Here is a 42,484-nt window from a genome sequence, read left to right as displayed (position 1 = left end):
GGTAAACGGCTCATCAAATCACCGTTGTTGTTGGTATCATAGAAACGCACCGGCAGCTTCTGCATTTTCGTAAACAAATCATCCCTGATTTTCTGAAGTGCATTCTGGGCCACAGTCAGCATGATTCTGGACTGGAAATAGTTGGCGCAGACGCCGAACACGTAGATGAGCGCCAGCACTACCAGCGCGCCAGCCAGCCCAGCCGCGTCACCGCGGCTTCCGTCAACCGGAGCAATATATTTGTTGATAATCGGCCGCAGCATGTAGGAGCCGGCCAGTGTCGCCAGTGTATTGATGATAATGCAGAAGAAGGCCAGTATCATCTTGGGTTTATCGTCATCCAGGTAATGGAGGAGACGGCTGATGGTCTTTTTGCTGTCCTTTGGACTTCCTTTGCCGGCGCTCATCCTGGCGCCCGGTCCGTGGCCGCCCATGGGGCCTCTCTTTGGACCCGGAACCTGGGTTCTTCCGTATCTGTGTTTCAAACTGTTGATTCTCTGCTGTTCATTCATGATGTGCTCACCTCACTAACTTTCCCCTGAATGGAGTATTCGGGACTTTCCCCATCTGCCGGATTCACAGGCGGAGGCGTTGTCTCTTCTCTGTCACGCTGGGAATAATAAATCTCCTGGTAAGCCTCACAATTCTTCAGCAGCTCGTCATGGGTGCCCATGCCGATAATCTTGCCGTCATCCAGCACGATAATCTCGTCAGCCCCCTCCACGGAACCGATTCGCTGGGCGATAATCAGCTTGGTGGTCGCCTTCAGCGTTGTCTGGAAGCACTCCCGGATTTTCGCCTCCGTGGCCGTATCCACGGCGCTGGTGCTGTCGTCCAGAATCAGAATCTTCGGTTTCTTTAACAACGCCCTGGCGATACAGAGCCGCTGTTTCTGGCCGCCGGAGACATTGACACCGCCCTGGCCCATGTCGGTCTGATAGCCGTTGGTGAAGGACTGCACGAAGCTGTCCGCCTGGGCGCTCTCGGCCATGGCCCGGATTTCCTCGTCAGTGGCATTTTCATCGCCCCAGCGCAGGTTCTCCTCGATGGTTCCGGAGAACAGGACATTTTTCTGGAGTACCATGCCGACACCCTCCCGCAGATGCTCCAGAGAGTACTCTCTCACATCCACGCCGTCCACCAGCACCTGGCCCTCCGTGGCGTCGTAGAGCCTTGGAATCATCTGCACCAGCGTGGTCTTGCCGCTGCCGGTGGCGCCGATGATGCCGATGGTCTGGCCTGGCTTCGCGGTAAAGTTGATATGTTCCAGCACCTTCTCGTCGCTGTCATTTTCATAGCTGAAGCTGACATTCTTAAATTCCACTCTGCCCTCGGTTACTTTTAAGTCCTTTCTTGTGGCATGCTCATCCGTCAAATCAATCTCCGTATCCATCACCTCGTTGATACGTTTCACGGAAGCCATGGCTCTGGAACTCTGTAAAAATACCATGGACAGCATCATTAAGGACATCAGAATCTGTACAATGTAGGTGGTAAATGCCGTCAGATCGCCGACCTGCATGCCACCGGCAATGATGATATTTCCACCGTACCACACAACTGCCAGGGTGGTGATGTTCATGGCCAGCATCATGACCGGCATGGTGGCAATCACGATATTCATGGCGCGAAGACTGCTCTTCTTCAAATCCAGGTTCATGTCCTTGAATTTTTCTTCCTCATAGTCCTCCCTCACGAAGGACTTGATCACACGGACATTGGTCAGCGCCTCCTGAATACCGGAGTTTAAGCGGTCCAGCTTCTTCTGCATGGTGGTGAATCTTGGAAATGCCGTCTTTAAAATAATGGCAATCGCCAGCGTCAGCAGCGGAATCACAATCAGGATGATAACCGCCAGCCTGGCATTCATGAGAAACGCCATAATCAGGGCTCCAACCAGCAGTCCCGGCGCCCGCAGCATCATTCGCAGGGCCATCATCATAACGTTTTGAATCTGCTGGATATCGTTGGTCAGTCTGGTCACCAGGGAACCGGTGCTGTATGTGTCAATATTTTTGAAGGAAAATGCCTGCACCTTGGCAAACAAATCCTCTCTCAAATCGCCGGTGAAGTTGATGGACGCCTTGGCGGAAAAATAAGCGCCGCCGATGCCGCCGATGGCCATCACAAGGGTAGCCAGTATCATGAGAACACCGACGGTGATGATGTAGCTTAAGTCACGGTTGGCCACACCATTGTTGATGATTAGGGACATCAGTTTCGGCAGCATAATCTCGCCTAATACCTCTGTCAACATCAGAAGCGGACCGAAAATAAAGGCGCTCCAATATGGTTTGACATATTTACTGTATCGTTTCACTTACAAGCCCTCGCTTTCTGTCATCTGGTTCAGTTCTTTTTCCAGGTTATGAAATACCTTGTCGAGAAGCTGCTCCAGGCTCTTGAATTCTTCTTCGGAAAATCCCTCAAACATCCGGTTTTCAATGCGCGTAAAGGTCTTCACGCTGTCGTCCACCACTTTTCTGCCCTTCTCCGTGATGCAAATCTGGTTGAAGCGGTTGTCCTTTTCATCCACAATTCTGCGAATGTAGCCGCCCTTTTCCAGCTTTTTGAGAGACACGGCAATGGTTGCTGTGGATACTCCATATTTTGCTGCAATTTCCTTCTGTGATACATTGGGAGAATCGGCAACAAACATTAAAATCTGGTGCTGGCTGCGATAAACGCCTGTTTTTCCCAGCTGGCGTTCGATGACGCTGCGCTGTATGCGGTTAATCTTCATATACTTTTCCACAAGGCGGTGCGCCGGTGAATCCAGATGGCCGCGGCATGTCATCTTATCCATTTGTATGTTCCTCCTTTGAAATGCTTTAATTAGTTAGTTTATAGTTAACCGGCTAATAATTAGCTAATTAACTATATGCCATTATAAAAGCGCCTGACACAAAATGCAAGCGCTTTTTTATAAAATAATTATAAATTGTTTCTGCTCTCCTCCAGCCGGCTCTCGAATTGGGAGTAGAAATCGCCGGACGTATCGTAGGGCGTTAAGTAAAAGAGGGTCAGGATGGACATGCAGGCTGCTTTGGCCAGTTCATCGTCGTTTGCAGCCTGTATGTCCGCCTGGAGATCCTTGAGATGGTAGTGCCAGTCGTTGATGTAACGCTCGTATCTGGCCGCGTTGGGGGTGTCCAGCCATTTCTTTACCTTCACCTTTGTGCGGTTGTCCTTTTTGCATTCATGTATCTGCAAAAAATACCGGAAGGAGCCGTCCTCATAGACTCTCCCCAGCGGAAACAGCCGGCAGATTCCCGGACGGTGCGGATGGATGCTGCAGCGGCCGGCCTCATCCAAAAATCCGCACCGCTCCTCATCCCTGCTCATCTTCAGATTCGGCAGCACCACTCCATCCACCACGTTCAGTTCCACGCTGCCTGACGCCAGCATTTCCTCAAACGTCTGATCCAGTCCCGCCGACAGCCGGTAAATGTCCATCGGGTCCAGCACAATCGAACTCCCCATCCCCCGGCAGCAGGCCGAGCACCCCTCACAATCCTGACAGTCCGCTTTGACCATGTCGTTTAAGGTGTACAGCTTTCCGTCTGATATGTCTTCTAAACTGATTTGTCGTTCCATAGGTTCTCCTTTGTCAAAAGGTCATGATACTAATAACATATCTGAAAATATTAAAAATAGCAATAAAAACATGTTCATGGAACCAGACAAATTCCACTCTGTGTCTCTCACCTTTTATTTTATTTGTTAATTTGAAAATTTAGTTGAATCACTATTTACGTTCTTCAGAAATACAACAGATACCACCGTCCGGCTCTTCCGCCGGACAGCGATAATCAGATACTACTTTAAATGATATCTCTCTAACATCGATTTGCAAAAATCTTCGTCTTCCCTCAGCCTGGGAATCTCTCCCGCCAGACCGTCCTGAGTCATCCGAGTGGCAAGTTCCAGCATCAACTGCCATCCTTCTGTATGCAAGCAGAAACAGGCCTCTCACGCTTCCGACACCAGCATCATCCTGGACAGCACCTGTCTTGGCTGGCGTTCGGTGGTCATGGTGTAGATGCTGGCGACGCTTCCGTTTGAATAACCGGGTATATCTGTCAGGCGGATGACTTCTTTTTCAATCCTGTAAAAGGTCCGTGCCGACGCCCGTCTTAAATTGTGGGGAAATACTTTTCGTTCGTCCACGCCCGCCTGACGCCCCAGCGCTTTCATCTTCTTGTTAATGTTGCTCCTGTCCATGGTCTGGCCGCCCTTCGTGACGAAAATGCTCCCTGATAAAATTCCAGCTCCCTCACAGTATTTCTGAAGCATCCGAATCAGCTCCTCCGAAAGCAGCACCACACGGGATTTGCCTCTCCCCTCAATCTCCACATAGCCCTTTGCCAGCGACTCCACCGTAATAAATTTCAGCTCGCTGATACGCACCCCCGTGCTGCATATGGTCTGCACCAGCATGCTCATCCGGACATCCCCTTTTCTCTCGGCCGTGTCGATCAGACATTGATAATCCCTCTCGGACAACTCCAGTTCCTGCTGCCCGGCCGGCGTCCGGTCCGCCTTAAACAGCTTCACCTTGCAGTCATCCCACTCCATAAACTCAAAAAAATTGTTGATGGCCGCCAGCATGGAATTGACGCTGTTAATCTTGTAGTTTTCCCTCAAATACTCCCGATACTCCAGCACCCTGCCCCTGTCAAATTCCCTGTCCCCAGACACCAGCAAAAACTCCCTGAACTTTTTCACATCCCTCAGATATTTCTCCACCGTAGCCTGGCTTCTCTCCTCACCGCGAAGATGTAATTCATACTCCTCAATCTCCTCGTTCGTAATATTGTCCACATTTTTGCGTTCTTTCATTTTAAAAAAAGGACCCCCTTCTCTTTCGTAATATTCTGTTTATCTACACTTTAACCCATATTGGAATATTTTGCAAGCAATTTCGACAAAATTTTCCTGGAAATATTTCCCATACAAAAATCCCCACTCTGCCATATGAAAAAATGCTGGCAGAATGGGGATTTCCCAAACCATCTTTAATTCAACGCCTGCTCCAAATCCGCAATGATATCATCCACATTCTCAATTCCCACGCTCAGACGAATCATCGCCGGGTCCACGCCGGCTTCTTTGAGCTGGGCATCGTTTAACTGGCGGTGGGTGTGGCTGGCCGGGTGGAGGACGCAGGTCTTGGCATCGGCCACGTGGGTGACAATGGAGGCCAGCTTTAACTTATCCATGAAGACAGCTGCTCCCTCTCTGCCGCCCTTTAAGCAGAAGGAAATGACGCCGCAGGTCCCGTTTGGCATGTACTTTTTGGCCAGCTCATAGTATTTGTCGCCCTCCAGGCCGGGATAATTGACCCAGGCCACGTCGTCTCTGGACTGTAAGTACTGCGCCACCTTCAGTGCATTCTCACAGTGACGCGGCATGCGAAGATGCAGGGTTTCCAGACCGATATTTAACAGAAATGCATTCTCCGGCGCCTGGATGGAACCTAAGTCACGCATCAGCTGGGCGGTGGCTTTCATGATGTAGGCCATCTTTCCAAATTTCTGTGTGTAGATAATCCCGTGATAGGAGTCATCCGGCGTGGTCAGCCCCGGGAATTTCTCTTTGTGGGCCTCCCAGTCAAAATTGCCGCTGTCCACGATACAGCCGCCCACGGTCAGCGCATGGCCGTCCATGTACTTGGTGGTGGAATGGGTCACGATATCCGCCCCCCACTCAAAGGGACGGCAATTGATGGGCGTTGCGAAGGTATTATCCAGAATCAACGGCACCCCGTGCTTGTGGGCCAGTCTTGCAAATTTCTCAATGTCCAGCACCACCAGAGCCGGGTTGGCGATAGTCTCCCCGAATACCGCCTTGGTGTTTGGCTGAAATGCCTTCTCAAGCTCCTCCTCCGGCGCGTCCGGGTCCACCAGCGTAAAGTCAATGCCGAACCGCTTTAATGTCACCGTAAACAGATTGGAGGTTCCCCCGTAGAGAGTCGCCGAGCTGACCACGTGGTCCCCGGCTGAGCACAGATTGATAATGGCAAACAGGTTGGCCGCCTGTCCTGAGGAAGTCAGCATCGCTCCCACGCCGCCCTCCAACTCACAGATTTTGGAAGCAACCGCATCATTGGTGGGGTTGGCCAGTCTGGTATAGAAATAGCCGTTCTCCTCCAAATCAAACAGACGTCCCATCTGCTCGCTGGTCTCATACTTGAACGTAGTACTCTGATAGATGGGAAGCTGCCTCGGCTCTCCATTTTTCGGCTGCCATCCACCCTGGATGCAGATTGTCTCTGTTGATAATTTCTGACTCATATACAGGTCCTCCTTCTCGGTGCAATATTGATTGCAGTATCATCCACTCCGGAACTTCTTTGCAATCCCGAATTGTTTATAAGTCTACCACAAAACCGTCCGTGAAATCAATATTGAATTCCTCCAACATTTTCGTTATAATAACAGGGAATATTCCATTTTTTTACAACCTGCCAACGTGCACACTACAAGGAGGACATTATGAGCCAGTCAAACGTATATTTTACCAACTTCCGCACCACCTTTCAGGAGAATCTTCTTCAAAAACTGGAACGTCTGGTGAAGAAAGCCGGGATGCTGGAAGGCATTGATTTTAACAATAAATACACCGCTATCAAGATTCACTTCGGAGAGCCGGGAAATCTGTCCTATCTCCGCCCCAACTATTCCAAGGTCATCGTGGATTTAATCAAATCCCAGGGCGGCAAAGTTTTCTTAACCGACTGCAACACCTTATATGTAGGAGGTCGAAAGAATGCCCTTGACCATCTGGACGCCGCTTATGAAAACGGCTACAATCCATTCGCCACCGGCTGCCACGTGCTGATTGCCGACGGCCTGAAGGGAACGGACGAAACTCTGGTTCCCATCGACGGGGAATACATAAAAGAGGCGAAAATCGGCCGGGCCATCATGGACGCCGACATTTTCATCTCCCTGACCCACTTTAAGGGACATGAGAGCACCGGATTTGGCGGCACCATGAAAAATATCGGCATGGGCTGCGGCTCCCGGGCCGGCAAGATGGAGATGCACAACGCCGGCAAGCCCCATGTGGTCACATCCAAGTGTGTCGGCTGTGGCGCCTGCCAGAAAAACTGCGCCCACAGCGCCATCACCATCACGGAGCGCAAAGCCTCCATCGACCATGACAAATGTGTGGGCTGCGGCCGCTGTATCGGCGTCTGCCCCATGGACGCGGTGGACAGCGCCTGCGACGAGTCCAACGATATCTTAAACTGCAAGATTGCCGAGTACACCTATGCCGTCTTAAAGGACCGTCCTCATTTCCACATCAGCCTTGTGGTGGACGTCTCCCCCTACTGTGACTGCCACGCCGAGAACGACGTGCCGATTGTGCCAAATGTAGGCATGTTCGCCTCCTTCGACCCGGTAGCCCTGGACATGGCCTGCGTGGACGCGGTTAACCGCCAGCCGGTGACCCCCGGCAGCATTTTAAGCGAGAAACCCCACACCCACCACGACCATTTCACCGACACCCACCCGGATACCAACTGGGAATCCGCTATCGACCATGCGGTGAAGATGGGGCTGGGGAATAAGGAGTATAATCTGATTACCATATAAAAAGTACAGCCGGAATATCCATTCCGATATTCCGGCTGACAACTCAGTCTTCCGCTTCCACCCGGAAGCACTCTCGTGCCTCTCTTCCAAAGCGGACAATCCGTTCCCGCAGTTCCCGCCTGATCTCATCGTAATCCGGATTCCGAATCAGATTGGTCTTCTCCAGCGGGTCATTTCTCAAATCAAACAGATATTTTTCCTGATACACATCGCTGCTGCTCTCATTCCATGGATGTTTGCCGGGGGCGTGGATCACATATTTGTACCGTTCGGTTCTGACGGCGCGCCCCACGAAGCTCTCGCTGATTTGAATATATACGGCATCCTCCCAGTTTCCGTCCCCCGTCTCCTGGAGTGGACGGCCCTGGAGCTCCTTTAGGGACTCTTCGGAGCAGCCGGCAGCAGTCAGTATGGTCTTTGGCACATCTAACAGGCTGACTACATGCTCCTCTCTCGTTCCTCCCACAAAACCATTTCCCTTTATCATCAGGGGAACGTGGATGGTGCCCTCAAAGCTGTTTCGCTTGTAGTCGTCATAACCGCCCTCCACCACCTCGTCCATACGGGTTCTGAAATGGCAGCCATGGTCGCTTCCATAGATTACCATGGTATTGTCATAGATTCCCTTCTTTTTCAGGGCATCTATGATCCTGCCAAAGTTGGCATCCAGCGCATGACAGCAGCCCAGGTAATCCGGATAGAACTCCTCCCAGTCGCCCTTTCCTCTCTCCAAATCCGCAGGCGCCGTGAAATCTCCAAACCGTTCCCTGCTGCCCTCCGGCCCCTCATAATCGTTCCTGTCATTCTGGTGGTGGGGTTCAATGTGGGATATCATGAGAAAGAATGGCTTATCCCCCTGATATTCCTCAATATAGCGCACCCCATAGTCTGTCAGGCAGTCCGGCCGGTAGCCGGTAAACGTCAGTTTCTTACCATCCTTGTCATAAATGTAACCGCCGTACCCGTGGGAGGTGAACTCCAGCACATCCGCGGCCATCCAGTAATCATCATACCCCCCGCGGCGCTCCGGCGGAACCGGAATCGTCTCATAATGGTTCTCGTTCTCATCGGAGGCCAGATGCCATTTTCCCACATAGGCCACCTGATACCCCGCCTCTCTTAAGCGGCGGGCCAGCGTCTTCTGATTGAGCGGCAGGGAAACCGCGTTCCGGAAGCACCCGGTCTGTGTCGGATACAATCCGGTCTGGAGCATGGCCCTGGCCGGACCGCACACCGGCTGGGCTGTGTAGGCGTGCACAAAGTCCACCGCGTCCTTCGCGGCAAACGCATCCAGCCTTGGAGTGACATCCGGCATCTGGCCATGACAGCCCAGGGTATCGGCCCTCTGCTGGTCTGAGAAGAAAAATACTATATTCTGCTGACTGCTCATATGAATCCTCCTATTCTTTCACCGCTCCGGCCGTAAGCCCGGAAATCATGTATTTCTGAAGAAAGATAAAAATAATCAGGATGGGAATTGCCGCTCCCACAGCCGCCGCCATCACCCGTCCCCAGTCATAATTGTACTCTCCCAGGTAAGTCATGGCGATACCGGAAGCCAGGGTCCTCATCTCCGTCTTGTTGACCAGGGTCAGACCCCACAGAAAATCCTCCCAGGATATCAGAAACGAATACAGTCCCACGGCCAGAATCCCCGGCTTCACCAGCGGCAGAATCACCCTCACCAGAGTGCCTGCCTTGGAACAGCCGTCAATGTAGGCCGCCTCCTCCAGGGATTTCGATATCGTATCAAAAAATCCCTTCAATATCCACACCGACATCGGCAGGGCGTTGGTGGAACAGGCCAGCACCAGCGCGGTGTAAGTGTTCAAAAGCCCCAGCTTATAATACATGTTGTACAGCGCGATGAGCAGCGTCATGGCCGGAAACATCTGGGTGGATAAAAACAGCATCATCACGAATTTATCGCCCTTAAAACGGTAGCGGGAAAAGGCGTAGGAAGCCAGTACTGCTAACGTCAGCGTGACCAGCGTGGTAATTCCCGACACGATGATATTATTCTTGTAAAAAATCAGAAATTTTCCATCCGTCAGAATGCCATGATAATTTTGAAAGGTCAGCGGCACCGGCAGAAACTGGGGTGGCAGCTTCAAAATGGACTCGTTTGATTTCAGAGAGGTAGCCAGCATCCAGTATATGGGAAATACAAAGCAGATTGTCACTGCCACAATGGCGGCGTACATCAGAATCTGTTTCCATGTTTTTGTTTTCATGCTCCCACCTCCCTAATATTCCACTTCTTTTGTGGACAGAACTTTGTTGTAAACGGTTGAGAAAATAACCAGAAATACCAGCCAGCAGACACCGATAGCGGCGCCTTTTCCCAAATTAAAGCCGGAAAATGCGGTCTCATAGGTGTACAGCGGCAGAGTCGTGGTGGCCCGCACGGGACCGCCTCCTGTCATGGTGAAGAACAGGACAAACATCTGGAAATTGGATACGATGGAGGTCAGTGTGACCGTCTTCACCACCGGCATGATGCAGGGCACCACAATACACCAGAACTTCTGAATTCCCGTGGCCCCGTCAATCTCCGCCGCCTCCTTCAAGTCCTCCGGCACCGTCTGGAGACCGGACAGCAGCATGATCATCATCAACGGCATCTGCTTCCACACGGCCGATATAATGACCCCCATCATCGCCGTCTTCGGACTCCCCAGCACGCTGTAATCTCCCAGTTGAAACAGGTAATTGAAAATACCGTACTGGGGCTGGAAAATGAACATCCAGGTCACCGCCACCACCAGCGACGGTATAGTCCATGGCAGAAACAGCAGACTGCGAAACAGCTTTCTCCCCCTCAGACTGCCGGAATTGAGCAGCAGCGCCACCCCGAGACCAATGAAGAACTGAAAGAATACGGTCCCGCACACATACACCAGCGTGCGGCCAAAGGTCCGGATGAACTCCATATCGGTAAACACCGCCCGATAGTTGGCAAAATTGTTCCATTTCACATGATTCATATCCAGCAGATTGTAGTGGAAGAAACTCATACCGATGACTACAAAGACCGGAATGATGATGGTCACGGTCAGCATGGCTACCGCCGGAACCAGCAGCAGAATCATAAACCAGTTTCTCTTTTTCTTTTATGAAACTTAGCAGAAGTATCAGAATTCATTAAAAATCCCTCCATTCGCGGACTTTCTATTGTCATGAAAAGGGGGCTGCCGCAGGATAAGCTGCAACAGCCCCGTATCGGCCTGATGGTTCTTAGTCCGTATTACTGACCATACATTTCCCTGATTGTCTTGTTGGTCTCCTCCAGTACCACAGCGATATCCTCGTTGTTGACCACAATCCTCTCAATGCCCTTGGTCACTTCGTTCATGGCATTGTCAAACATGGCGTTTGTGGCCGGCAGCGGGCTGGCTGTCTCGGACTGTTTGTTAAATACTTCCATAAATTCATCTTCGTTCATCTCCGGCAGCGTGGCAATGGACTTCCTGGCGGAGAGAACCGCGTTTGACTTGTGATATTTCACCATGGCATCCTTGCCGATCAAGTACTCAATCAGCCGGATGGCCGCTTCCTGGTTCTTCGATTTTGCAAACACGCCCAGCTGATGCTCCGTGTAAACTGTCTCGCTGCGCCCTGTCTTGCCGGCAGGAATGATGGCTACGCCCATCTTCTTGTCAAATTCCTCATTCAAACCGCTGCTGCTTCGGAACGCGCCGCGTCCCATGTCGCCGTCAAAGATGATGCCAATCTGGCCGGAGGCAAACAGACCTCTCAAGTCTTTAATCTCCAGACCGCCTGGAATCACTTTTTCATCCACCAGCTGTTTCGTCCAGGTGAGCGCTTCCACATTTCCCGCATTGTTTAAATCCACAGTGCCGGCGTCATCCACAAAATGTCCGCCGTAGGTGTAAAAGATACCGTTAAACACGGTTCCGGTGTGAGCCACCTTGCCGGTCGGAATTCCCAATCCGTACAGAGTGTTGCCCGCATCATCCTTGCCAAGAGCCGCTATAGCCTTCGCCGCTTCGGTCATCTCATCCCAGGTTGCAGGCGCCTTCTCGGGGTCAAGTCCTGCCTTGGTGAACAGTTCCTTGTTATAATACATGGCAATGGGATGGGGCGCCCATGACAGCGCCTTTACCTTGCCGTCATAAGTCGTGCCGGACAGATAACCGGGATAAATGTCGTCTAACACCTCTTTGGATGCCAGGGTATCCAGTTCTGCCAGAATCCCTGCTCCGTTAAATGCGCTCATCATCTGGGAGTTGCCCATAATGACATCGGCGGCATTGCCGGAGGTACCTGCAATCAATACCTGGTCCTTATACTGGTTAAATGGAATGGCCTGGGATTCCACCTTGATGTCGGGGTTGGCGGCCATGAAATCATCTAACAGCTCCTTGAAAATAGCGGATGTGGCATCCTCCGCCTCCAGCCAGTTGCTGATTGTGATTGTTACCTGCTGGCCGGCAGCGGCGGTTGTATCTTCCGTCTTGTTCTCCTCTGTCTTGGCGGCCGTCTCCTTGGGGGCCTCCGTGGAAGCCGGTTTCGTATTGCTCTGGCATCCTGTCAACGCCAGGCTTCCCACCATCACTGCTGACAATGCTGCTGCAAGTGTCTTTTTCATACAAATCCTCCTTTATTAGTCCTGTTTCACTCTCTGTTTCTGTATTTATTATAACAAGAGTCCCTTCCAGATTGAAGGGACCCAAATTTTTGTTTTAGTGCTATTTTTATAGTTTATGTACCTTTTTTATTCATTCATTGTGCATATCAACGGGAACTGCCCGGTGTGACACCGTACTTCTCCTTGTAAACCCTGGTAAAATGCTTGGTGCTGCTGTATCCCACCATCATGGCGATGTTCCCAATCTTCAAGTCCGTGTTCTCCAGCAGATTTCTGGCTTTTTCCATCCGCAGATCCGTCAGATAGTCGATATATTTCCTGCCGGTCTGTTTTTTAAACATGGTGGAAAAGTAAGCGGTATTCATATGGACAGACTGGCTGACCTCCTCCAGACTGATATTCCGGTAAAAATTATTCTCAATGTATTGAATGGCCCGGCCAATGCTTCCGCCATCCTCCGCAGGCTCCTGCTTTTCCTCCACACCCGCTTCCGCTTCCTCACTTCCCAGCAGCCGTTTGACGCAGTCCGCCAGTTCAAACCGGTTGATCGGCTTCACAATATAATCCTTTACCCCGCACCGGATGGCCGTCCTGGCATACTCAAAATCCCGGTAGGCGCTGATAACGATAAAACGGGTGGTGATACCGGTGGCAATGGCTTTCTCCATCATTGCCAGACCGTCCATCACCGGCATCCGGATATCCGTAATCACCAGGTCCGGGTTCCACACCGCCATCAGGCGGTAGCCTTCCTCCCCACTTGCCGGCCTCCCGCAGTTCCAGGCTGCCATAGATCCCTCCAGAATCCGGCCGATTCCCTGCCGTATGATTACCTCATCCTCACAGATTAAAATCTTCTTCACTGCTCCTTCTCCCCCTCACGAATCTCTCCTTTTCCCGGCGGTATCATCAGAGACACAATCGTCCCCACGCCCGCCTTCGACTGAATCACCATCCGGCTTTCCCCTCCAAATATCAGTTTCAGCCGCCTGCTTAGATTGCGCAGGGCAAAGCAGTCCATGGTCTTCTCCTGGCAGCCGTCGCCAATCAGCTCCCGGATACGCCAGAGTCGCTCTTTCGTGATTGCCGTCCCATCATTGAAAATGCGGATGGACAGCCATTCCTTCCGCTTTCTGACCGAGACCTTCAGTCTTCTTTCTTTCGGCAAATCTTCAAACCCGTGCTTGAACGCATTTTCCACCAGCGGCTGCATGGTCAGCCTGGGCACCAGATAGTCAAAGCAGTCCATCTCCACGTCGTAACGGACATCAAACCGTCCGGGAAAACGAATCTGCTGGATGGTCACATAGTTCTTCACATTTTCCAGCTCCTCCCGGACCGTGACCAGCGTTCCCTCCTGCATGGAATAGCGCATCATCATGGAAAATGCCTGTGTCATGTCCACGATATCATAGTGATCATGAACCAGCGCCAGCATGGAAATGCTCTCCAGCGTATTGTAGACAAAATGAGGGTTAATCTGGCTTTGCAGGGCGCTTAAGGTCGCCTGCTGGTTCTCGATCTTGACCAGGTATTCGCTCTCGATAAGCCGTTTCATATCCCGCACCATGATATTAAAACTGTCCGCCAGCTCCGTTATCTCATCGTGGTGGCTGTCCGTGACAGACACATCCAGATTTCCCGTTGCTATCTCTCTGGTCGCGTCGCGAAGGGTGATGATTCTTTTGGAAAACCAGTCTGCCAGCAGCTTATCAATCAGATAAATCAACACAATCAGCACCACCATGCCGGCCAGAAAATACCCCAGGGCTATCCCATAGCCCTTCTGCAGCTCCTTCAGCTTCAGCCGGTACTCAATATCCATCCCCAAGGCCCTGGAAGGAGAGTGTACCATCACATAGGAGCCTCTCTCCTCGTAGGCGGAGTCCGCCAGCTGTCTGTCTCCCCAGAAGATGGCATCCCCGCTGTCATAGACCAGGTCTGCAAAGGGCTGCTCCAGTTTCTGCTTATCCAGCTCCATATAGACAAGTCCCAGAACCCTGCCATTCCTCACACTGATGATGTTGGAAGCCAGAATATAGACAGGACGACCGTCCGTGATGGAGTTTCCCTCCAGCTGTTCCTGGGATTTCGTTCCATCCAGAAGCGCCTCAAACCAGGGAACGCCTCCGTAAACCGCGGACAGCTCCCTGTCCGAGAAATCATTGGCAAAGGTTTTGTCCGCCTCCCTGATATACAGGGAAATGTTGACGACCCGCTCATTCAGGGAAGACATATTGGTCAGCCGGTTGCGGATAAAATCCCGCAAATCCAGCCGCTCCTTGTAGGAGCCGGTTATGTAGGTGTCGATGGTATTTTGCACATTGATATCCGTCACGAGAAGGCCGATGTGCTCCTCGGCCTGGTTAAAATAGGAATCCAGTTCCTCCACGGTCTTGTCGAGCAAGAGCTGGGATTGTTTCTTAAAATTGTCCACGTTGACATTTAAAAACACGAAAAAAACGATGGCGAATATGATCATAATTGGTATAATCGCCACCAGCCAGGTGGAAAGAGTTAACTTTTTTTGAATGGATGCACTGTGCCGCCCCGCCGTCCCCTCGTGCATGATGATCATTCCCCCCGAAACATGCTTGATGATAAAAGTATAGCACACCCCCTTCGCCAATACAACTCCGGCATCGCGGCGAAAAAACCAGGGTCTCTGCGGAAAATCAGTCAAAAAAAGAAACCGGCATTTCCAAACCGGTTTCTTTATTAATTACACTTTTTACTTCTCTATTTCATTTCCCGCCTACGCCAAATTCAACAGCCTGCAGGCCAGCTGGAAGTAAATCACCAGACTAAAGGCATCCACAATGGTCGTAATCAGCGGCGCCGCCATAATCGCCGGGTCCATGCGGCATACTTTGGCCGCGATTGGCAGCACGCAGCCGATGGTCTTGGCCAGCACCACGGTCACGAACAGGCTCAGCACCACCGTCAGGCAAATCATCTCATTGCCCGGGTACATAATCACCAGGCGGATGTAGTTTACCGCGCCCAGCACCACGCCTACCATGGCGCCCACCCGCAGTTCCTTCCAGACCACCCGGAAGACATCCCGCGGCTCAATCTCGCCGACAGCCATACCACGGATAATCAGGGTGCTGCTCTGGCTGCCCGCATTGCCGCCCGTATCCGTCAGCATGGGGATGAAGGTGACAAGCAGCGGAATAATGGCAAATGCATTTTCATACTTTCCAAGGATTCCTCCGGTAATCATACTGCTGATCATCAGCACCAGCAGCCACACAATCCGGTTCTTCGCCAGCTGAAACACGCCGGTCTTCAGGTAAGGCTTCTCACTGGGAACCATAGCCGCCATCTTCTCAAAGTCCTCGGTGGCCTCCTGCTCCATGACATCCACGATATCATCGACGGTGACGATACCCACCAGCCGCTCCTCGTGGTCCACCACAGGAAGGCTGAGCAGATCGTACTTGTGGAAGCTCTCCACCACGTCCTCCTGGTCCTCGGTGGTGACCGCCTTGATCACATGGGTGTCCATGATGTCCTCAATCCGCGTGTCGTAAGGGTTCATCAGCAAATCCTTCACCGTCACAACGCCCTCCAGCCTTCTGACGCCGTCCATCACGTAACAGGTGTAAATCGTCTCCTTGTCCACCCCGTGTTTCCGGATATAGGCAAATGCCTCCTCCACGGTCATGGTCTTCTTGAGCCCCACATACTCCGCCGTCATAATGCTTCCGGCGCTGTTCTCCGGGTACTGCAAAAACTGGTTGATCAGCTTCCTGGTGTCCGGTGACGCATTCTGAAGCACACGCTTCACCACGCTGGCCGGCAGCTCCTCCAGCATATCCACCGCGTCATCCACAAACAAGTCCTCGATGATGCCACGCAGCTCCACATCCGTGATACTGTTGATGATGTGCTGCTGGTTCTCCAGGGAGAGGCAGGCAAATACATCCGTCGCCAGCTCCTTCGGCAGCATGCGGAACACCACCACCGTCTTCTCCGAATCCAGCTCCTCCATAAAGGAAGCCACATCCACCTCGTTCATCTCAATCAGTAACTCTTTCAGTCTGCGAAACTGACGTGTCTCCACCAGCTCCAGCAGATATTCCATATCAAAATTGTCTTTCATCGTCTCTTCCCCTTTCATAAAACGTAGTCTGTGATACATACCGGTCTATGAAAACGGAACCCTTCATGTGACAAAAAACCGCCTCAACTGCCACACAAAAAACAGCCACATACAGCAAAAGACTTCCAAAAACACCTGGCTTTGGCAATCCTCTCCTGCACCGTGGCTATCATAAACGCAACGACACTCTCTATTCTGGTATCATTTAACGGCAGTGTAAACCAAGCGTAAGCCCGTCAAAGCTGGCCGCGGCTTTGCCCACACTACCATGCGCCTATGATAATTGTTGTCCGCTTTCATCTTCTGACTTCGACCTTCCACTTCGTTCACTCCCTTCTTATTCTTTCCAAAAGTTGGAGGCCCATTCTCATGAGCCTCTACTATCATACCATATTTTCCGGGGAATACAACCCCGATATCCGTTAAAACTGAGTAAATTTTTGTCAGTGCCTGCAAGCGGGACTGCAATCAGACACCAATTATTTCAGCACCGGCTACATCCTGCGAATCACATAATCAAGCGCCTGAACCCACACGCCCTTGTTCTGTTTCCACACCGCCGCGAACTCCTCAAAGGGCACCGGACACGGGGTTTTGCCCACCTCGATGGTCACTCCCGGCACCGCCTCGCTCCGGGACTGCATCCAGTCCTTAAAGCCGCCCTTGCCGTCGCTGTTGTCCATCCGGTAGCCGGTCATCACGGAGATGGAATCCGCCAGGGTGTTGGAGGCCATCTTGGCTCCGTTCTCGCTGGTGGTCCAGTAAATCACTTCCCCCTGGGAGTGGTAGCTGATGGTAATCGCCCACGGGTACTGCCCCGCCAGCTTTTCAAGGGCCTGGGTCTCCGGCTCCGAGAAGGGGCTCGGTCCCTTGTAGGAGGTGAAGGAGGGCGCCGTCAGTTTCGTGGACAACTCATTCCAGCCCGCTGGGAAATTGTAGTTTAAATCCACCCCAGCCGCGTTGGCCTTCCATTTCGTCAGATACACCTCGAAGGTGTCCGTGGTCCTGTTCATCTGGGTGTCTCTGTCATAGCACTCCCGGATGGTCTGTTTCAGCTCCTCCGAGCGGATGGCGTCCACGCCAAACTGGCTTAAGGTCACACCGTCCGGGTTGGTCATGGGCACAAAGTGGATGGCCACTTTCTTAAGCATATCCCCAATTTTCCTGGCATTGTAATGCCCGGTATCATAGTTGGCCAGCGCGTACTCCAACTGGCTCATCATCAGCAGAGGCGTCATATACTCCCTGGCATGGATGGCCCCCTGCATCAGAATCTGTTTCTCCGCCTGGGGATTTCCCAGGATAATGTCATAGATATTCCGCCCGTCCCTGGACGTCCCGATCACATTGACGGTCATCTTATCTCCATAAGTCTGCTGCAGCGCCTGGATATCCGCCTCCATCTGCTCAAAGGAGTATTTCTCCACCGGCTTTACGATAGGACTCACCACATCCAGATTCAGAAAATCATTCTCCCCCACACTGGCCTTCACGCCCGGCCCCACGGCGGAAATCCCGTTTATCGCCGCCCCGTAGCTGGTCATCCCTGTTCCCGTCAACAGCAGAATGCTGCTCAGTAATGCACATACCATACGTCTCATGCTGTAATTCTCCTCTTCCTGTCTGGTTCTATTATATTCCGTCTGTTACCAATCTACTACGCCAGGGCCCCACAGTCAAATGAAGATTTCTTACAAAATTCAATAGACTCCGTAACCGCAAAGAAGCCCCGCCGGCCAATCTCCTGGCCTGCGGGGCTTCCCTCTTATGCGCAGCTAAAACGCAAATCTTATTCTTCTGTCTTCTCCTCAGCCTTCGCTTCTGCCTTCGGAGCCAAATCTCTCGGTCTCATGCTCAGGTTGATTCTGCCCATCTTGTCAATCTCCATAACCTTCACGGTCACTTCGTCGCCGATGTTCACCACATCCTCCACCTTCTCCACACGCTTGTCGGAGAGCTTGGAGATATGAACCATACCGTCCTTGTTCGGAGATAACTCCACGAAGGCGCCAAAGTTCATCAGACGCACGACCTTGCCGGTAATTACCTGGCCGGCCTCAATGTCGGTCACGATGCTCTTGATAATGTGGATGGCCTTCTCAATCATCTCCTTGTCGGTGCCGCATACGGATACGCTTCCGTCATCGGAGATGTCAATCTTCACGCCGGTCTCCTCGATAATCTTGTTGATCACCTTGCCCTGCTTGCCGACAACATCGCCAATCTTCTGCGGGTCAATGGAAATCTGCTCAATCTTCGGAGCATACTTGCCAACTTCTTTTCTCGGCTCTGCGATACATGGTGCCATCACTTCGTCCAGGATATAGATTCTGGCCTCCCTCGTCTTGGCAATAGCCTCCTCGATAATCGGTCTTGTCAGTCCGTGAATCTTGATATCCATCTGGATAGCGGTGATACCCTTGTGTGTACCGCCCACCTTAAAGTCCATATCGCCAAAGAAATCTTCCAGGCCCTGGATATCTGTCAGCACGATATAATCGTCATCGGAATCCCCGGTCACTAGTCCACAGGAGATACCGGCCACCGCGCTCTTAATCGGCACGCCTGCCGCCATTAAGGACAGGGAGGAGGAACAGATACTTGCCTGGGAGGTGGAACCGTTGGATTCCATGGTCTCGGATACGGTACGGATCGCGTATGGGAACTCCTCCTCGGAAGGAAGAACCGGAATCAGGGCTCTCTCAGCCAGCGCTCCATGTCCAATCTCACGGCGTCCCGGACCTCTGGAAGGTTTGGTCTCACCTACGGAGTAGGACGGGAAATTGTAGTGGTGCATATATCTCTTGGAAGTCTCCATGTCGTCGATGCCGTCCAGTTTCTGGCGCTCAGACAGTGGAGCCAGGGTACATACGTTGAGAATCTGTGTCTGTCCACGGGTAAACATACCGGAACCGTGTACTCTCGGAAGCAGATCAATCTCAGCCGCCAGAGGACGAATCTCCGTGATACCACGGCCGTCAGGACGCTTGTGGTCCTTCAGAATCATCTTGCGGACTGTCTTCTTCTGATACTGGTAAATCGCCTCGCCCAGCACGTTCAGCCACTCTTCGTTGTCTGCAAATGCCTCCTCTAACTTGGCGGTAATCTGACGGATGTTCTCTTCTCTCGTCTGCTTGTCATCGGTAAAGACGGCAACCTCCATATCCTCCGGAGGTACAATCTCCTTGATGGCCGCGAACAGCTCTTCCGGAACTGCACAGCTGGTGTAGCTGTGTTTCGGTCTGCCGCACTCTGCCACGATGGTGTCGATGAAGGCGATCACCTGCTTGTTCACCTCGTCAGCTTTAAAAATCGCGTCAATCATGGTCTGCTCCGGCACTTCGTTGGCGCCAGCCTCAATCATGATAACTTTCTCTCTTGTGGAAGCCACGGTCAGAGCCAAATCGGACGCCTGCTTCTGCTCCTGAGTCGGGTTGATGACGAACTCGCCATTCACCAGACCTACCTGTGTGGTGGCGCATGGGCCGTCAAACGGAATGTCTGAAATCGCGGTTGCAATGGCGGAACCCAGCATAGCTGTCAGCTCCGGGCTGCAGTCCTGGTCCACGGACATTACCAGGTTGTTTAACGTCACATCGTTCCGGTAATCCTTCGGGAATAACGGTCTCATCGGACGGTCGATCACACGAGAAGTCAGGATGGCATTCTCGGATGCTTTTCCCTCTCTCTTATTGAAGCCGCCTGGGATTTTGCCTACGGCGTATAATTTCTCCTCGTACTCCACGCTCAGCGGGAAGAAATCAATTCCCTCTCTCGGTTTGTCCGATGCGGTCGCTGTGGATAATACCACGGTGTCGCCATAGTGCATAAATGCTGCTCCATTGGCCTGTTTTGCCACTCTGCCGATGTCTACGGTCAGTGTTCTGCCGGCAAGTTCCATTGAAAAACTCTTGTACATATACAATTCTCCTTTTAATAAAAAATATATATTTCAGTAGAAGATGCCGAAACTACTGAACAGGACACGAGTCAGAAAACTCATGTCATCTTCAGCGGTCTCGGAGCATATCTTCTACCAAAAATCGCCTGTATGACAGATACGTATATAGTCAAATAGGGTGGAGAGTCACTCCACCCTAAAAGGCATTCTTACTTTCTGATACCCAGCTTCTCGATTAATGCACGGTATCCTTCCAGGTCTGTCTTCTTTAAGTAATCCAGAAGACCACGTCTCTGTCCAACCATCTTAAGCAGACCACGTCTGGAATGATGGTCCTTCTGGTTGTTCTGTAAATGCTCGGTCAGTTCAGCGATTCTTGCTGTCAAAATAGCAATCTGAACCTCCGGTGAACCTGTGTCGCCAGGTTTTCTTCCATACTCTGCAATGATAGCAGACTTCTTTTCCTTTGAAATCATGTTGATTTCCTCCTTTTAATTAAAAACTTACCGCACACTAAGTTTCTGGTCGGAGAATCCGGGAAACTGAGTATCGGCGTATATTCATACCGATTTAGTATAACGCAGGATTTCCTGTCTGTCAAGCCTTTTGCCATTCAACCTGCGTCACGCAAGGCCATGTTTTTTCAGATAACGGAGTCCATATTCCTTATCCTTCTCCAGCTGCCGTTTCAAATCCTCCAGAGATGCGAATTTCTGCTCCGGCCGCTCAAAATGCAGCAGCTGGACCTCGATATTCTCTCCGTAGATATCCCGGTCGAAATCGAAGACAAAGGTCTCCACTCCCACCGGATACTCTCCCTCCACCGTCGGTTTTTTTCCGATGTTGGTAATGCCTCCGTAGTAGGTCCCGTCGATAAGCACCCGGGAGACATACACGCCAAAGGGTGGCAGATGCTTCTCCGGAGGCGGCAGAATGTTCACTGTCGGAAAACCAAGAACTGCGCCGCCGATATGGTTGCCGTGTACCACGGTTCCATGGATGGCGTAGGGCTCTCCCAGCAGCTCGTTGGCCTTCTCGATGGCCCCCATATCCAGTTCCTCCTTGATATAGGTGCTGCTGATATCCCGGTTATCCTCCCTGGCTTTGTCAATCACTTCTAAAATGTAGCCGTATTTCGGCGCCAATTCCCTCAAAAGCTTTGCATTGCCGGCTCTCTGATAGCCGAAACCGCAGTCAGTTCCCACCACGATGGCTTTGGCATTCATCTGCCCCAGCAGAATATGGCTGACAAATTCCTCCGGCGGCAGATGGGCCACCTCTTTGGAGAATGGGTACTCCACCAGGTAGTCAATCCCCATTTTTTCCATGTTGTTGCGCCGCTCCTGGTTGGTGGTGATCACCGTCTGGGGCCGGTCCTGAATCAGGGCCACCGGCGCCGTGCTGAAGGTGAATACCGCTGTCGCAAGTCCGTATTCCCGCTTCATCCGCAGCATTTCCCGCAACAGCTTCTGGTGTCCCTTGTGACGGCCGTCAAACTTGCCGATGGTCACCACTGTGGGCTCTTCTATTTTAAAATCTCTCGTATCGCTGATATATATCATCCTGTTTCCTGTCCTCCGAGAAAAATCTTTCGCGGTTTGTACCAGTCTTTCTCCGGCTGGAATTCGTACACTCCGATGAACTGTCCTTCGCTGTCGTAAATGCGGACGGGGGAGAGATCGTCTCCCTCCTGCTCTGTCCCGGCGCCTGCTGGCCGCGGCTCAAACGTCTGTTCCCGCTGGCCGCCGGACTGCATGTCCGGTTCCAGCATATCCAGCTGTAACAGTTCTCTCTTCACCTGGTTTCCGTTATGTACCAGATAGTCGGCCTCCGGCCTGGTCCGAACCGCCGGATAGGCGGCAAACATCTCATCCACCGGCACGATGACCTCCGATAGCCTTCCTTCGTCCCGCAGCGCCTCGATCTGCGCCAGGGTCAGACTGTCCTTCAGTAAAAACCGGTCCACCTGGGTGCGCAGCAGTTTCTCCATGCAGCCGCCACAGCAAAGGGAGCGGCCAATATCGTGGCACAGGGTTCTGATGTAGGTTCCCTTGGAGCAGTTCACCGTCATGGTCACCCGCGGCAGCGCTATCTCATCGATGACGATGGAGTAGATCACCACCGGCCGGGCCTCCCGCTCCACTTCCTTGCCAGCCCGGGCCAGCTCGTAGAGTTTCTTTCCGTTGACCTTCAGCGCCGAGTACATGGGCGGAATCTGGGCGTAGTCACCCACAAATCCCATAACCGCTTCCTCCACCTGCTCCGGCGTCACCTCCACGGCACATTCGGCCAATAGTTCCCCGGTGGTGTCCTGGGTGTCCGTCTCGCGGCCAAGCAGCATCACAGCCTGATAGGTCTTGGTCTTGTCCGTCAGCATGTCACACAGCTTCGTCCCCTGCCCCAAGCACACCGGAAGCACTCCCGTGGCCTCCGGGTCCAGGGTCCCGGTATGTCCAATTTTTTTCTGTTTTAAAATACCTCTCATTTTCGCAACCACGTCATGAGAGGTATATCCTGCTTCTTTATAAACATTAATCACGCCATTGTACATGGTTCTCTCCTGTTTATGCCAGTTGTTTTTCGATATGCTCCGACAGGTTGTTAATCACGTCGTGAATGCTGCCGGACATGGTGCATCCCGCCGCACGGACGTGGCCGCCGCCGCCGAAATAGCTGGCGATTTTGGAGACATCCACCTGGGTGTTGGAGCGCAGGCTGGCCTTGTAGACATGGTTGTCAATCTCATACAGGAAGATGGCGCATTCCACTCCCTCGATGACACGCAGCTGGTCCACGATTCCATCCAAATCCTTGTTTTCCACACCGAAAAATTCCATATCCTTTTTGCTGACCACGCTGAAAATGCATCTCTTATCCAAAAAAGTGATGCTTTCAAGCAGCGCCCGGCCCAGAATCTGGGTCTGGAGATAATTCTTCTGGAAGAAACTCTCGTCGATAATCCGGCCAAAGTCAATCCCTCTCTCCATCATTTTCCCGGCAATCATCATGGTCTTTGCCGAGGTGTTGCTGAACTTAAACACGCCGGTGTCATGGACAATGCCGGTGTAAATGCACTCGGCAATCGATTTATCGACCCATCTCTCATCCATCTGGCCGAAAAGCACCTCGCAGGTGGAGCTGGCGGAGGATTCCACCACGTTTTCCATGGCGTACCGGGTGTTGGTGATGTGGTGGTCGATACAGATACTCTGTTTCGCGCCGTCAAGCAGCACACCGAACTCCCCCAGTCTCTCCTTGTCACTGCTGTCCAGGCAGATGCATAAATCGTATTCCTTCTCTTCCGGTATTTCATGGTGAATGCTGTCATAGCCGGACAGAAACGCCAGTTTCTTGGACGCCGGCTCCAGACACACATCCACCTGTTTGTCTTCATAGCGGGCCCTGATATAGTTAAAGGCCGCCAGGCAGGAGCCGACACAGTCCCCATCAGGATGAACATGGCCTAACAGTACTACCCTTTTGGCGTCCTGCAACATTGTCTCCAGTTGATTCATGTTAACTCCTCCTTATTCTGATAATCATCATTCATCTCAATGTCAGTCTTTTAAGTCCTTCGTCACGTCGTCAATCAGCTTTGACATGGCCACGCCGTACTCGATGGACTGGTCTAACACGAACTTAATCTCCGGTGTATTCCGAAGGTTCACACGTCTTGCCAGTTCTTTTCTCACGTAGCCGACTGCATTTTTCAGACCCTCCAGCGCGGACGCGGCCGCCTCCTCACTGCCCAGCATGCTGATGTATGCCTTGCAGTATTTCAAATCCGGCGTCACCTCCACGGCCACAACCGTAATCATGGCGTTTGACACTCTTGGGTCCTTAATCTCGGTCCGGATAATCTCGCTTAACTCTCTCTGGACCTCCATATTGATTCTTGTATTCTTTATACTGTTTTTGCGCATCATGTTCCTTTCTGCCTGCCGGCAGACGGCTCCCCTTCCTAGCGGGGAACCTCCACCATGGCATATGCCTCTACCATATCGTCTTCCTGAACATCGTTGAACTTCTCAAATACAAGACCACACTCGTAACCGGTTGCCACTTCCTTCACATCGTCCTTGAAACGCTTTAAGGAAGCCAGGGCTCCGTCGAATATCTGGGCTCCGTCTCTGGTGATGCGGACAGAGCAGCCTCTCTGGAACTTGCCGTCCATCACGTAGGAACCGGCAATGGTGCCGACGCCGGATGCCTTGAAGGTCTGGCGAACCACCGCGTGGCCAATCACCTTCTCCTCGAATATCGGGTCCAGCATGCCCTTCATGGCGGCTTCCACATCCTCGATGGCCTGATAGATCACCTTGTAGAGTCTCAAGTCTACTTTCTCTCTGTCAGCGATGGACTTGGCTGTCACATCCGGTCTTACATTGAAGCCGATGATGATGGCGTTGGAAGCGCTTGCCAGAGTCACGTCGGACTCGTTGATGGCGCCTACGCCGCCATGGATGACCTTCACCATGACCTCATCATTTGATAATTTCACAAGGCTCTGCTTCACGGCTTCCACGGAGCCCTGAACGTCTGCCTTCACGATAATCGGAAGTTCCTTCACGTTCCCTGCCTTAATCTGGCTGAACAAATCATCCAGTGACAGCTTCGCTTTTGTATCTTCCAGTAATTTATTCTTGCCCTCGGAGATAAATGTCTCCGCAAAGCTTCTCGCCTCTTTCTCGTTGGCTGTGGCCACGAAGACCTCGCCTGCGTTTGGCACGTCATTTAAGCCGAGAATCTCCACCGGCATGGAAGGACCGGCCTCTTTGACTCTCCGTCCCTTATCATCCATCATTGCCCGGACTTTACCGAAACATGCGCCGGCGGCAATATTATCGCCCACATGAAGGGTACCTTTTTGTACCAGAACGGTTGCCACGGAACCCTTGCCCTTGTCAAGCTCGGCCTCGATGACCAGACCTCTGGCGGTACGGTTCGGGTTGGCCTTCAGTTCCTTCACCTCGGAGGTCAGGATAATCATCTCCAGAAGGTCGGAAATACCCTCTTTCGTGTGTGCGGACACCGGCACGAAGATGGTGCTGCCGCCCCAGTCCTCCGGAACCAGCTCATACTCGGATAATTCCTGTTTTACTCTCTCCACGTTGGCGCTTGGCTTATCAATCTTGTTGATTGCCACGATAATCTCAACACCTGCCGCCTTGGCATGGTTGATGGCCTCCACGGTCTGCGGCATCACGCCGTCGTCCGCCGCCACAACCAGCACGGCGATATCCGTGGATTTGGCGCCACGCATACGCATGGCCGTAAACGCCTCATGTCCAGGCGTATCCAGGAAGGTAATCTTCTGTCCGTTAATCTCAACCACGTAAGCGCCGATGTGCTGGGTAATGCCGCCCGCCTCGCGGGATGTCACATTGGTCTCACGGATGGCATCCAGAAGGGAGGTTTTGCCGTGGTCAACATGGCCCATAACGCAGACTACCGCCGGTCTGGAAACCATATCCGCCTCGTCCTCCTCGTCTTCCTTCAGAAGCTCCTCGATGACGTCCACCTTCACTTCCTTCTCGCAGAGGATATCGTACTCCATGGCAATCTCTTCCGCCTTGTCGTAATCAATCTCCTGGTTCAGCGTCACGATGGTTCCCTTTAAGAACAGCTTTTTCACAATGGCTGACGGCTGAAGCTTCATCTTCTCAGCCAGCTCCTTGATGGTCAATACCTCCGGAACGGTGATTACTTTGATTACTTCCTCAACCTTATCCTCCGCTGTCTTCTGAGGCATGATGAACGGATGCTTGGATACCTTGCCCTTTGCTCTTGGTCCGTCCTCGGTCATATTTCTCTTATCGTATTTGTCATTCTTATAATTGTTCTTGTTGCCGCGGTTGCTCTGCGGTTTTGCCTGGATTGGGGTATCGTAGGACTTTGCACCGTCTCTCTGGCCGCCACGTGCGCCCGGTCCTGCCGGTCTGCCCTGATAGCCGCCGCTCTGGGAGCGGTTGCCCTGATAACCTCCCTGGCCCTGGGGACGATTGCCCTGATAGCCGCCCTGGCCCTGGGGACGGTTCCCCTGGTAGCCGCCCTGGCCCTGGGGACGGTTCCCCTGATAGCCCTGACCCTGCGGTCTCTGGCCGTCACGGTTGCCCTGGTAACCCTGGCCCTGGGGACGATTGCCCTGATAGCCCTGACCCTGCGGTCTCTGGCCGTCACGGTTGCCCTGGTAGCCCTGACCCTGGGGTCTGCTCTGGTTGTCGCGGTTTCCCTGGTAGCCCTGACCCTGGGGTCTGTTCTGGTTGTCACGGTTGCCCTGGTAGCCCTGGCCCTGGGGTCTGTTCTGGTTGTCACGGTTTCCCTGGTAACCCTGGCCCTGCGGTCTGCTCTGGCCGTCACGGTTTCCCTGATAGCCAGTATCAGACTGCGGTCTGCTGGCCGTATTCTCATGGCTGGCCGCCGGAGCTGCCGAAGCTACTGGTGCCGCTGGAGCCGCCGGAGCTGCTGCTGGCTGTGGTCTGCTGGCCCCACTGTCGTGGCCTGCCGCGGCCGGAGCCGCCGGTGCCTGTGCCCGGTTAGCCGTATTGTCTGCGGACACGTTCTGTGCCTGCACTCTTGCGCTGTTTGCGTTGTCGCGGTTACCTGCCGGTGCCGCACTTCCCTGGGTTCTCTCCGGCTGGCCCTGCGGTCTGCTGCCCGGACGCTGGCCCTGGCCCTGCTGCTGTGGACGCTGGGTGCGTATCTGCTGCTGGGCGTTCTGCGGACGGAACACCACCGTCTTTTTCTTAGGCGCTTCCCCCTCTGGTTTTGCCGCCGGAGCTGCCGGCGCCTCCGTCTTGGGAGCCGGTGCCTGCGTGTGAGCGGCCGGCGCCTGCGTATGGGCGGCCGGTGCGGCTGGCGCCGCATGATTCGCCTGCGCCGTGTGGGCGCCTGCCGATGTATGGTTTCCGCCATATACCCGGCGAACGGCTGCCATCTGGTCGTCACTTACATTGGACGCGTGGCTCTTAACGTCAAAATTATTTTTCTGCAATATTTCCAGCACCTCTTTGCTTGATTTTCCTAATTCCTTTGCGAATTCGCTAACTCTCATACTTACTACCTCCGTTGATATTCATTTGTTTCACGATTGCCTTGCCAAGTCCGGAATCCAGTACCGCCAACGAGGCCCTGTATTCTTTTCCCATGGCATGCCCCAGTTCGTCTTTCCTTCCAAAAAAGTAGATTGGAACCTGATAGTAAGTACACATATTGGTAAACATCTTTCTGGTATTGTCCGAAGCCTCCTCCGACACAATCACCAGACAGGCCGTTCCATCTTTTACTGCCTTCTCTGTGGAAAATTCTCCGCTGGCCACTTTTCCTGCCTTGGTCGCCAGACCGATTAAGTTAAACACCTTTCTTCTATCCTCCAAGCTGTTCCATCTCCTTTTCCAATGCCTCATACACTTCCCTCGGAATCGCCATCTTGAAAGAACGCTCAAGGCCTTTACTCTTAATCGCCTTCTTCAGACATTCCATGGTGGGACATACGTAGGCGCCGCGGCCATTCTTCCTGCCCGTCGCGTCCAGGGTTATCTCCCCCTCCGGTGTCTTCAGAACCCGAATCATCTCTTTCTTAGTTTTCATCTCTCCACAGCCGATACACTGCCTGAGTGGTACCTTTTTTATACTCACTAACTATCACTTCCCATTCTTATCTCTTTATTCTGTCACATTGTCGTCCTGGTAATCGCCCTGATACTCTTCCTGATAATCTCCCTGGTAGTCCTCCTGATACTCAGCGTCATATCCGCCCTCATATTCCTCGTACACGCCTTCCTCCTGGTACTGGATACCCAGCTCCTCCAGAAGTCCTGACTCTCTTGCCTGTGTCTCACTCTTGATATCAATCTTGTATCCGGTCAGTCTCGCCGCCAGTCTGGCGTTCTGGCCTTCCTTGCCAATCGCCAGCGACAGCTGGTAATCCGGCACAATCACCTGTGCCTCCTTGGCATCCTCATCCGCCACCACGCAGATTACCTTTGCCGGGCTCAATGCGTTCTCAATCAGATAGGCCGGATTGTCGTCCCAGGTGATGATGTCAATCTTCTCGCCGCGAAGCTCGTTTACGATGGAATTGACTCTGGCCCCGTTCATACCCACGCAGGCGCCTACCGGGTCCACGTTTGCATCGTGGGACATCACCGCAATCTTGGTTCTGGAGCCGGCCTCTCTCGCGATGGCCTTAATCTCCACGGTACCGTCACGGACCTCCACAACCTCGGACTCAAACAGCCGCTTCACCAAATCCGGATGGGTTCTGGACACGGAGATTCTCGGTCCCTTCGGGGTGTCCTTCACTTCCAGAATGTATAATTTGATTCTCTCGGTGGGCTGGAACACCTCGCCCTTCACCTGCTCGGCTTCGTTTAAGATGGCGTCCACCTTGCCCAGATTGATGCTCAAGTTCTTGCCCAGATATCTCTGAACGATTCCGGTCACAATATCCTTCTCCTGGCCGTACCAGTCGTTGTAGAGGGACTTGCGCTCCTCCTCCCGGATTTTCTGTAAGATGACATTTTTGGCATTCTGAGTTGCAATCCGGCCGAAGGATTTGGACTCGATGGGAATCTGTACGATATCGCCCACATCGTAGTTGGGGGACATCATCTTCGCCTCGGCAACGCTGATCTGCATCAGCGGGTCCTCCACCTCCTCCACCACTTCTTTCTCCGCAATCACGCCGAAATCACAGGTTTCCGCATTAATATTGACTTTAATATTATCCGCTTTTCCAAAGTGATTCTTGCACGCGGTGAGCAGGGAATTCTCGATTGCTTCCAGCATCGTCGCTTTGCTGATATTCTTTTCCTTCTCCAGAATCTCCAATGCCTCTAACAGTTCTTTGTTCATTTTCTTATCCTCCAATAATCCTTTCTACCAGGCAAACCGCCTAGAAATCAAACGCCAATCGAATGAGTGCTATATCAGAACGTGTAAATACCTTCTCCGTGTTGTCTTCCTGTTCTATGGTAACATGTGCCTTATCATAGGATTTTAAAATTCCGGTAAAATCTTTCTGTTTGTCTATCGCGCGGTAAAGTTTAATATCCACCTCTTTGCCGATGCTTCTCTCAAAATCCTTGTCTTTCTTAAGCGGTCTTCCAAGCCCCGGGGAGCTGACCTCCAAAATGTAGCTGTCCGTGATAAAATCCTTCGCATCCAGCCACTCGCTCAGCTTCCGGCTGATGACCTCGCAGTCGTCCACCGCAATTCCGCCCTCTTTATCAATGTAGGCCCGCAGGTACCAGGTTCCCGCTTCCTTCACATATTCCACATCCACCAGCTCGAACTTGTGCTCCTCCATCAATGGCAGCAGAAATTCTTCCGTCCTTGCCTCGTATTCTTCTCTCTTTGACATCCTTACACCACCTCTCCACATTCTTTTGAATGAAATGCCGAGTCTATCCAAACTCAAAACGAAAGAGTGGACTTTCGTCCACTCCTTATAGTCATTCTTATCATGTTATCTTATGTAGTATACCACCTGTTTATGTGAAATGCAAGCGGTTTTTTACTTATTATTATAGGTACCTGGCAGTTCATCCCTGGCGGCAGTTGTTTTTATAGTCAAAGGGATTCTGCCCAAAGTTCTTTTTAAATACCGTGGAGAAATAACTTAAGTTGGAATATCCCACCTGCTCCGCCACCTCGTACACCTTTAGATTGGTGGTCTCCAGAAGGCGCAGGGCGTGCTTTAACCGCAGGTTATTTAGATAGACCACGAACTTGACGCCGGTCTCCTCCTTGAACAGACGGCTCAGATACTCGGAGCTTAAGCCGGCGTGGGCGGCCACGTCGGATAAGGTCAGCGGGCCGGCGTAGCGCTCCTCCATGTAGCTGATAGCGCTCCGGATGGCGGAGGAATAGTCCGCACTCAGCGCCCTGGCGTAGCCGTGCTCCTCAAAGACGCCGCTTAAGATGCTGTCGAGAACCTCCAGGGATTCGGCCGCCATCATCTGCTTTCCGATGTCCGCCAGCTGCCGCTCCACCTGCTCCACGTCATCCTTGGTGATGTGAAACAGCGTGGTGGCGAAAAACAGATACATTTTCTTCAGATAATCGATATCCGTGATTTCTTCCCGCCTGGCCTCCTCCATCATCTGCTCCTTGATGGCCATGGCCTTCTTGTAATTCTGGTTCACCAGCTCTTTCCCAAACAGGATTTTGTATTTCTCCCCGTTGGTCGTCCGGTATTTTCCCACCGGCTGGGTGTAAAAGAGCCGCTCCCTGCTGTGGTAGAATCCCAGCTTCACCCGCTCGTGGGCCTGTCTCATGGCCAGCCCCAGCTTCCCCGGACTGTCGTAAATGTCGCTGTAGCCAATCCGGCAGTCGATGGCCTCCATAATCTCCCCGCAGTAGCCGTAGACCCGCTGCATCAGCCGGCTCTCCCCGGTGCCCTCCTCCCGGTTTAAGTTGCCGAGAATCACCGTGTGGTTTAAATCCACCGGAATCTTCAGTGCATGAGTCAGAATATCGTCCTCCGGAAGTCCGATACGGATGGGCTCCTCCCCGCAGGTCATCACGTCCAGCGCCACATAGTATCCCTTCTCCAGCGGTATTTCATACTGCCGCATCATGGCCTCCGACACCAGGGCCGTGCTCTGCCCCAGCACCAGGGAGCGCAGGTAGTGGTTCCGGTTGGAAAGCTCCTCAAAGCTCTTCTCCACACCGCTGCCGGCCGCCTCCCCGATGCTCTCCGACGCGGCGCGAAGCACCTGGCCCAGACTCTCCTCCGTGATCTCCGTCTTTAAAATGTACTCCGAGGCCCCCAGCTTGATGGAGGTTCTGGCATACTCAAAATCCTCGTGGCTGGTCAGCACCACCGTGTAGACGGAAGGATTTAAGTTGTGTATCATCTGCATCATCTCCAGGCCGTCCATCACCGGCATGCGGATGTCGGTGATGACGATATCCGGCAGCATTTTCCGGTACAGGGAAAATCCCTCCGCACCGTTGGCCGCAATCCCCGCCACCTCATAGCCCTCTATCCGGTTGATGCAGAACTCCAGCCACTGCCGGATTGGCATCTCGTCATCCACCACCAATACTTTATGCATAGTCTCCTCCTGTCAGTCAATGGCCGGAAATGTCAGGATGATTCTGGTCCCCATCCACTGGGTGCTCTCAATCTTCATCCCGTAATTTTCGCCGAAATTAAGCTGTATCCGCTCCTTCACGTTGAGAATGCCCACGTGGGTCTTCTCGCTGATCTGCTCGCCCCGGTTGATCTTCTCGATGACCTCCGGCTGGATTCCCATACCGTTGTCCTCCACCGTCACCACCACGTCCCCGTCCTTCTCCCTGGCCGTGATGATAATCATGCCCTCCCCCTTTTTGAATTCCACGCCGTGGAAGATGGCATTTTCCAGAAGGGGCTGGATGAGGAGCTTGGGTATCTTCTTTAACTCCACCGCCTCGTCGCACTCCAAGGCCACCTGGAAGCTGTCGTCGTAGCGGAATTTCTGAATGTCCGCGTACTGCTGCAAGACATGGAACTCCTGTTTGATGGTCACGAACTCGTCCGGGTTGGACAGGGTGCTTCGAAGCAGCTGGATGAAGGACACCAGCATCCGGGACGCCTCCTCGTTCTTCTCCATGTCCACCATACACTTGATGGAGAACAGGGTGTTGTACATGAAATGAGGGTTAATCTGGGCCTGCAAAAATCCCAGCTCCATCTTCCGTTTCTGCTGCTCCTTCTGCTTGATGCCAGCCATCAGCATCCGCATCCTGCCAAGCATCATGTTTAACTGGCTGCTCAGAATGGTTATCTCCGTGTATCCCTCCACCACGCACTCCTTGTCCAGGTTGTTCTCCTCCACCTGGAGCAGGAAGCTGCACAGCTCCGAGATGGGTCTGGTGGTGGTGTCCGCAAAATGTCCCGCGTAGAGCACCGCCAGCCCGATGGCCACCACTGCCAGACAGATAATCACAAACCGCACCTGACGGATGGGCTCCATCAGCGTCACCAGCGGAATCTCCTCCAGCACGGTAAATCCCGTGTCCGGCACGGAATACCGGGTAAACAATATCGCCTCCCCCCGCATCCTGGTGATGGTGTAGGAACCGCCGTCAAACAGCTTTTCCAGGTTCTTCATGTGAAAGAAATTAAACCCGTTCAGCTTCCGGTTGCTGCTGGAAATGATGGTGCCCTCCTCATCTACCACATAAATCGTGTTTTGATTCCCCTCCGTCACCGTCTCGTACATGGAGCGAATCTGCTGCTCCTCCATATTGACCATCAGATAGGCCATGGGGGAGCCGTCCTCCGACTCGATGCACCGGGCCACGGAGTAGTAGGACTCGTCATTTTTCTTGTCCTTGTAGTTGGCGATGTCGATGATATCACCGCGGGCGAACAGCATTTTCTTGTACCAGATTTTGGTCTTGGGGCTCATGTAGTCATCGCCGCCGCTTCCGTTGGAGCTGTACCCCTCCCCGTCCTCCAGGGCCAGCACCACGTGGAAGGTCTGGCTGCTCTCGTGGAAGGAGCTCTTGTACTGGGTGGTCAGCCGGTCCATATACCGGTTGAAATCCTCCATGGTCCGGGCCTTCTCCCGGCCGTTTAAGGACTCCATATCCTCCAGATAGGTCCGCAGGGTGTGGTCGTAATAATAGAGGTTTGACAGGGTGTAGGCGTTGTAGCGGACCTGCTTGACCCGGTCGCCAATCTGGCTTAACACGTCCGCCCGGTTGTTGCCGATTTCCGTGACCAGAGTATTTTCAAACGCCTTGTAGCCCAGAACGGACACCGCCAGCGTCAGAAAAATGCTGACCGCCAGCAGGGTACACCTCATCCGAAACTTCATGCTGTTGATATCCACGCCAAACAAACTCCTGCTCTTCTTCATGCTTTCCCTCTATTCCGTCTCTCTTCCCACACACGCCGCTCTGATAGTATTATAGCAAAAATTCAGAAAAAGCAAAACAGCCCCTGGCCTTCCTGCAAACCCATGCTGCCGGAAGGCCGGAGACAATCCCTGTTCCGCTTCAAACTCAATATTTTCCGATGCGCAGCGGAAGCGTATCCTCCGTCTCCACAATCCGGTCCATCAGTTTTCTTAACATCAATTCCTTCACTTCCCTGTAATCGTCCTCATCCCACAGATTCACAAACTCCTCCGGGTCCCGGTTTCTGTCGTACAACTCCCCGTAGTCCTGGCCGGCGTAATAGGTTAGTTTATAGTCCCTCCCGGTCAGGGTTTTTACGCTGAGTCCCCAGTCATAGCAGTTGAACTCCGTCATGGCGTAGTCCTTGCCTGCTCCCTTGTCCCCTCTCAGGATCGGAGCCATGGAGCTTCCCTGGACACCGTAGGGGGGCCGGACGCCCGCGTACTCTAAAAGCGTCGGCATGATATCCACATGCTCCGTCACCTGGCTGTAACGGGAGCCCTTGGGAATCACCCCCGGCCACTTCATAATCATGGGAGCCTTGATAATGCTGTCGTAGTGGAACGGCCCCTTAAACAGCAGACCGTGGTCTCCCAACAGCTCCCCGTGGTCGTTGGTGAACATGATTAACGTATCTTCCTCTATCCCCTTCTCGGCGATGGCGTCCAGGATTCTTCCGATGTTTTCATCCACCAGACTGATCATCCCGTAGTAGGCCGCCTTCACCCGCCCCCAGTCCTCATCCGTCAGCCGCCGGTAATCGTACTTCTCGTTGCTGTACCCACGGCCGCACCGGGCCTTTGCAAAATGGGGCGGTTTGTCCCGCAGCTCCCCCTCCTGCCGGATGGGTTTCTCCAGCATTTCCGGGTCGTACATGGTATCGTAGGGCGCCGGCGGGTCAAAGGGATGGTGGGGGTCCACAAAGGAGCAGAAGGCGAAAAACGGTTTGCCCGGCTCCGACTCCCTTATGAGGTCAATGGTTCTGTCCGCAATCCAGGCGGACTGGTGAAACTTGGGATTGATGTGGCTTTCGTACACCTGGGGCGGGCCGCTTACGTCCTTGTCGGCGGCGGAGGCCGTGTCCTCCTTCATTTTCCGCTCCCCCTGCATCTTCACTTCCTCGTAGTCGGCGGGACTCTTCTCCTTCAGCCAGGCCAGATATTCCCCTGTCTTCGTGTCGCAGGTGGTGTGAATGACAGTAAATCCGTAGTTGTCCTCCGGCCAGTCCTCCTGCTCGTCCTCCTTGGGAAGAAACTGGGTGGTGATGTGCATCTTTCCGATGGCCGCCGTCACATACCCGTTGTCCCGCAGCACCTCCGGCAGGGTAATCTCCTCGTCCCGCAGCGGAATCCCGTTATCTCTCGTCCCGTGGTTCTTGGGGTAACGCCCCGTCAGCACCGTGCATCTGGACGGGGAGCAGACCGGATTCTGCACAAAGTGATTGTCAAAAATGCTTCCGTTTAGCGCCAGTCTGTCGATATTTGGCGTATGTATCTGGTTGTTGCCGTAGCATCCCAGCGCGTCAAACCGCAGCTGGTCCGCCATAAACAAAATGATATTCGGCTGTCTCATAGTCCCCTCCTTACCACCATTTGATCAGCTCGGTGACATGGTTGCGAATCTCCACAAAGTCAGGCGACGTGACGTCCCTCGGCCTCGGCAGCTGATTCACAATCTCCTTCTTGATCTTGGTCGGCTTGTTGGTCAGCACCAGAATCCGCTCGCTCAAGTACACGGCCTCCTCGATGTTGTGGGTGATGAAGATAACCGTGGTCCCCGTCTCCTGCCACAGCCTGATCAACTCATCCTCCAGCTTAAACCGCAGGGAAATGTCTAGCTGCCCGTAGGGCTCATCCATAATCAACAGCTCCGGCTGCACCGCGAAGGCCCTGGCAATCACCACCCGCTGGAGCATACTGGCCGACAGCTGGTCCGGATAATAATTCCGGTACTCCTCAAGCCCCACCATCCGAATCACCTCATCCGCCCGCTTCTGAATCTCCGCCTCCGGCAGCTTCTTGATCTTCAACCCATATTTCACATTCTCCTCCACCTTCAGCCAGGGAAATGTGGAATACTCCTGGAAAATGTAGGCGATATTGTGTTTCATCAAATCCACCGGCTCCCCATTGACCAGAATCTCCCCGGCGGTGATATCGTAGAGTTTGGTCAGACTATTTAGAAACGTGGTCTTCCCGCAGCCGGTAGGCCCGACGATACAGAGGAATTCCCCTTCTTTTACATCAAAGGAGATATCATCCAGCACCAGCAGATCGCCAAACTTTTTGGTTAAGTTTGTCACCTTTACTTTTATATTGTCCTTGCTCATGACAGTCCCCTTTCTACAACGTATCGTCCGTGTTGTCTATGATTTCCTGGCGCAGCTTTAGGAAGGCCGGGTCCACGTAGCTTCTGGGCCGGGGCAAATCCACCGGGTACTCCTTCTTGATGGTGCTGGGGCAGTTGGTCAGCAGGATAATCCGGTCCGCCAGATAGACGGCTTCCTCGATGTTGTTGGTCACAAAGACCACGGTCCGCTTCTCCTTCTGCCAGATTTTCTCCAGCTCCTCCTCCATCATGTAGCGGGTCTGGGCGTCCAGGTGGCCGAAGGGCTCGTCAAGCAGCATGACCTTGGGGTCGTTGCAGTAGGCTCTGGCGATTCCCACACGCTGCCGCATGCCGCCGGACAGCTGGTTGGGATAGCTTTTCTCAAAGCCCTGGAGCCCCACCAGATCAATGAAATACTGGGCCCGCTCCCGCCTGGTCTTCTTGTCAATCCCTCTGGATTTTGGGCCGAACTCCACATTACCCATCACCGTGCAGAAGGGGAACAATGCCGTCGTCTGGTACACCACGCCCCGGTCCGCGCCTGGGCCTGTGACCAGCTTTTCGTCCACGTAGACCTCGCCTCCGGTGGGCAGTTCCAGGCCGGCAATCATGTTTAACAGCGTGGTCTTGCCACACTGGCCGGGACCAAACAGCACAACGAATTCATTTTCCCGGACCTCCAGGCTCACGTCCTTCACCACCTCTTTCTCCCGCCCGGCGGACTCAAAGGTCTTCGATACCTGCTTTAATGAAATAATACTGTCTATACGTCCATGATGTTCCATGAGCATACCTTCCTTTCTACCGCCCTCATAACGGTGGCCAGAAACAGGCCCACCAGGCCGATGACTACCATACCTACCAAAACCAGCGGAATGTTGGTGGTATCACTGCCACGCAGGATAATCCAGCCACAGCCCTCCTGGGCTCCCACCATCTCTGCCGCCAGCACCGCCATCCAGGCCGTGGACAGCGCCACCTGCATCCCGGCAAATATCTGGGGCATACAGGACGGTAGAATGACCCTCAGGAAAATGTCCCTGTCGCTGGTTCCCAGCATTCTCGCACAGCCAACCAGCGTCGGGTCCACCCGCTGGGCGCCGGTGTAGGCATTTAATGTCACGTTGGTAAACGAACCGATAAAGATAATGGCGTATTTGGGCAGTTCTCCCACGCCAAACCACAGGATAATCAACGGAATCCAGGCGATGGGCGGAATGGGGCGCAGCATCTCAAAGATAGGTTTGATGATGGCCTCCGCATAGCGGGAAGTCCCCATGGCGATGCCCACGATAATTCCAAGAACCGTAGCCACCGAGTAGCCGATAATCACCCGACGCAGGCTGAAATACAGATGGCCGTACAGCGTGTATCTTCCGATGGGCGTGGTGATGGAGGTCACCAGCAGCTTCAGCACCTGAAGCGGCCCCGGCGTCGTCTCCTTCGCCGCCGTGAATGTTGTGATAAAGGACCAGGCCAGGAAGAAGGTGGCGATGGCGACAATGGCGTAAATCGTCTTCTCTGTCTTTTCTGTCACGCTCTTTTTCATGATTTCTTCCCTCCCTTAACCATGAGGTTCTCCAGTTTTCCAAGCCCCACGGTGAAAATGGTGCCGATGGCCCCGATGGTCAGCATGCCCACGATAATCATGTCGGCCCGGCCCAGGGCGCGGTTTAACTGAATCATGTAGCCAAGGCCCTTGTTGGCCGCCAGCATTTCCGCGGCGCAGAGGGTCATCCAGGCCGTTCCCAGGGAAATGCGCAGGCCCGTGAAGATGAGGGGCATGGCCGTGGGAATCGCCACGGTGAACAGCATCTTGCTTCTGGAGGCCCCGAAGGTCTGGGCCACCCACAGATGCACCGGCTTCGTCTGCTTGATGCCCGCGTAGGTGTTGATGACGCAGGGCACGAAGGCGGACACGAAGATAATGGCCGCTTTGGCGCCCAGGCCGATGCCAAACCACAGAATCATCAATGGAATCCAGGCAATCGTCGGAACCGGGCGGATCAAATCAAACAGCGGCGTCACAAACAAATCAATTTTCCGAAACCAGGCCATGCAGATGCCGAGGGGAATCCCCACAATGGCTCCTAAAAAATAGCCGGTCAGCGCCACCTTCAAGCTGGCCGCGATATGCTGAAACAGGGTTCCGCCGTCCGGCGCCTTCTTGGTCAGCTTGAAGAGAAAGCCCTGAAGTACCTGCACCGGGCTTGGCAGCGCGTAGTCCGGCATCAGTTGAAGCACCGCCGTGGCAATATACCAGATGATAAAAAATGTACACAGGGAGCACACTGAAATCAGGGCGAACTTTCGTCTCTCCCGCTGTCTCTTTTTCTCATTTTCCGTCATTTCATTCCATCCTTTCAAAAAGACAAGGGTGCCCGTATCTGGACACCCTTTTTGCTGTTTTCCTGTTATCAGTATCCCAATGCTTCTTTCACAATGGTATCGTCAATGTGTTTCGCAATCTCCGGGAATTTGCTCTCGTCAAGCAGTTCCTGGGATACCCAGAACTCGCCTGTTATCTGTACGGAATCGCCGATGGTGATGGACTTGGCCTCCTCTGAGGTCACGAACGGTCTCGTCTCGATTTCCGTCTTGCAGGCTTCAATGGAGGACTCGGAGCCGTTCTCGGTGTACCAGTCAAGAAGCAGCTGCGCCGCCATATCCGGGTCTGCCTGAAGGGCGTCGGTTGCCTGGAAGAATGCCTTGGTATAGCTGACCAGCGCGTCTCTCTTTTCGTTAAATGCCTTGCCGCTGACGATGATGGAGTCAAACTGCGGCACGTCCAAGTTGGTCAGACTGGAGGTCACAACCATGCCCTCTCCCTCTGCCACATAGGAAGTCGGAGGATTTAACGCCGCCACGTCACAGTTGCCGGTCATCAGCGCCTGGTAGGCGGACGGGAAGTCCATATGTACGATTTCCACATCCTCGGTGGTCAGCCCCAGCTTCTCCAGCCATTTGATCACGTTCAAGTGGGAAATGGTTCCGGTGTTGGTTGCTATGATGGCTCCTTTTAAGGTCTCGGCGTCGCCGTATACATCCGGGTAGGACGGGTTGGCGCCCTTTACCTTGGCGATCGGGGAATCCGGTTTACACAGGGTGTAGAGGCCGCCCTCGGAATGGCCGATGTCGGCGATGCAGTAGCCGCCGTAGATGGCCAGGGAGTTAACCGCCGCCGCGCTTAAGGTGCCGACCTCCCACTCGTTGGCCGCCAGGGCCTCGTTCATGGCTCCGCCGTTGGCGAAGTACACGGTGTCGATTTTAAATCCGTTGGCCACGTCCAGGCCGTTGTCTATCATATATTTGATTGGAATACTGTTTAGGAATGGCATAACCGCAACCTTTAATACCGGTAAGTCGGCGGTGGATACTGCTGCCGTGGTTGTCTCCGTCATCCCGGAGTCACCGGTCGGAGCCGCCTCCGTCTTCGGAGCCGCTGTCGTGGCCTCCACCGGTTTCGGTGCACATCCTGCCAGAGCCGCTGTCACCATGACTGCCGCCATCACCACACCTGCTAATCGTCTTCTCATAAGATACCTCCCTTTCCTCCGGCTGGACTCCCCGGCCGGGTCTGCTGTTCGTTTCTTTGTATGTGATTATTCTATCATCCGGGAGGGAGTTGGTATATTTAAATTCTTATGGTTTTTTCGGGATTTTTGACATGATTCTGGGGCGGTTTTAAAATATTGACATATTTTGTAAATTTTTGATGCTGGGGCTGCGTGGAAATGCGTATAAAAAGCCGCACGAAAACAGGGCGCCTATGGGATAAGCGCCCTGCTGGCTCACTGCCGTGTGGCAGGATTGATTTTTTTATTCTTCTGCTTCCTCATACTGGTTCGACTCCCAGATGGTTTTCACAATCCGGGCCACGCACCTTCTCAGTTCTTCTTCCTTCAGGGTTCCGGCTTCCAGTTCCCTTCTCATGTTTTCATGGTCGGCGGGAATGCCCGGCATGACGATATCGTTGCCGGCGCGGATGCAGCCGGAGGCGGTGCAGTCGGGGCCGTCGTGGGTCGTGGTCCAGTCGGTCATGATGATGCCCTGGAAATTCCACTCATCCCTGGCGGCTCTGGTACATAAGTCGTAGCAGTTTGCCGCGTGAATCCCGTTAATCAGGTTGTAGCTGGTCATCATGGCCATGGGCTGGGACTTCCTGATGGCAATTTCAAAGCCTTTTAAATAGATTTCCCGCAAGGTCCGCTCCGACAGGACGGTGTTGGAGCCCTTCCGGTTGTCCTCCTGGTTGTTGCAGGCAAAGTGCTTGATGGTGGTTCCACAGCCCGGCTGGCTCTGAACGCCCTCCGTGACTGCCGCGGCCATGATGCCGGTCAGCAGCGGGTCCTCGGAGTAATATTCGAAGTTTCTGCCGCAGAGCGGGTTCCGGTGGATGTTCATTCCGGGGGCCAGCCACAGAGTTACCCGGAACTCCTCCATTTCCCTGGCGATGGCCTTTCCCACACGGGTCAGCAGCTCCGTATCCCAGGTCTGGGCCAGCAGTGTTCCCACCGGCATGGCGGTACAGTACTGGTACCTGGTTTCCCCTGTGGGCTTTTTCTTCTCCCGGCACAGGAAGCCGCCCTCCAGGGCCATCTCAAACGGCATCGGGACAATCGCGCCATCCTCCACCTGGTAAGATTTGTTTAAGCGCAGGCCCGCCGGGCCGTCGGCCAGAACGATGCTCGCCAGATTGCTGTCCACCGCGCAGCTGCTGGTCTGGGCGGCGGAGCCGGGCACGGAGATGCCGGAGGAGCCGAGATTGCTCCCCTGCTTCTTCCCTGGGTCTCCAGTAGCCAGCTGGATACACTGCTTAAGCGTCAACGTTTCCACAAATTGAACCGCCTCTTTGGAGAGCCGGCTGTTCTCCGTCCCGTACTCCACGGTTCCGGTGACAACATCACTGTCCTTGATATGGATGGACGGGCAGCGACCGGCCTGGTCCAGCCAGCGGCTTCTCTTCTCTCTTATGGCCTCCGACGGGGCCGTCAGTTCCTTCAGTTCTTCCTGTAAGGGACAGATATTCATCGTCCGCTCCAAAATCACCGTGTCATCCAGCACGAGGGAGGCACAGAAGGCGGAGCTTTCCAGGCTGTTTCCCACAAAGATGCCGTAGCATCCCGGCTCCATCATCCAGCCAGGCAGCATTTCCGAGTAGGAGGACAGGGCGGACAGGGGGAAGCGGATGACCATCTCCTCCACAGCTCCAGGCGCCAGAAGTCCTGTCTTTTGAAAGCCGGCCAGGCGGCGGTATTCTTTTGGAATGGTCTCCTGGGGACAGGATACATAAACCTGCACCACCTCGCGGCCGCCGTAACGGCTGCCGGTGTTTTGCACCCGCACCTTCACACCAATCTCCGGACAGTCACTCCCCAGATGAAAATGCTCGATTCCGATGACCTCAATGGCAAAATCCGTGTAGGATTTTCCGTATCCGAATCCATAGCGCACCGGGACATCAAAGGTATCAAAGTAGCGGTAGCCCACGTAGATGCCTTCCTCATACTTCTCGGTCTTCACATCCCCGTTATTGTGGGAAAATGTGCCGGAATTGGGGTAGTCCTCATAGCGCAGAGCCCAGGAATCCGTCAGTTTTCCGCTGGGCGTCACCTTGCCGAGGAGGACGTCGGCCACCGCATTTCCGCCCTCCATGCCGGGCTGTACGATTTGCAGCACGGCCTCGATGTTGGGACACTCATCCAGGATGGAAAGCTCCACCAGACCTCCGGCGTTGATGAGCAGGATGACGTGGCGGTAGAGGGCGCAGATTTCTTTCAGGATGCGGGTTTCCTTCTCGGAGAGCAGGTAATCTCCCTCCCGGCAGTAGCGGTCGGCGCCTTCACCGGCCACACGGCTCCATACATAGATGGCGGTGTCGGTATCGGTTTTGTCCGGCATGGGACCGGCCGGCATGGAATAAGGGGTCTCACTGTATGCGAAGAACAGCTTCATACTGTCGTCCACCGGCATGGTCTCACTCTTGTTCCATATCTCTTCTTTCCAGGCTTCCCTGGAGGTCTCATACTCTCTGTTGAAGGCTTCTATCCAGTCCTTTGTGGTGATTTCCACGCCGGCAAGCTCCAGGCCCTCCAGAATGGTGACCGAGGACCGCTCATTGACATCGCCGGAGCCGGTTCCCCCTTTGATGGTTTTGGAGGCTCCGGCGCCGTATAGGGCCAGTTTTTGATTCCGGTCCAAGGGCAGGATATCATGTTCATTTTTTAAGAGGACGAAGCCGGCGGATGCCGCTTCCCTCGCCAGTTTCCGGTGCTCTGTCTCGTAGGGACGCTCGGCGGTGTCGACGGTCCCGGTCCATGTTGTTGTCCTGATTTTCTTCATCTCTTCCTCACTTCCTGTCATATGTCGTTTTCTAATTGATTGCATTTTTTATTTATGATTGTTTTGCTCATTGGTATTTCCGGAAGAATTCGCATTCCTCCCCGTTGCACAAATCCGCTTCCTTCAGCCGGATGTTGCAGTGAAACACATGGCCCAGCGGATGTTTCTTATCTCCGTAGTACCGGAAGACAAACGGTATCTCATTCTTCATCAGCGTTTCCACCATCCCCGGCGCCTGGGAGGCCGCGAAGTCATCGGTGGCCGTCATGAGAAATACCGGCGGATACTCCGGCGTGACGTGATTGACAACACTGACTCTGTGGAGTTCCTCCTCGGTCCCCTTCCCCGGCAGATAATCTGACATGAGAGCGCCGGTCTGGTCCGTCTTATCCTTCGGAGGGGTCACTTTATAGACTCCGCAGTTCAGTGCGACTGCCGTCGGGACAAAACCTTTTGGCGGCTGGAACGGATACTTCGCCGCATACTCCGGATTGGTGCAGATGGCGGTGTACAGACTCAGATTGTGAGCCCCCGCCGAGTCCCCCACGCCGTAGACATGCTCCGTGTCAAACCCGTATTCCTTCCCATGCTCCAGCACCCAGGAGAACACCAGATTGGTGTCCTCGATGGAAGCCGGGTATTTGTGCTCCGGCGCCAGGCGGTAGGTGAAATTCACCACCGCAAATCCCCGC

General features: G+C 53.4%; 35 protein-coding genes and 1 pseudogene. 1 reads left to right on the top strand and 35 read right to left on the bottom strand.

All coding sequences use genetic code 11. From position 1 onward, the window contains the following. The 6 genes and pseudogenes from HMPREF9473_RS28245 to HMPREF9473_RS17890 all read right to left on the bottom strand — a co-directional run. Positions 1 to 512 (bottom strand): annotated as a pseudogene (locus HMPREF9473_RS28245) (ABC transporter transmembrane domain-containing protein); the annotation flags it as partial. Then, complete coding sequence (locus tag HMPREF9473_RS17910; RefSeq protein WP_006781603.1) at positions 509 to 2,320, bottom strand: ABC transporter ATP-binding protein; 1,812 nt, start codon at positions 2,318 to 2,320, stop codon at positions 509 to 511. The pseudogene HMPREF9473_RS28245 and the gene HMPREF9473_RS17910, both read right to left, overlap by 4 nt. Further along, positions 2,321 to 2,806 (bottom strand): MarR family winged helix-turn-helix transcriptional regulator, encoded by a 486-nt coding sequence (locus HMPREF9473_RS17905; RefSeq protein WP_006781602.1) that lies wholly within the window; start codon positions 2,804 to 2,806, stop codon positions 2,321 to 2,323. It lies immediately after the preceding gene. A 128-nt stretch (positions 2,807 to 2,934) separates the two neighbouring features. Continuing rightward, positions 2,935 to 3,597 (bottom strand): YkgJ family cysteine cluster protein, encoded by a 663-nt coding sequence (locus HMPREF9473_RS17900; protein ID WP_006781601.1) that lies wholly within the window; start codon positions 3,595 to 3,597, stop codon positions 2,935 to 2,937. A gap of 375 nt (positions 3,598 to 3,972) precedes the next feature. After that, the gene (locus tag HMPREF9473_RS17895; RefSeq protein WP_006781600.1) at positions 3,973 to 4,842 is read right to left on the bottom strand and encodes a tyrosine-type recombinase/integrase; all 870 of its coding nucleotides are present in this window, start codon (positions 4,840 to 4,842) and stop codon (positions 3,973 to 3,975) included. Between the two features lie 176 nt (positions 4,843 to 5,018). After that, positions 5,019 to 6,296, bottom strand: a complete 1,278-nt coding sequence (locus HMPREF9473_RS17890; protein ID WP_006781599.1) for an O-acetylhomoserine aminocarboxypropyltransferase/cysteine synthase family protein — start codon at positions 6,294 to 6,296, stop codon at positions 5,019 to 5,021. A gap of 201 nt (positions 6,297 to 6,497) precedes the next feature. On the opposite strand from HMPREF9473_RS17890, the gene HMPREF9473_RS17885 reads away from it, so the two are divergent. Beyond that, complete coding sequence (locus HMPREF9473_RS17885; protein ID WP_006781598.1) at positions 6,498 to 7,604, top strand: DUF362 domain-containing protein; 1,107 nt, start codon at positions 6,498 to 6,500, stop codon at positions 7,602 to 7,604. 43 nt (positions 7,605 to 7,647) lie between these two features. Here HMPREF9473_RS17885 and HMPREF9473_RS17880 read toward each other — a convergent pair whose 3' ends face one another. The 29 genes from HMPREF9473_RS17880 to HMPREF9473_RS17735 all read right to left on the bottom strand — a co-directional run. Further along, on the bottom strand, positions 7,648 to 8,994 hold the full coding sequence (locus HMPREF9473_RS17880) for a sulfatase-like hydrolase/transferase (protein WP_006781597.1): 1,347 nt from the start codon (positions 8,992 to 8,994) through the stop codon (positions 7,648 to 7,650). Positions 8,995 to 9,004: 10 nt separating this feature from the next. After that, positions 9,005 to 9,838 carry a carbohydrate ABC transporter permease gene (locus tag HMPREF9473_RS17875; RefSeq protein WP_006781596.1) on the bottom strand — a complete coding sequence of 278 codons (834 nt, stop codon included), beginning with the start codon at positions 9,836 to 9,838 and terminating at the stop codon, positions 9,005 to 9,007. A 12-nt stretch (positions 9,839 to 9,850) separates the two neighbouring features. Beyond that, a complete protein-coding gene (locus HMPREF9473_RS17870) occupies positions 9,851 to 10,696 on the bottom strand; it encodes a carbohydrate ABC transporter permease (RefSeq protein ID WP_006781595.1) in 846 nt (281 codons plus the stop codon). Between the two features lie 155 nt (positions 10,697 to 10,851). Continuing rightward, a complete protein-coding gene (locus HMPREF9473_RS17865) occupies positions 10,852 to 12,216 on the bottom strand; it encodes an ABC transporter substrate-binding protein (RefSeq protein ID WP_006781594.1) in 1,365 nt (454 codons plus the stop codon). A gap of 146 nt (positions 12,217 to 12,362) precedes the next feature. After that, positions 12,363 to 13,079, bottom strand: coding sequence for a response regulator transcription factor (locus HMPREF9473_RS17860; protein ID WP_006781593.1), 717 nt, complete (start codon positions 13,077 to 13,079; stop codon positions 12,363 to 12,365). After that, positions 13,076 to 14,899, bottom strand: coding sequence for a cache domain-containing sensor histidine kinase (locus tag HMPREF9473_RS17855; RefSeq protein ID WP_242830860.1), 1,824 nt, complete (start codon positions 14,897 to 14,899; stop codon positions 13,076 to 13,078). Before HMPREF9473_RS17855 ends, HMPREF9473_RS17860 begins: the two co-directional genes overlap by 4 nt. 72 nt (positions 14,900 to 14,971) lie before the next feature. Continuing rightward, positions 14,972 to 16,324, bottom strand: a complete 1,353-nt coding sequence (gene mgtE / locus HMPREF9473_RS17850; RefSeq protein WP_006781591.1) for a magnesium transporter — start codon at positions 16,322 to 16,324, stop codon at positions 14,972 to 14,974. 494 nt (positions 16,325 to 16,818) lie between these two features. Beyond that, entirely contained in the window at positions 16,819 to 17,925 is a 1,107-nt protein-coding gene (locus HMPREF9473_RS17840; RefSeq protein ID WP_006781590.1) for a M14 family metallopeptidase, read from the bottom strand. A 188-nt stretch (positions 17,926 to 18,113) separates the two neighbouring features. Then, positions 18,114 to 20,243, bottom strand: a complete 2,130-nt coding sequence (locus HMPREF9473_RS17835; protein ID WP_006781589.1) for a polyribonucleotide nucleotidyltransferase — start codon at positions 20,241 to 20,243, stop codon at positions 18,114 to 18,116. Between the two features lie 191 nt (positions 20,244 to 20,434). Further along, positions 20,435 to 20,701 carry a 30S ribosomal protein S15 gene (gene rpsO / locus HMPREF9473_RS17830; RefSeq protein WP_006781588.1) on the bottom strand — a complete coding sequence of 89 codons (267 nt, stop codon included), beginning with the start codon at positions 20,699 to 20,701 and terminating at the stop codon, positions 20,435 to 20,437. Between the two features lie 147 nt (positions 20,702 to 20,848). Further along, on the bottom strand, positions 20,849 to 21,787 hold the full coding sequence (locus HMPREF9473_RS17825; protein WP_006781587.1) for a bifunctional riboflavin kinase/FAD synthetase: 939 nt from the start codon (positions 21,785 to 21,787) through the stop codon (positions 20,849 to 20,851). Continuing rightward, positions 21,784 to 22,776: a tRNA pseudouridine(55) synthase TruB gene (truB, locus tag HMPREF9473_RS17820; RefSeq protein WP_006781586.1), complete on the bottom strand. Its 993-nt coding sequence runs from the start codon at positions 22,774 to 22,776 to the stop codon at positions 21,784 to 21,786. The genes HMPREF9473_RS17825 and truB overlap by 4 nt, the downstream gene beginning before the upstream one ends. A gap of 13 nt (positions 22,777 to 22,789) precedes the next feature. Continuing rightward, entirely contained in the window at positions 22,790 to 23,740 is a 951-nt protein-coding gene (locus tag HMPREF9473_RS17815; protein WP_006781585.1) for a DHH family phosphoesterase, read from the bottom strand. 42 nt (positions 23,741 to 23,782) lie between these two features. Then, entirely contained in the window at positions 23,783 to 24,148 is a 366-nt protein-coding gene (rbfA, locus tag HMPREF9473_RS17810; protein WP_006781584.1) for a 30S ribosome-binding factor RbfA, read from the bottom strand. A 38-nt stretch (positions 24,149 to 24,186) separates the two neighbouring features. Further along, positions 24,187 to 27,279: a translation initiation factor IF-2 gene (infB, locus tag HMPREF9473_RS17805; protein WP_006781583.1), complete on the bottom strand. Its 3,093-nt coding sequence runs from the start codon at positions 27,277 to 27,279 to the stop codon at positions 24,187 to 24,189. Next, positions 27,269 to 27,631: a L7Ae/L30e/S12e/Gadd45 family ribosomal protein gene (locus tag HMPREF9473_RS17800; RefSeq protein WP_434059275.1), complete on the bottom strand. Its 363-nt coding sequence runs from the start codon at positions 27,629 to 27,631 to the stop codon at positions 27,269 to 27,271. The genes infB and HMPREF9473_RS17800 overlap by 11 nt, the downstream gene beginning before the upstream one ends. Next, a complete protein-coding gene (gene rnpM / locus HMPREF9473_RS17795) occupies positions 27,591 to 27,863 on the bottom strand; it encodes an RNase P modulator RnpM (RefSeq protein WP_006781581.1) in 273 nt (90 codons plus the stop codon). The genes HMPREF9473_RS17800 and rnpM overlap by 41 nt, the downstream gene beginning before the upstream one ends. Positions 27,864 to 27,890: 27 nt before the next feature. After that, entirely contained in the window at positions 27,891 to 29,081 is a 1,191-nt protein-coding gene (gene nusA / locus HMPREF9473_RS17790) for a transcription termination factor NusA (RefSeq protein WP_006781580.1), read from the bottom strand. A 40-nt stretch (positions 29,082 to 29,121) separates the two neighbouring features. Then, positions 29,122 to 29,589 (bottom strand): ribosome maturation factor RimP, encoded by a 468-nt coding sequence (gene rimP / locus HMPREF9473_RS17785; protein ID WP_006781579.1) that lies wholly within the window; start codon positions 29,587 to 29,589, stop codon positions 29,122 to 29,124. 181 nt (positions 29,590 to 29,770) lie between these two features. Next, positions 29,771 to 31,288 (bottom strand): response regulator, encoded by a 1,518-nt coding sequence (locus tag HMPREF9473_RS17780; protein WP_006781578.1) that lies wholly within the window; start codon positions 31,286 to 31,288, stop codon positions 29,771 to 29,773. Between the two features lie 12 nt (positions 31,289 to 31,300). Beyond that, positions 31,301 to 33,082 carry a sensor histidine kinase gene (locus HMPREF9473_RS17775; protein WP_006781577.1) on the bottom strand — a complete coding sequence of 594 codons (1,782 nt, stop codon included), beginning with the start codon at positions 33,080 to 33,082 and terminating at the stop codon, positions 31,301 to 31,303. 145 nt (positions 33,083 to 33,227) lie between these two features. After that, the gene (locus HMPREF9473_RS17770; protein WP_006781576.1) at positions 33,228 to 34,694 is read right to left on the bottom strand and encodes a sulfatase family protein; all 1,467 of its coding nucleotides are present in this window, start codon (positions 34,692 to 34,694) and stop codon (positions 33,228 to 33,230) included. 10 nt (positions 34,695 to 34,704) lie between these two features. Then, complete coding sequence (locus tag HMPREF9473_RS17765) at positions 34,705 to 35,451, bottom strand: ABC transporter ATP-binding protein (protein WP_006781575.1); 747 nt, start codon at positions 35,449 to 35,451, stop codon at positions 34,705 to 34,707. 13 nt (positions 35,452 to 35,464) lie between these two features. Then, on the bottom strand, positions 35,465 to 36,235 hold the full coding sequence (locus HMPREF9473_RS17760; protein ID WP_006781574.1) for an ABC transporter ATP-binding protein: 771 nt from the start codon (positions 36,233 to 36,235) through the stop codon (positions 35,465 to 35,467). After that, a complete protein-coding gene (locus HMPREF9473_RS17755; protein ID WP_006781573.1) occupies positions 36,214 to 36,999 on the bottom strand; it encodes an ABC transporter permease in 786 nt (261 codons plus the stop codon). The genes HMPREF9473_RS17760 and HMPREF9473_RS17755 overlap by 22 nt, the downstream gene beginning before the upstream one ends. Beyond that, positions 36,996 to 37,799: an ABC transporter permease gene (locus tag HMPREF9473_RS17750; RefSeq protein ID WP_006781572.1), complete on the bottom strand. Its 804-nt coding sequence runs from the start codon at positions 37,797 to 37,799 to the stop codon at positions 36,996 to 36,998. Before HMPREF9473_RS17750 ends, HMPREF9473_RS17755 begins: the two co-directional genes overlap by 4 nt. Positions 37,800 to 37,867: 68 nt before the next feature. Beyond that, positions 37,868 to 38,986 (bottom strand): ABC transporter substrate-binding protein, encoded by a 1,119-nt coding sequence (locus HMPREF9473_RS17745; protein WP_006781571.1) that lies wholly within the window; start codon positions 38,984 to 38,986, stop codon positions 37,868 to 37,870. A 283-nt stretch (positions 38,987 to 39,269) separates the two neighbouring features. Then, positions 39,270 to 41,813 (bottom strand): glycoside hydrolase family 3 protein, encoded by a 2,544-nt coding sequence (locus HMPREF9473_RS17740; protein WP_242830858.1) that lies wholly within the window; start codon positions 41,811 to 41,813, stop codon positions 39,270 to 39,272. 46 nt (positions 41,814 to 41,859) lie between these two features. Further along, positions 41,860 to 42,484 (bottom strand): alpha/beta hydrolase (locus HMPREF9473_RS17735; RefSeq protein ID WP_006781569.1); only part of this gene is annotated, 625 nt, incomplete at its 5' end.

Source organism: Hungatella hathewayi WAL-18680 (genome assembly GCF_000235505.1).
Lineage (GTDB): Bacteria > Bacillota > Clostridia > Lachnospirales > Lachnospiraceae > Hungatella_A > Hungatella_A hathewayi_A.
This window is presented reverse-complemented; position numbering and strand designations above follow the sequence as displayed.

Coding starts and splice junctions, on each gene's coding strand:
- HMPREF9473_RS17880 (WP_006781597.1), bottom strand. CDS start 8,994: ATGAGCAGTCAGCAGAATATAGTATTTTTCTTCTCAGACCAGCAGAGG.
- HMPREF9473_RS17800 (WP_434059275.1), bottom strand. CDS start 27,631: ATGAGGCATTGGAAAAGGAGATGGAACAGCTTGGAGGATAGAAGAAAG.
- infB (WP_006781583.1), bottom strand. CDS start 27,279: ATGAGAGTTAGCGAATTCGCAAAGGAATTAGGAAAATCAAGCAAAGAG.
- HMPREF9473_RS17745 (WP_006781571.1), bottom strand. CDS start 38,986: ATGAGAAGACGATTAGCAGGTGTGGTGATGGCGGCAGTCATGGTGACA.
- HMPREF9473_RS17740 (WP_242830858.1), bottom strand. CDS start 41,813: ATGACAGGAAGTGAGGAAGAGATGAAGAAAATCAGGACAACAACATGG.
- HMPREF9473_RS17840 (WP_006781590.1), bottom strand. CDS start 17,925: ATGAGACGTATGGTATGTGCATTACTGAGCAGCATTCTGCTGTTGACG.
- HMPREF9473_RS17900 (WP_006781601.1), bottom strand. CDS start 3,597: ATGGAACGACAAATCAGTTTAGAAGACATATCAGACGGAAAGCTGTAC.
- truB (WP_006781586.1), bottom strand. CDS start 22,776: ATGTACAATGGCGTGATTAATGTTTATAAAGAAGCAGGATATACCTCT.
- HMPREF9473_RS17825 (WP_006781587.1), bottom strand. CDS start 21,787: ATGATATATATCAGCGATACGAGAGATTTTAAAATAGAAGAGCCCACA.
- HMPREF9473_RS17865 (WP_006781594.1), bottom strand. CDS start 12,216: ATGAAAAAGACACTTGCAGCAGCATTGTCAGCAGTGATGGTGGGAAGC.
- HMPREF9473_RS17895 (WP_006781600.1), bottom strand. CDS start 4,842: ATGAAAGAACGCAAAAATGTGGACAATATTACGAACGAGGAGATTGAG.
- HMPREF9473_RS17875 (WP_006781596.1), bottom strand. CDS start 9,838: ATGAAAACAAAAACATGGAAACAGATTCTGATGTACGCCGCCATTGTG.
- HMPREF9473_RS17815 (WP_006781585.1), bottom strand. CDS start 23,740: ATGAATCAACTGGAGACAATGTTGCAGGACGCCAAAAGGGTAGTACTG.
- HMPREF9473_RS17780 (WP_006781578.1), bottom strand. CDS start 31,288: ATGCATAAAGTATTGGTGGTGGATGACGAGATGCCAATCCGGCAGTGG.
- rbfA (WP_006781584.1), bottom strand. CDS start 24,148: ATGCGCAAAAACAGTATAAAGAATACAAGAATCAATATGGAGGTCCAG.
- HMPREF9473_RS17885 (WP_006781598.1), top strand. CDS start 6,498: ATGAGCCAGTCAAACGTATATTTTACCAACTTCCGCACCACCTTTCAG.
- rimP (WP_006781579.1), bottom strand. CDS start 29,589: ATGTCAAAGAGAGAAGAATACGAGGCAAGGACGGAAGAATTTCTGCTG.
- HMPREF9473_RS17870 (WP_006781595.1), bottom strand. CDS start 10,696: ATGATTCTGCTGCTGGTTCCGGCGGTAGCCATGCTGACCGTGACCATC.
- HMPREF9473_RS17760 (WP_006781574.1), bottom strand. CDS start 36,235: ATGGAACATCATGGACGTATAGACAGTATTATTTCATTAAAGCAGGTA.
- HMPREF9473_RS17775 (WP_006781577.1), bottom strand. CDS start 33,082: ATGAAGAAGAGCAGGAGTTTGTTTGGCGTGGATATCAACAGCATGAAG.
- HMPREF9473_RS17750 (WP_006781572.1), bottom strand. CDS start 37,799: ATGACGGAAAATGAGAAAAAGAGACAGCGGGAGAGACGAAAGTTCGCC.
- mgtE (WP_006781591.1), bottom strand. CDS start 16,324: ATGAAAGACAATTTTGATATGGAATATCTGCTGGAGCTGGTGGAGACA.
- rpsO (WP_006781588.1), bottom strand. CDS start 20,701: ATGATTTCAAAGGAAAAGAAGTCTGCTATCATTGCAGAGTATGGAAGA.
- HMPREF9473_RS17905 (WP_006781602.1), bottom strand. CDS start 2,806: ATGGATAAGATGACATGCCGCGGCCATCTGGATTCACCGGCGCACCGC.
- HMPREF9473_RS17755 (WP_006781573.1), bottom strand. CDS start 36,999: ATGAAAAAGAGCGTGACAGAAAAGACAGAGAAGACGATTTACGCCATT.
- HMPREF9473_RS17765 (WP_006781575.1), bottom strand. CDS start 35,451: ATGAGCAAGGACAATATAAAAGTAAAGGTGACAAACTTAACCAAAAAG.
- HMPREF9473_RS17835 (WP_006781589.1), bottom strand. CDS start 20,243: ATGTACAAGAGTTTTTCAATGGAACTTGCCGGCAGAACACTGACCGTA.
- HMPREF9473_RS17770 (WP_006781576.1), bottom strand. CDS start 34,694: ATGAGACAGCCGAATATCATTTTGTTTATGGCGGACCAGCTGCGGTTT.
- HMPREF9473_RS17890 (WP_006781599.1), bottom strand. CDS start 6,296: ATGAGTCAGAAATTATCAACAGAGACAATCTGCATCCAGGGTGGATGG.
- nusA (WP_006781580.1), bottom strand. CDS start 29,081: ATGAACAAAGAACTGTTAGAGGCATTGGAGATTCTGGAGAAGGAAAAG.